Source organism: Clavibacter sp. VKM Ac-2872, from assembly GCF_015351105.1.
Taxonomy (GTDB): Bacteria; Actinomycetota; Actinomycetes; order Actinomycetales; family Microbacteriaceae; genus Clavibacter.
The window spans coordinates 281,217-338,065 of record NZ_JADKRR010000001.1 but is presented as its reverse complement, the minus strand read 5'-3'; the positions used below and the strand labels follow the sequence as shown (position 1 = coordinate 338,065).

The 56,849-nt window shown below is 71.2% G+C and carries 51 protein-coding genes and 1 pseudogene (2 of these 52 cut by a window edge); 28 read left to right on the top strand and 24 right to left on the bottom strand.

Annotated elements, in window-relative coordinates:
- Window positions 1-25, top strand: the end of a protein-coding gene (locus ITJ40_RS01595; RefSeq protein WP_194665395.1) for an NAD(P)/FAD-dependent oxidoreductase. It extends 1,409 nt beyond the left edge of the window; the window shows 25 of its 1,434 coding nt (coding positions 1,410-1,434); its start codon lies beyond the left edge, outside the window; it ends in the stop codon at window positions 23-25.
- A 16-nt stretch (window positions 26-41) separates the two neighbouring features.
- On the opposite strand, the gene ITJ40_RS01590 is transcribed toward ITJ40_RS01595, so the two are convergent.
- Window positions 42-740 carry a hypothetical protein gene (locus ITJ40_RS01590; RefSeq protein ID WP_194665393.1) on the bottom strand — a complete coding sequence of 233 codons (699 nt, stop codon included), beginning with the start codon at window positions 738-740 and terminating at the stop codon, window positions 42-44.
- 86 nt (window positions 741-826) lie between these two features.
- On the opposite strand from ITJ40_RS01590, the gene ITJ40_RS01585 reads away from it, so the two are divergent.
- Window positions 827-1,678 (top strand): alpha/beta fold hydrolase, encoded by an 852-nt coding sequence (locus ITJ40_RS01585; RefSeq protein WP_194665392.1) that lies wholly within the window; start codon window positions 827-829, stop codon window positions 1,676-1,678.
- A 96-nt stretch (window positions 1,679-1,774) separates the two neighbouring features.
- Here the strand turns inward: ITJ40_RS01585 and ITJ40_RS01580 are convergent, their stop codons facing one another.
- Window positions 1,775-3,364 carry an MFS transporter gene (locus ITJ40_RS01580; protein WP_194665390.1) on the bottom strand — a complete coding sequence of 530 codons (1,590 nt, stop codon included), beginning with the start codon at window positions 3,362-3,364 and terminating at the stop codon, window positions 1,775-1,777.
- A 442-nt stretch (window positions 3,365-3,806) separates the two neighbouring features.
- On the opposite strand from ITJ40_RS01580, the gene ITJ40_RS01575 reads away from it, so the two are divergent.
- The 3 genes from ITJ40_RS01575 to ITJ40_RS01565 all read left to right on the top strand — a co-directional run bounded on the left by ITJ40_RS01575 (window position 3,807) and on the right by ITJ40_RS01565 (window position 8,012).
- Entirely contained in the window at window positions 3,807-5,741 is a 1,935-nt protein-coding gene (locus ITJ40_RS01575; protein WP_194665389.1) for a rhamnogalacturonan lyase, read from the top strand.
- A gap of 88 nt (window positions 5,742-5,829) precedes the next feature.
- Complete coding sequence (locus ITJ40_RS01570; RefSeq protein WP_194665387.1) at window positions 5,830-7,287, top strand: sensor histidine kinase; 1,458 nt, start codon at window positions 5,830-5,832, stop codon at window positions 7,285-7,287.
- Entirely contained in the window at window positions 7,284-8,012 is a 729-nt protein-coding gene (locus ITJ40_RS01565) for a response regulator transcription factor (protein WP_194665386.1), read from the top strand. The genes ITJ40_RS01570 and ITJ40_RS01565 overlap by 4 nt, the downstream gene beginning before the upstream one ends.
- Window positions 8,013-8,039: 27 nt before the next feature.
- Here ITJ40_RS01565 and ITJ40_RS01560 read toward each other — a convergent pair whose 3' ends face one another.
- Window positions 8,040-9,461: an MFS transporter gene (locus ITJ40_RS01560; protein ID WP_194665385.1), complete on the bottom strand. Its 1,422-nt coding sequence runs from the start codon at window positions 9,459-9,461 to the stop codon at window positions 8,040-8,042.
- Window positions 9,462-9,619: 158 nt separating this feature from the next.
- Here ITJ40_RS01560 and ITJ40_RS16880 point away from each other — a divergent pair, with 158 nt between their 5' ends.
- The 3 genes from ITJ40_RS16880 to ITJ40_RS01545 all read left to right on the top strand — a co-directional run bounded on the left by ITJ40_RS16880 (window position 9,620) and on the right by ITJ40_RS01545 (window position 11,866).
- Window positions 9,620-10,399 (top strand): hypothetical protein, encoded by a 780-nt coding sequence (locus ITJ40_RS16880; RefSeq protein WP_228511717.1) that lies wholly within the window; start codon window positions 9,620-9,622, stop codon window positions 10,397-10,399.
- 319 nt (window positions 10,400-10,718) lie between these two features.
- A complete protein-coding gene (locus ITJ40_RS01550) occupies window positions 10,719-11,675 on the top strand; it encodes a hypothetical protein (protein WP_194665383.1) in 957 nt (318 codons plus the stop codon).
- Window positions 11,672-11,866 carry a hypothetical protein gene (locus ITJ40_RS01545; RefSeq protein WP_194665381.1) on the top strand — a complete coding sequence of 65 codons (195 nt, stop codon included), beginning with the start codon at window positions 11,672-11,674 and terminating at the stop codon, window positions 11,864-11,866. Before ITJ40_RS01550 ends, ITJ40_RS01545 begins: the two co-directional genes overlap by 4 nt.
- Before the next feature lie 181 nt (window positions 11,867-12,047).
- Here the strand turns inward: ITJ40_RS01545 and ITJ40_RS01540 are convergent, their stop codons facing one another.
- Complete coding sequence (locus ITJ40_RS01540; protein ID WP_194665379.1) at window positions 12,048-12,830, bottom strand: SDR family oxidoreductase; 783 nt, start codon at window positions 12,828-12,830, stop codon at window positions 12,048-12,050.
- 52 nt (window positions 12,831-12,882) lie between these two features.
- On the opposite strand from ITJ40_RS01540, the gene ITJ40_RS01535 reads away from it, so the two are divergent.
- Together ITJ40_RS01535 and ITJ40_RS01530 are read left to right on the top strand one after the other, a co-directional pair.
- Entirely contained in the window at window positions 12,883-13,677 is a 795-nt protein-coding gene (locus ITJ40_RS01535; protein ID WP_194665377.1) for an SDR family NAD(P)-dependent oxidoreductase, read from the top strand.
- Entirely contained in the window at window positions 13,674-14,564 is an 891-nt protein-coding gene (locus tag ITJ40_RS01530) for an SMP-30/gluconolactonase/LRE family protein (protein ID WP_194665375.1), read from the top strand. The genes ITJ40_RS01535 and ITJ40_RS01530 overlap by 4 nt, the downstream gene beginning before the upstream one ends.
- Here ITJ40_RS01530 and ITJ40_RS01525 read toward each other — a convergent pair.
- Window positions 14,555-14,977, bottom strand: coding sequence for a hypothetical protein (locus tag ITJ40_RS01525; RefSeq protein WP_194665373.1), 423 nt, complete (start codon window positions 14,975-14,977; stop codon window positions 14,555-14,557). The two genes, ITJ40_RS01530 and ITJ40_RS01525, sit on opposite strands and share 10 nt — an antisense overlap.
- A gap of 180 nt (window positions 14,978-15,157) precedes the next feature.
- On the opposite strand from ITJ40_RS01525, the gene ITJ40_RS01520 reads away from it, so the two are divergent.
- The 4 genes from ITJ40_RS01520 to ITJ40_RS01505 all read left to right on the top strand — a co-directional run bounded on the left by ITJ40_RS01520 (window position 15,158) and on the right by ITJ40_RS01505 (window position 18,161).
- On the top strand, window positions 15,158-16,039 hold the full coding sequence (locus tag ITJ40_RS01520; RefSeq protein WP_194665371.1) for an ATP-binding cassette domain-containing protein: 882 nt from the start codon (window positions 15,158-15,160) through the stop codon (window positions 16,037-16,039).
- Complete coding sequence (locus ITJ40_RS01515; protein ID WP_194665369.1) at window positions 16,036-17,169, top strand: ABC transporter permease; 1,134 nt, start codon at window positions 16,036-16,038, stop codon at window positions 17,167-17,169. The genes ITJ40_RS01520 and ITJ40_RS01515 overlap by 4 nt, the downstream gene beginning before the upstream one ends.
- Window positions 17,166-17,633: a hypothetical protein gene (locus ITJ40_RS01510; RefSeq protein WP_194665368.1), complete on the top strand. Its 468-nt coding sequence runs from the start codon at window positions 17,166-17,168 to the stop codon at window positions 17,631-17,633. The genes ITJ40_RS01515 and ITJ40_RS01510 overlap by 4 nt, the downstream gene beginning before the upstream one ends.
- A gap of 75 nt (window positions 17,634-17,708) precedes the next feature.
- Window positions 17,709-18,161 carry a DUF805 domain-containing protein gene (locus tag ITJ40_RS01505; protein WP_194665366.1) on the top strand — a complete coding sequence of 151 codons (453 nt, stop codon included), beginning with the start codon at window positions 17,709-17,711 and terminating at the stop codon, window positions 18,159-18,161.
- Between the two features lie 47 nt (window positions 18,162-18,208).
- On the opposite strand, the gene ITJ40_RS01500 is transcribed toward ITJ40_RS01505, so the two are convergent.
- The 3 genes from ITJ40_RS01500 to ITJ40_RS01490 all read right to left on the bottom strand — a co-directional run bounded on the left by ITJ40_RS01500 (window position 18,209) and on the right by ITJ40_RS01490 (window position 20,607).
- Entirely contained in the window at window positions 18,209-19,138 is a 930-nt protein-coding gene (locus ITJ40_RS01500) for an Asp23/Gls24 family envelope stress response protein (protein ID WP_194665363.1), read from the bottom strand.
- Between the two features lie 76 nt (window positions 19,139-19,214).
- Window positions 19,215-19,895, bottom strand: a complete 681-nt coding sequence (locus tag ITJ40_RS01495; RefSeq protein WP_370531962.1) for an aquaporin — start codon at window positions 19,893-19,895, stop codon at window positions 19,215-19,217.
- 265 nt (window positions 19,896-20,160) lie between these two features.
- Entirely contained in the window at window positions 20,161-20,607 is a 447-nt protein-coding gene (locus ITJ40_RS01490) for an Asp23/Gls24 family envelope stress response protein (protein WP_194665361.1), read from the bottom strand.
- A gap of 270 nt (window positions 20,608-20,877) precedes the next feature.
- Here ITJ40_RS01490 and ITJ40_RS01485 point away from each other — a divergent pair, with 270 nt between their 5' ends.
- The 3 genes from ITJ40_RS01485 to ITJ40_RS01475 all read left to right on the top strand — a co-directional run bounded on the left by ITJ40_RS01485 (window position 20,878) and on the right by ITJ40_RS01475 (window position 24,024).
- The gene (locus ITJ40_RS01485; RefSeq protein ID WP_194665359.1) at window positions 20,878-22,149 is read left to right on the top strand and encodes an NAD(P)/FAD-dependent oxidoreductase; all 1,272 of its coding nucleotides are present in this window, start codon (window positions 20,878-20,880) and stop codon (window positions 22,147-22,149) included.
- Between the two features lie 73 nt (window positions 22,150-22,222).
- Window positions 22,223-22,879 (top strand): NUDIX domain-containing protein, encoded by a 657-nt coding sequence (locus ITJ40_RS01480; protein ID WP_194665358.1) that lies wholly within the window; start codon window positions 22,223-22,225, stop codon window positions 22,877-22,879.
- A 44-nt stretch (window positions 22,880-22,923) separates the two neighbouring features.
- Complete coding sequence (locus ITJ40_RS01475) at window positions 22,924-24,024, top strand: low specificity L-threonine aldolase (RefSeq protein ID WP_194665356.1); 1,101 nt, start codon at window positions 22,924-22,926, stop codon at window positions 24,022-24,024.
- Window positions 24,025-24,703: 679 nt separating this feature from the next.
- On the opposite strand, the gene ITJ40_RS01470 is transcribed toward ITJ40_RS01475, so the two are convergent.
- The 4 genes from ITJ40_RS01470 to ITJ40_RS01455 form a co-directional block, all read right to left on the bottom strand.
- Window positions 24,704-25,840: a BsuBI/PstI family type II restriction endonuclease gene (locus ITJ40_RS01470; RefSeq protein WP_370531961.1), complete on the bottom strand. Its 1,137-nt coding sequence runs from the start codon at window positions 25,838-25,840 to the stop codon at window positions 24,704-24,706.
- Entirely contained in the window at window positions 25,837-27,300 is a 1,464-nt protein-coding gene (locus tag ITJ40_RS01465) for an Eco57I restriction-modification methylase domain-containing protein (RefSeq protein ID WP_194665353.1), read from the bottom strand. Before ITJ40_RS01465 ends, ITJ40_RS01470 begins: the two co-directional genes overlap by 4 nt.
- Before the next feature lie 352 nt (window positions 27,301-27,652).
- Window positions 27,653-28,618, bottom strand: a complete 966-nt coding sequence (locus ITJ40_RS01460) for a hypothetical protein (RefSeq protein ID WP_194665352.1) — start codon at window positions 28,616-28,618, stop codon at window positions 27,653-27,655.
- Complete coding sequence (locus ITJ40_RS01455; protein ID WP_194665350.1) at window positions 28,615-29,670, bottom strand: DUF262 domain-containing protein; 1,056 nt, start codon at window positions 29,668-29,670, stop codon at window positions 28,615-28,617. Before ITJ40_RS01455 ends, ITJ40_RS01460 begins: the two co-directional genes overlap by 4 nt.
- A gap of 563 nt (window positions 29,671-30,233) precedes the next feature.
- On the opposite strand from ITJ40_RS01455, the pseudogene ITJ40_RS01450 reads away from it, so the two are divergent.
- Window positions 30,234-30,482, top strand: a pseudogene (locus ITJ40_RS01450) (threonine aldolase); the annotation flags it as partial.
- Between the two features lie 1,668 nt (window positions 30,483-32,150).
- Here the strand turns inward: ITJ40_RS01450 and ITJ40_RS01445 are convergent.
- The 3 genes from ITJ40_RS01445 to phnF form a co-directional block, all read right to left on the bottom strand.
- Complete coding sequence (locus tag ITJ40_RS01445) at window positions 32,151-34,883, bottom strand: phosphoenolpyruvate carboxylase (protein ID WP_194665348.1); 2,733 nt, start codon at window positions 34,881-34,883, stop codon at window positions 32,151-32,153.
- 118 nt (window positions 34,884-35,001) lie between these two features.
- Window positions 35,002-36,294, bottom strand: a complete 1,293-nt coding sequence (locus tag ITJ40_RS01440) for an MFS transporter (protein ID WP_228511715.1) — start codon at window positions 36,292-36,294, stop codon at window positions 35,002-35,004.
- A 30-nt stretch (window positions 36,295-36,324) separates the two neighbouring features.
- Window positions 36,325-37,062, bottom strand: a complete 738-nt coding sequence (gene phnF, locus ITJ40_RS01435) for a phosphonate metabolism transcriptional regulator PhnF (protein WP_194665347.1) — start codon at window positions 37,060-37,062, stop codon at window positions 36,325-36,327.
- Window positions 37,063-37,267: 205 nt separating this feature from the next.
- Here phnF and phnG point away from each other — a divergent pair, with 205 nt between their 5' ends.
- Genes phnG through ITJ40_RS01385 form a run of 10 tightly spaced genes read left to right on the top strand, consistent with a single transcriptional unit; the run spans window position 37,268 to window position 45,123 of the window.
- Window positions 37,268-37,759, top strand: a complete 492-nt coding sequence (gene phnG / locus ITJ40_RS01430) for a phosphonate C-P lyase system protein PhnG (protein ID WP_194665345.1) — start codon at window positions 37,268-37,270, stop codon at window positions 37,757-37,759.
- Window positions 37,756-38,388 (top strand): phosphonate C-P lyase system protein PhnH, encoded by a 633-nt coding sequence (gene phnH / locus ITJ40_RS01425; protein WP_194665343.1) that lies wholly within the window; start codon window positions 37,756-37,758, stop codon window positions 38,386-38,388. Before phnG ends, phnH begins: the two co-directional genes overlap by 4 nt.
- Window position 38,389: 1 nt before the next feature.
- On the top strand, window positions 38,390-39,523 hold the full coding sequence (locus ITJ40_RS01420) for a carbon-phosphorus lyase complex subunit PhnI (protein ID WP_194665341.1): 1,134 nt from the start codon (window positions 38,390-38,392) through the stop codon (window positions 39,521-39,523).
- Window positions 39,520-40,401: an alpha-D-ribose 1-methylphosphonate 5-phosphate C-P-lyase PhnJ gene (locus ITJ40_RS01415; protein WP_194665340.1), complete on the top strand. Its 882-nt coding sequence runs from the start codon at window positions 39,520-39,522 to the stop codon at window positions 40,399-40,401. Before ITJ40_RS01420 ends, ITJ40_RS01415 begins: the two co-directional genes overlap by 4 nt.
- Window positions 40,398-41,177, top strand: coding sequence for a phosphonate C-P lyase system protein PhnK (phnK, locus tag ITJ40_RS01410; RefSeq protein ID WP_194665339.1), 780 nt, complete (start codon window positions 40,398-40,400; stop codon window positions 41,175-41,177). Before ITJ40_RS01415 ends, phnK begins: the two co-directional genes overlap by 4 nt.
- An 8-nt stretch (window positions 41,178-41,185) precedes the next feature.
- Complete coding sequence (gene phnL, locus ITJ40_RS01405) at window positions 41,186-41,920, top strand: phosphonate C-P lyase system protein PhnL (RefSeq protein ID WP_228511713.1); 735 nt, start codon at window positions 41,186-41,188, stop codon at window positions 41,918-41,920.
- Window positions 41,917-42,663 (top strand): DUF1045 domain-containing protein, encoded by a 747-nt coding sequence (locus tag ITJ40_RS01400; RefSeq protein WP_194665335.1) that lies wholly within the window; start codon window positions 41,917-41,919, stop codon window positions 42,661-42,663. The genes phnL and ITJ40_RS01400 overlap by 4 nt, the downstream gene beginning before the upstream one ends.
- Entirely contained in the window at window positions 42,660-43,841 is a 1,182-nt protein-coding gene (locus tag ITJ40_RS01395) for an alpha-D-ribose 1-methylphosphonate 5-triphosphate diphosphatase (protein WP_194665333.1), read from the top strand. The genes ITJ40_RS01400 and ITJ40_RS01395 overlap by 4 nt, the downstream gene beginning before the upstream one ends.
- Complete coding sequence (phnN, locus tag ITJ40_RS01390; protein ID WP_194665331.1) at window positions 43,838-44,509, top strand: phosphonate metabolism protein/1,5-bisphosphokinase (PRPP-forming) PhnN; 672 nt, start codon at window positions 43,838-43,840, stop codon at window positions 44,507-44,509. Before ITJ40_RS01395 ends, phnN begins: the two co-directional genes overlap by 4 nt.
- Window positions 44,506-45,123, top strand: coding sequence for a DapH/DapD/GlmU-related protein (locus ITJ40_RS01385; protein WP_194665330.1), 618 nt, complete (start codon window positions 44,506-44,508; stop codon window positions 45,121-45,123). Before phnN ends, ITJ40_RS01385 begins: the two co-directional genes overlap by 4 nt.
- A 15-nt stretch (window positions 45,124-45,138) precedes the next feature.
- Here ITJ40_RS01385 and ITJ40_RS01380 read toward each other — a convergent pair whose 3' ends face one another.
- From ITJ40_RS01380 to ITJ40_RS01340, 9 genes are all read right to left on the bottom strand, one after another.
- A complete protein-coding gene (locus ITJ40_RS01380; RefSeq protein ID WP_194665328.1) occupies window positions 45,139-46,035 on the bottom strand; it encodes an oxidoreductase in 897 nt (298 codons plus the stop codon).
- Window positions 46,032-47,780 (bottom strand): ABC transporter permease subunit, encoded by a 1,749-nt coding sequence (locus ITJ40_RS01375; protein ID WP_194665326.1) that lies wholly within the window; start codon window positions 47,778-47,780, stop codon window positions 46,032-46,034. Before ITJ40_RS01375 ends, ITJ40_RS01380 begins: the two co-directional genes overlap by 4 nt.
- Window positions 47,777-48,631, bottom strand: a complete 855-nt coding sequence (gene phnC / locus ITJ40_RS01370) for a phosphonate ABC transporter ATP-binding protein (protein ID WP_194665324.1) — start codon at window positions 48,629-48,631, stop codon at window positions 47,777-47,779. The genes ITJ40_RS01375 and phnC overlap by 4 nt, the downstream gene beginning before the upstream one ends.
- A gap of 21 nt (window positions 48,632-48,652) precedes the next feature.
- A complete protein-coding gene (locus tag ITJ40_RS01365) occupies window positions 48,653-49,624 on the bottom strand; it encodes a phosphate/phosphite/phosphonate ABC transporter substrate-binding protein (protein WP_194665322.1) in 972 nt (323 codons plus the stop codon).
- Between the two features lie 155 nt (window positions 49,625-49,779).
- A complete protein-coding gene (locus ITJ40_RS01360; protein WP_194665320.1) occupies window positions 49,780-50,586 on the bottom strand; it encodes an NAD(P)-dependent oxidoreductase in 807 nt (268 codons plus the stop codon).
- A gap of 140 nt (window positions 50,587-50,726) precedes the next feature.
- Window positions 50,727-50,951, bottom strand: coding sequence for a hypothetical protein (locus tag ITJ40_RS01355; RefSeq protein WP_194665318.1), 225 nt, complete (start codon window positions 50,949-50,951; stop codon window positions 50,727-50,729).
- A gap of 110 nt (window positions 50,952-51,061) precedes the next feature.
- Window positions 51,062-51,754: a hypothetical protein gene (locus ITJ40_RS01350; protein WP_194665316.1), complete on the bottom strand. Its 693-nt coding sequence runs from the start codon at window positions 51,752-51,754 to the stop codon at window positions 51,062-51,064.
- A gap of 60 nt (window positions 51,755-51,814) precedes the next feature.
- On the bottom strand, window positions 51,815-52,513 hold the full coding sequence (locus tag ITJ40_RS01345) for a hypothetical protein (protein WP_194665314.1): 699 nt from the start codon (window positions 52,511-52,513) through the stop codon (window positions 51,815-51,817).
- A gap of 9 nt (window positions 52,514-52,522) precedes the next feature.
- On the bottom strand, window positions 52,523-56,849 hold the 3' portion of the coding sequence (locus tag ITJ40_RS01340; RefSeq protein WP_194665312.1) for an RHS repeat-associated core domain-containing protein. The gene runs 2,402 nt beyond the window's last position; the window shows 4,327 of its 6,729 coding nt (coding positions 2,403-6,729); its start codon lies beyond the right edge, outside the window — the gene reads right to left on this strand; it ends in the stop codon at window positions 52,523-52,525.

Sequence of the window (56,849 nt, the reverse complement as noted above, 5' to 3'; positions counted from 1 at the left end):
GCTGCTGAAGTCGAACCCGGCCTGACGCGGGCCCTCCGCCGCTAGCCCGCCGTGACCCGCACGGATCCGCCCTCGAGCACGAACTCGAGCGCCGTGCCCTCGGGGAACTCGTCGCGGAGCTCGGCGGGCATGTCGCCCGTGACCGTGAGGACGCCGCGGGCCGGGAACGAGCCCGCCGCGCATCCGCCGATCGGGTTCGCGCCGCGGGCGAAGCGCGGGGCGACGACCGTGACGCACGCCTGGCCGTCGTCGGGGTTCTCCAGGCCGATGACCGTGAGGCCGTGGAACTCGCCGACGCCCGTGGCGACGTCCTGGTACCAGTCGTCCCAGCGGTCGGGGACGGGGCGGTCGGGGTCCAGCGCGACGGTCCCGACGTCGCGGCCGGTCATCGACGCGAGGCCGGAGGTGAGCGCGACGGTCGCGCCGACCGCGACGAGGACGGATGCCGCCCAGAGGATCGCGGTGCGGCGGCGCCGCGAGGACGCCGAGCGGGTGGCGGCGTCCTCGTCCAGGTCCTCCACGGCGGCATCGCGCTCGTCGGGGGACGGCTCCGCGGGGGCGGCCGGGGGCGCAGCGACGGGCGCGCCCGCCGACTCCGAGGCCGCCGACCCGGCGGCCGCCCCGCCCTGCCGAGCCTCGAGCTGCCGCAGGCGGTCGAGCCCGGCGTCGCCCAGGTCGGGACGCGGTCCGTAGGCGCGACGGCGCAGCTCCCGGAGCTCGCTGCGCTGCGCCTCGTCCATGCGCCGATCCTGTCACCGTGCGGCGCGCGCGTCCCGGCTCGCGGCCGACCCTGTCCGCGGGGCGACCACGCGCCTACGCTCGCCCCATGCTCATCGAGACCGACCTGCGGCTCCCCGACGGCCGCACGCTGCACTGCTACGACACGGGCTCGGCAGACGCGGCCGGCCTCGTGGTCGTCTACCACCACGGCACCCCGAACGTCGGGCCCCCGCCCGCGCCGCTCGTCGAGTCGCCCGACGGCCGCGGGATCCGGTGGGTGTCGTACGACCGGCCGGGGTACGGCGGATCCACCCGGCACCCGGGCCGGGCCGTCGCCGACACGGCAGCCGACGACGCGGCCCTCGCCGACGCCCTCGGGATCGACCGCTTCGCGGTGCTCGGGCACTCGAGCGGCGCGGTGCTCGCGCTGGCCGCGGCGGCCGCGCTCCCGGGGCGCGTGCTCGGCGCGCTGTGCGGGGCGGCCCTCGCGCCCGTCGAGGCGGACGGCCTCGACTGGTTCGCCGGCATGCACGCGGGCGGCGAGCGCGAGCTGCGGGCGGCGCTCACCGGCGCGGAGGCGCTCGAGACGGAGCTGGCCGCGTCCGAGTTCGACCCGGCGATGTTCACGGACGGCGACCTGCGCGCGCTCGAGACCGACTGGGCCTGGCTGGACGAGGTCGCCGGGCGAGGGCTCGAGGCGGGGATCGGCGGCATGGTCGACGACGACCTGGCGCTCGTCGCCGACTGGGGCGTCGACCTCGCGGACGTCCGGGCGCCGGTGATCCTGCTGCACGGCGAGGCCGACCGGATCGCGCCGGTCGCCCACGCCCGCTGGCTCGCCGACCGCGTGCCGGGCGCCGAGCTCGTGATCCGCCCGGGCGACGGCCACATCTCCGTGCTGCGGGGCGCCGAGGACGCGCTCGGGCGGCTGCGGCACCGGATCCTCGCGGCCGGCTAGGAAGAGGCACGGCGCAGGGAGGGGCACGACCCCGCAGACGGCTCTCGCCGACCCGGACGGATCCGGATCGGCGAGAGGGAGGTGGAGCGGCGCGGGTCAGTGCCCGCGCGACACCCGCCGCGGCAGGGCGAACACGAGCGCGAAGGCGACGACCGCGAAGATCGCGCTGACGCCCATGGCCGACGCGGACGCGTCGGTGAACGCCTGGGGGACCATCTGCGGGCCGCGGATCCCGGCGCCCGCGACGCCCGCGAAGAGCACGCTGCCGATCACCGCGATGCCGACGGCCGAGCCGACGCGCTGCACGGTCCCGATGACGCCGGACGCCGCACCCGCCTCGGCGGGGTCGACCGTCGCGACGATGAACTGCGCGTTCGGCGCGATGAAGAGGCCGTTGCCGATGCCGGCGAGCAGCAGCGGGACGAGGAGCATCCAGCTGGTGAGGTCCGCGGCCGCCGTGTTCAGGAGCACGAGCCAGAGCCAGATGAGGCCGACGCTCACGAGCGCCGTGCCGATCACGAGCACGGTGCGGCCGAGGCGGTTCGTCAGGCGGTTGCTCTGCGAGGAGCCGACGATGCTGCCGATGGCGAACGGGATCGAGACGAGGCCCGACTCGAGCGCCGAGTTGCCGAGGCCCGACTGCCACAGGATCGAGATGGTGAAGAAGATGCTCGTGAAGGCCGCGAAGTAGACCATCGCGAGGATCACGCCGCCCGTGAAGGCCGCGTGCGAGAACAGGTGCGGCGGCACGAGGACGCCCTTGGAGCGCTTCGTCTGCATGACCTCCCACGCGCCGAAGATCGCGAGGAGCACGACGCCGCCGGCGAGGGAGAGGTAGGTCCAGAGCGGCCAGCCCTGGTCCTGGCCGTCGATGAGCGGCACGAGCAGGGCCACGAGGCCGGCGCTCACGAGCAGGATGCCGACGAGGTCGACGCCCGAGGCGGCGGGGGCCGCGGGCTTCGCCGGGGCGCCTGCGCGTGCCTGGCCGGACTGCGCGCGCACGTCGCCCGCGACCTCCTCGGCCACGCGGCGGCTCGGGAGCAGGAAGATCGCGGCGATGACGGTCGCGAGGCCGACGGGCAGGTTCACGAAGAAGACCAGGCGCCAGCCCGACTCCTCCCCCGCCGCCTGGATGATGAGGCCTCCCACGATCGGGCCGAGCGCGGACGAGACGCCGATGACGGCGCCCATGATGGCGAACGCCTTGCCGCGCGCCTGCGGCGGGAACAGCAGCTGGATGAAGGCGGTCACCGCGGGCACGAACAGGCCGCCGGCGAGCCCCTGCACCACGCGCGCGATCACGAGCTGAAGGTCGTCCTGCGCCACGCCGCACGCGAGGCTGGCGAGCGTGAAGAGCGCGATGCCCGTCACGAACACCCACTTGTGCCCGTAGCGGTCGCCGAGCCGGCCCGCGGGGATCAGCGCGAGGCCGAACGCGAGCGCGTAGCCGGAGATGATCCAGCTCAGCGTCGACTCGGAGGCGTCGAGGCTCGTGCGGATGGTCGGCAGCGCCACGTTCACGATCGTGGTGTCGAGCAGCGCGATGAACATGCCGGCGAGCAGCACGATGAGCGCCTGCCAGGCGCGGCGCGAGACGACGGGGGCCGAGGGCCGTCCGGAATCAGGCGCGCCGGACGCGCCGGTGACCCCTGCCGCCGGGCGGGCGGATGCGGTGGTGTCGGACATGGGGTCCTTTCGTGCCGGCGCGGGCGTCGGCGGTGGTGCGAGCGGATCCGGCCAGCGCGCACGGCAGCGGGTGACGCGGGCGCGGGACGGGAGGTCGGGCGCCGCGCGGGCGGGCAGACGGCGCACGGAGGAGGATCCGCGACGGTGCGGGAGAGACGGCCGGGCGGATGCGCCCGTCCCCCCAGTGTCGCACCGGTTGACCTATGCGGCCTATCACGATGTCCGGTGAATCGCGCTCCCCGGGCGCTGTGGCGCTGGCGCCCCCGTTCGGCGCTGGGGACGGGAGCGGCGCGGGCGGGCCTCCGCCGCCTACCGTGACCGACGGTCCCGGCGGTCCGCGTCGCGTCCGACCCGCGCATCCCATCCGCCCGCGATCCCGCCCGGAGGCTCCGTGTCCGTCCCCTGCCGCCCTGCCCGCGCCCGTCACCGGCTCCTCCGCGGGATGGCCGCCGCCCTCGTCGCCGGCGCCGTCGTCGTCGGCCAGCTGCCGGGATCCCCCGCGGCGGCTCGCGCGGCGTCCACCCCCGCCGCGCCCACCACCGCGGCCCGCCAGATGGAGCGCCTCGACCGGGCGCCCGAGGCCGCGCTGGTCCCCGACGGCGTCCACCTCTCGTGGCGGATGCTCGGCACCGACCCCGACGCCATCGCCTTCGTCGTCGACCGGGACGGCACGAGGATCACGCCATCGCCGCTCACCGACGCGACCGACATGACCGACCCGGACGGCACCGCGGATGCGCACTACGTGGTCTCGAGCGTGCTCGACGGCGTCGAGGCGCCCGTCACGGCGTCGTTCGGCGTGCGGACGGCCCCGTACACGTCCGTGCCGCTCGACCGCCCGGCCGACGGCACCACCCCCGACGGCGCGACGTACTCCTACAGCGCGAACGACACGAGCGTCGGCGACGCGGACGGCGACGGGCGGTACGAGCTCTTCGTGAAATGGGATCCGAGCGACTCGAAGGACAACAGCCAGGACGGCTACACGGGCGACGTGCTGCTCGACGCGTACCGGCTCGACGGCACGCGGCTCTGGCGCATCGACCTCGGCCCGAACATCCGGGCGGGGGCGCACTACACGCAGTTCCAGGTCTACGACTACGACGGGGACGGCCGCGCCGAGGTCGCCATGAAGACCGCGGACGGGACGGTCGACGGCCAGGGCCGCGTGCTCGGCGACGCCACGGCCGACCACCGGAACGCGGCCGGTCGCGTGCTCTCGGGCCCCGAGTCGCTCACCGTGTTCGACGGCCTGACCGGCGGCGTCATCGACAGCGTCCCCTACGACCCGCCGCGCGGCTCCGTCGCCTCGTGGGGCGACACCTACGGCAACCGGGTCGACCGCTTCCTCGCCTCCACCGCGTACCTCGACGGCGAGCATCCGAGCCTCATCGTGAGCCGCGGCTACTACGCGCGCACGGCCATCGCCGCGTACGACCTGCGCGGCGGGCACCTCGTCGAGCGGTGGATCCTCGACAGCGCCACGCACGGCCACGCGGCCGCCGCCGGCGAGGGCGACCACGCGATGGAGATCGCCGACGTGGACGGCGACGGGCGCGACGAGATCGTCTTCGGGTCCATGACGGTCGACGACGACGGCACGCTCCTCTACTCCACGGGGCTCGGCCACGGCGACGCCCTGCACGTGGCCGACCTCGTGCCGGACAACCCCGGCTACGAGGTGTTCGCGGTGCACGAGATCATGTCGCGCTCCGGCAACCGGGCCGCGACCATGCGCGACGCCCGCACGGGTCGCATCCTCTGGAGCATCCCCGGCGACCACGACACGGGACGCGGCTCCGCGGCCGACGTCGATCCCCGCCACCCGGGCGCCGAGGCGTGGGCGTCCGGCCTCGGGCCCGACGGCAAGGACCACGCGCAGCTCCGCTCGGCGGACGGCCGGCTCATCGCGAACCGCATGCCCGGCACGGTGTTCACGGCATGGTGGGACGGGGATCCGCTCCGCGAGATCGTGGACGACGACTACGACCCGTCCCTCGGCGCGGGCACGCCCGTGATCGGCAAGTGGGACTGGACCACCGCCACCCAGCGGACGCTCCTCCGGGCCGACGGCGCCCTCACCGACAACGGCACCAAGGGCGACCCGATGCTCCAGGCCGACCTCATGGGCGACTGGCGCGAGGAGCTGGTGTGGCGCAGCGCCGACTCGAGCGAGCTGCGCATCTACTCCACCACCGACCAGTCCGACATGCGGCTGCGCACGCTCATGCAGGACCCGATGTACCGCCTCGCCGTCGCGTGGCAGAACACGGGGTACGACCAGCCGCCGGAGGCCAGCTACTTCATCGGCGCCGGGATGGGCACGCCGCCTGTGCCGCGTATCCGGCTCGCGGGGCCGGACCCGGCTGCCGGCTGAGACGGGCGGCCCGGGCGCCGGCGGGCGATGGCGTCGTTCCGTCATCCGGCGGATGCGGCGCGCGGGGCCGCGTCGATACCGTGGTCGGATGAGCGCCGCATCCGCCCCCGACAGCGTCGACCGGTTCTGGGTGCGGCCCCGGCCCGACCGCGCGGGGCTGCGGTTCGACCTCCTTCTGGCGCTCGTGATGCTGGCGCTCACCACCGGGAGCTGCGTCATCTACTACGCGATCGGCATGTACCCGTCCCGGCCGCCGATGTGGGTCATCGCCGCGTGGATCCTGCTCATGAGCGGCCCGCTCGCCCTCCGCCGCCTGCAGCCGGAGGCTGTGACGCTGGTGATCGGCGCGACCTTCATCGTGGGCGCGTACCAGTTCGTGCCCGAGGTGCTCTTCTCCAACATCGCCATGTTCATCGCGATGTACTCGCTCGGTGCCTGGGGGCGGAACCGCCTCCGGGCGAACGTCGTGCGCGGCATCATCGTCGTCGGCATGTTCGCGTGGCTATTCAGCGCGCTGCTGCAGACCTCCGGGTTCTTCTCGCTGTCCGGCTCGACCTTCGAGTCCGCGCCGGACGACGCGTGGGTCCCGGCGCCGGTCGCCGCAGGGCTCGTCACCATCGTCACGAACCTCCTCTACTTCGGCGGCGCCTGGTACTTCGGCGACCGCGCGTGGGCGTCGGCGCGCGACCGCTGCGCACTCGAGACGCGCACGGCCGAGCTGGCGACGGAGCGCGAGCGCGTGGCGGAGCAGGCGGTGACGATCGAGCGGGTGCGCATCGCGCGGGAGCTGCACGACGTCGTCGCGCACCACGTGTCGGTGATGGGCGTGCACGCGGGCGCCGCCCGCCGGGTCCTCGGGCGCGACGCCGAGAAGGCGGCGACCTCGCTCGGCATCGTGGAGGACAACGCGCGCAGCGCCATCGAGGAGCTGCACCGGATGCTCGTGGCGCTCCGGCAGGAGGAGGACGGCACGGGATCCGGCGACGACGCCCAGGGCGATCCGACCCGCACCGCCTCCACCCGCGGCGTCGACCAGCTGCCCGAGCTCGTCGCCGAGGCGTGCGGCGCCGGGCTCCAGGTCGCGTACGAGGTCATCGGCACGCCCCGCCCGCTCACGCCCACGGTCGACCTCATCGTCTACCGCGTCGCGCAGGAGTCGCTCACGAACGTGCGGAAGCACGCGGGGACGGGCGCGCGCGTCGACCTGCGCCTGCGCTACCTGGCGGACCGGGTCGAGGTGGAGGTGAGCGACGGCGGGCCCGCGGGCGCGGCGGCGTCGGCAGCCGCGGGCCCCGTGCGGAACGGGCCGGGCGGCCTCGGTCAGCGCGGCATGCGGGAGCGCGTGGCGGCGGTGGGCGGATCCATCGAGATCGGCCCCAAGGCCCGCGGCGGCTACCTCGTGCGCGCGTCGCTCCCCACCGGTCCGACGCCCGTCGTGCCGCCCGTGCCGATGCCCGTCCCCCTCTCCGCCTCCGTCCCGGAGCCCGCCGCAGCGTCCGCCGCGGAGGCCGCCCCCGCATCCGTCCCCGAGGAGACCCGCGCGTGAGCACCGATCCGACCGACGCCACCACGGCCGCACCCCCCGCCGTCCGCGTCCTGCTCGTCGACGACCAGGCGCTCGTGCGCGCCGGCTTCCGCGTGATCCTCGAGAGCGAGGACGGCATCGAGGTGGTCGGCGAGGCCGCCGACGGCGAGGAGGGCGTGCGCCTGGCCGCCGCGCTCGCGCCCGACGTGATCTGCATGGACGTGCAGATGCCGCGCGTCGACGGGCTCGAGGCCACGCGGCGCATCGTCGCCGACCCGGCGATCCGCGCGGGCGTCCTCATGCTCACCACGTTCGACCGCGAGGACTACCTCTTCACCGCGCTCGACGCGGGCGCGAGCGGCTTCGTGCTGAAGAGCGCGTCGCCGGAGTCGCTCGTGGAGGCCGTGCACGTGATCGCACGCGGCGACGCGCTGCTCTCGCCCGACGTCACGCGCCGGGTCATCGAGCGCTTCGGCCGGGGATCCGGCGATTCCGCCTCCCCCGCGCCGACCCCCGCGATCCCGACCGACCCGCGCGTGCGGACGCTCACCGACCGCGAGCTCGAGGTGCTGCGCCTCCTCGCCGAGGGGCTCGCCAACGCGGAGATCGCCGAGCGCCTCTACCTCGGCGAGGCCACCGTGAAGACGCACGTCTCGCGCCTGCTGCTGAAGCTCGGCGTGCGCGACCGGGTGCAGGCCGTGGTGTTCGCGTACGAGCGCGGGATCGTGGTGCCGGGCGCGAGCTGATCCGCGACCGGTACCACGCAGCCCGGGTCAGCGGGCCGCGACGTCCCCGCGCTCCTCGCGACGACGCCGCAGCGCCGACTCGTCCTTGCCGACGACGGCGAGCAGCACGATCGCGAGCGCGACGCACACGAGGATCAGCACGAAGGTCACGTCCCAGCCGAACGCGTGCACCGAGGCGCCGATGCCCGTGGAGGCGAGCGTCGCGCCGAGCACGTAGCCGAACAGGCCCGTGAAGCCGGCCGCGGTGCCCGCGACCTTCCGGGGGCTGAGGTCGAGCGCCTGGAGGCCGATGAGCATGACCGGGCCGTAGATCAGGCCGCCGATGAGCACGAGCGCCGCGAGCGACACCCAGAGCGGGCCGTCGGCGGGCGACAGCCAGTAGATCGCGACGGCCACGCCGACGGCCGCCATGAACAGGATCCCCGTCGGCGAGCGCCGCCCGCGGAACACCTTGTCGCTGATGTACCCGCAGAGGAGCGTGCCCGGGATGCCGGCGAGCTCGAACAGCGAGAACCCGGCGATGCCCTCGCCGAGGCTCGCGCCGCGGACGTCGGCGAGGTAGATGGGCGCCCACACGAGCACGCCGTAGCGGAGCGTGTAGACGAAGACGTTGGCGAGCGCGAGGTTCACCATGGTGCGGTTGCCGATGACGTACCGGCGGATGGTCGACCAGGTCGACGCGCCCTCGTCGGCCGCGTCGGTCTCGACGGGAGCCGGGTCATGGCGGTGCTCCTCGATGGGCGGGAGGCCCTCCGACTCGGGGGTGTCGCGGAGGAGCGCGAAGGCGATCAGCGCGATCACGATGCAGACGATCGCCGGGAACCAGAACGCGCTCTGCCAGGTGCCGAAGGTGGCGATGGCGAGGCCCGCGAGGCCACCCGCGCCGGCGCCGCCGACGTTGTGGGCGACGTTCCAGATGGCCGTCTTGCCGCCGCGCTCCGAGGTCGAGAACCAGTGCACGAGGGTGCGGCCGGACGGCGGCCAGCCCATCCCCTGGAAGAAGCCGTTCACGATCATCACGACGGCGAACAGCGCCACGGATGCGCCGACGGCCGGCACGAACGCCACCACCAGGTTCGCGAACGCCGACAGCAGCAGGCCGATGGGCAGGAACCAGCGCGCGCTGCTGCGATCGCTGACGATCGCGCTCAGGAACTTGCTGAAGCCGTAGGCGAGCAGCACGCCGTTGGTGAGGATCCCGAGGCCGAGGGCGCTGAAGCCGTTCTCGTCGCGGAGGATCGTGGCCACCAGCGGCACGTTGTTGCGGATGAGGTAGTAGGCCGCGTACCCGATGAAGATGCCCATGAACACCTGGAGGCGGAGGCGCGGGTAGCGGCGGGCGACGGTGGCGTCGTCGAGACGCGGGGCGGGCGGCGGTGCCGCCATGAAGGTGAGGAGCCCGCGTCGGACGGCGGATCCGTCGGATCGCGTGCGCTGGTCGGTGGTCATGCTGCTGCCTCCTGGTCGTCGCATCGTTGCGACGGAAGACCACTCAACGCCTTGGCGAGACGATCGTCTAGGTGAGCGGGTCGGATCCGATCGCCCCCTCCCGACGAGGCGTGGGGATCGAGGCGGCCGCTCGACCTCGGTGTCTGCGATGCTCCCCTGTGGGCGACGCAGAACCCGACGCCCTCCCCGCATCCGTCCCCGAGCCGCGCGTCTCCGACGCCCCCGACGCGCATTCCGACGCGGCGCGGCTGCTCGCCCTGTGGCGGGAGCGGTGGCCTGAGCCCTACCCGCGATACAGCGGCTGGTACCTGCCCGGCATGCGGTTCCACACGCTGCCCTGGGGGAAGCAGGACGCCCGGCACGCACGCGATCGGCGTGCAGCGCGTCGGCGATACGCGAGCGTCGTCACCACCCTCGAACGACTGACCGGTGTCCGCGGCACCCTGGTCGTGGAGCTGTGGCGCGGGGGCGTCGGGGAGTCGGACACCGTGCTGCCGAGCCTCGTCCCGTGGGCGGTGTTCACGGAGCCGAGCGCGTCGACGGCGGAGGACGTCGAGGACTGGACGCAAGAGTTCCGCATCCGGGTGGGTCGCCCTTCGCTGGGGGACCTCTGCGACCTGGGGCACCGCGAGGAGGGCCGCTACCTCCTCGTCGCCGAGGACATGACGTGGACCGTGTACTGCTACGACGGCGGGATCGACGTGTCGATGCTCGACCCGGCCGTCGAGAGCGCGCTCGTGGACGCCCATGAGCGGTGGCTCCCGCCGGATTCCTGGGTCGTGGAGCACGCATGGATGCGCACGGCGACGCGTGGGGACCTCCGCCGGAAGGCCCTGGTGGCGCGGCGGAACGACATCCGGAACGCGCGGTGGCACAGGAAGCACGACGCGGACGGGTCGCTCGGGCGGGGCTTCCCCGAGGACGAGGACGAGGACTGACCGCGGCGAGCCCCTGGCGTCAGAACCCGCCGCGCTGCGACATCGAGGACAGCACCGCATGCGGATGGTCGTCCCGTTGCGGTGCGACTCCGCGAGGTCTCGCTCCCGCTCGGAACAGCGCGCGGCGTTGAGGCCAGCGGCCCCGACCCCATCGTTGAGGCAGCCGAGGCTAGACGCACGCTTTCCGCTCTCATCAGCGCCACGCAGATCCGTGAGGCCCATCCGCCCTCTCTTCTTCCATCCGCGAGGTGCGCCGCACCGCGGACCATGGAGGGTCGATAGCACACCAATGGGGTCGCGCGGGACATCCCGAGGTCGCATGGACACCGTCGCCCCGTGGCCCTTTACTGTGCTGTACCGGGAACACAGTGGTTCACGGGAACATGGGGGGAAACATGATCCAGCGAACAGCTTCATCCATGGCCGTCCAGCACTCTTCACCACAGCGTTGGTAGGTTTCGGCGCCACGCCCGCCAACGCCATTTCGGAGGAAGATAGGCTCTTCGACTCAGCCCAGCGCGCTGCGGGATTCGACCCCGTCGATACGCAGTCGCTTGACCTGGGCGTCTCTGTCGACGTGGATGAGGATGCTGCGGTGGCCGGCTTCGGGGACTTCGAGGTCGGGCTCGCTCCCTCAGCAGACGTCTTCTCCACGACCGTCCTGCCCGCCGGGGTGCGGGTGATGAGTCGCATGGATCGCGGGGCGATGAGTACTGACTTCCGGGTCGACCTCCCTGCTGGGGCGACGCTCGTGCCTCAAGATGGTGGATATATCGTGGCGATCGACGCGGGCGGCACACGGATCGCACTCGCGGAGATCGACGAACCTTGGGCCGTCGACGCGAATGGGGAAAAGGTGCGTACGAGCTACAGCCTTGACGGCGATGTCTTGACGCAGACCATCCATGGAAGCGAGATCGCGTACCCGGTCGTCGCCGATCCCACGATCACCGTCGGCTTGGCGGGTGCCTCGGACGGCCCCGGAGCGTATTGGAACATGACCGGCATTCAGGTGAAGATCATCTCCGCGGTCAGTCTGTCGACACTCGGTACAGCCCTCGCTGGCGGATGTGTGGGCGCAGGCAAGATCCCTAGCGTCGGCTACATCATCCAGGGGCTTTGTGGCTATGTCGGCGTGCCCACCGTGCAGAACATCTGGGGTGGCGTCACCTCGATATTCCGAAACGCGAGCGTGCAGAACACGGGGTGCTATCAGCTCAAGATCGTGCCCATCGGCAAGGGCATCCACAAGGTAGACAAGAAGAACTGCGCATGAGGGCACTCAGGAACTACGGCTGGCTGGTCCCCACCCTGGTGGCAATCGGCGTCGCTGCAGTCACCGATATCAACCCGTGGGCCCTCGGTGCGATCGCAGCGGCAGTGATCTTCATCGGATATGCCGTCGCCTGGTTCATCCGTAGCCAGTCCGGATCACCGCGGGACGGCAGCCCGGCGCATCACCGCTGACGAGAGGCCCGCACCGGCTAGGCTCCGCTTACCATTCCATCCCGGGGGATGCCGCCATCCCCCGGGATGTCCACGTCGGGCCCGCACGGACCGGTGAGGTTCACTTCCGAAAGCACGAGATTCGTCGCATGTCGAAGTGACGCCGCGACACCGGGCGCGCGCTGTACCCGCAGGCCGCGGGTCAGAACCCGCCGCGCTGCGACATCGGAGAGAGCACGAGCTCGTCGATCCGCACGTGCGGCGGCGACGCGAGCACGAACATCGCGGCGCGGGCCACGTCGTCGGGCGTGAGCATCGCGGCGCGCTCGGCGGCGTCGGGGACGGTCGGCCGGAGGGCGAGGAAGTCGCTGTCGATGGTGCCCGGGCACAGGTGCGTGGCGCGGATCCCGGCGCCCGCCTCCTGCGCGTTGAGGTCGCGCACGAGCGTCGACAGCGCTGTCTTCGAGGCGCTGTAGGCGACGCCCGCGCCCGGCGAGTGGGTCCACGCGGCGTACGAGGAGACGAGCACGACCGTGCCGCCGGACGCCCGCAGCAGCGGGAGGGCGGCGGCCACCTGGTGCGCCGGGCCGGTGAGGTTGGTCGCGAGGATGCGGTCGAAGTCGGCGACGTCCTGGTCGGCCCAGGAGCGGCGCGGGGCGTTGAGGCCGGCCGCGACCACGACGCCGTCGAGCCGGTCGAGGCCCGCGACCACGGCGGCGAGCGCGGCGTCGTCGGTCACGTCGAGCGGGGCGACGACCGCGGTGGATCCGAGGTCGTCCACCAGCGCGCGCGTCTCCTCGAGCGGCTCCCGGCGACGGCCCGAGAGCACGATGCGCCAGCCGTCGCGGGCCGCGGCGACGGCGGTCGCGCGGCCGACGCCGGATCCCGCGCCGCTGATCCACAGCGTCCGCGGGCTCGCCGATCCCTCCCCAGGCGCGTCGTGGTCGTGGTCGTCGTGCTGGTCGTGCGTCCGTGCTCCGGACATGGCGGTCTCCCCTACGTTGAGGGAAACGCTATTAGGACTGTGGGGAACACGCATGCTCATCGACCTCCACGACAGGGTCGTCGTCGTCTCCGGTGCCGCGCAGGGCATCGGCCGCGCCATCGCCGAGCGCTTCCTGGCCGAGGGGTGCCGGGTCTTCGGGCTCGACCTCCGCTTCCGCGACGCGCTGCCGGACGGGATCACCGCGATCGTCGCCGACGTCACCGACCAGGCGTCCGTGCAGGCCGCCGTCGCGCAGGTGCTCGAGGAGGCCGGGCGCGTCGACGTCCTCGTGAACAACGCCGGGATCAACGTCGAGGGGTCGGTCGAGACGCTCGAGCCCGCGCGCTTCCAGGCCGCGTTCGACGTGAACGTCGGCGGCGTGTTCCTGCTCTCGCAGGCCGTCATCCCGGCCATGAAGGCGGCGGGAGGCGGGCGCATCATCAACGCGGCGTCGTTCGCGGCCGTCATCCCGAGCGTCGGCGCGGCCGCGTACGGGGCCTCGAAGGCCGCGGTCGTGCAGTTCACGCGCGTGCTCGCGAGCGAGCTCGGGCCGTGGGGCATCACCGTCAACGCGTACGCGCCCGGCATGATCCCGACGGCCATGAACGGCTTCGCCGAGATGCCGGAGCCCGCGCAGGACCGCCTGCTCGACACCCTCAGCATCCGCCGGTGGGAGCGACCCGACGACGTGGCCGACCTCCTCGTGTTCCTCGCGAGCGACCGCGCCGGCTACATCACGGGCACGCTCGTCGACGTCAGCGGCGGCAAGCTCGCGACGCAGATGCCGCAGCGCGCGTACGAGGGCGCGGGCGCCCCGGAGCGCGGGCCGCGGGACGGCGCGCGATGAGCGTCGCCGTCTGGGATGCCGTGCCGCTCGACACCGTCCGCGCGGAGCACGCCGAGGCGCCGCTGTGGGACACCGCGCGCGGCACGCTCCTCTGGGCCGACCAGTACGTGGGCATCGTGCGCGAGGCCACGTTCGATCCGGTCACGCTCGCGGTCGGGCCGGTCCACGAGACGCAGGTCGGCGGGCCGGTGGGCGCGGTCGTCCGACACGCGGACGGCGGCCACGTGCTCGCCGCGCGCGACGGCTTCGTCCGCCTCACGGCCGAGGGCGAGCTGATCCCGATGGCCGACGTGCTGCCGGCCGACGGCATCCGGCGCCGCATGAACGACGGCGAGGTGGATCCGCGCGGCCGGCTCTGGGCGGGATCGATGGCCTTCGACAAGACGCCCGGCGCCGGCGCCCTCTACCTCCTCGACCGCGGCCGCGCGACGACCGTGCTCGAGGGCGTCACCATCTCCAACGGCACCGCGTTCTCGGCCGACGGCGCCGAGATGCTCTACATCGACACGACCACGCAGCAGGTGCGGCGCTTCCGCGTCACCGACGAGGGCGGGCTGGCGGATCCGCGGGTGGTGGTCGAGATCGCCCCCGCAGACGGCCACCCGGACGGCATGTGCGTCGACGACGAGGGCTTCCTCTGGGTCGCGCTCTGGGGCGGCAGCGAGGTGCGGCGCTACTCCCCGAGCGGCGAGCACGTGGGATCCGTGCGGGTGGATGCGCCCCAGGTGTCGAGCTGCGCGTTCGTCGGCCCGGATCGCGACGTGCTCGTGATCACGACCTCGCAGGAGGGCTACACGCCCGAGGACTCGGCCAGGCACCCGCGCGCGGGGATGCTGTTCGCGGTGCGGCCGGGGGTCGCGGGCCCGGCGGCGAGCGCCTATGCGTAGACGGTGACCGCGGCGGAGTCCACGAAGCCGGATCCGCGCCCGGCGCGGCGCGCGGCGCCCCCGGCGAGCGCGGCCGATGCGACGCCCACGACCGCTCCGACGATCGCCGCGGTCGCGACGGCGCCCACGGACGAGTGCGCGAGCACCAGGCCCGCGACGAAGGCGACGACCTGCACGAGCCAGAGCGCGTGGATCCACCACCGCCAGGCCCCGCGACGCGTGGCCTGGCGCTCGAGCCCGCGGCGCGCCTGGATGAGCGCGGCCACCCGCACGAGGAGCGACAGCGTCAGCAACGCGAGCCCGCTCAGGGCGAGCGGCGCGGTGCCGATGTCGGTGAGGATCAGCGCGAACAGCACGAACCCCGCGGCACCGGCCCCGTCGGCGACGGCCTGGACGAGGGTGGCGATGCGCATGCTCCGACCCTAGGAGCGGCGATCCCGCCGGACCACCCGCGGTGACGCCCCAGATGCGGGCGGTCGCGCCCCCGCGCATCCCGTCCCCCTCGGGGTTCCCCCTCATGGCGGACTCCCCCGCGCACCCCCGCACCTAGCGTGAGCAGCACGGATCACCCACGCCCACCGAGGAGGCCATTCGTGCTCGAAGTCCAGAACGTCACGCGATCGTTCGGGGACCGCCGCGTCCTCGACGACGTGTCCTTCGCCGTGCGGCCGGGGAGGCTGACCGGCTTCGTCGGCGGCAACGGCGCCGGCAAGACCACCACCATGCGGATCATGCTCGGCGTGCTCACCGCCGACTCCGGCACCGTCTCGCTGAACGGCAGCGACCTCGGCACCTCGAGCCGCCGCACCTTCGGCTACATGCCCGAGGAGCGTGGCCTCTACCCGAAGATGAAGCTGCAGGAGCAGATCGTCTACCTCGGCCGCCTGCACGGCATGAGCGCCGCCGACGCGACCGCGAGCACCGAGCGCCTGCTCGAGCGGCTCAGCCTCGGCGAGCGCCGCAACGATCCCATCGAGTCGCTGTCGCTCGGCAACCAGCAGCGGGCGCAGATCGCCGCGAGCCTCGTGCACGACCCCGAGGTGCTCGTGCTCGACGAGCCGTTCTCCGGCCTCGACCCGATCGCCGTCGAGACCGTGCTCGGCGTCCTCACCGAGCGGGCCGCGCAGGGCGTGCCCGTGCTCTTCTCCTCGCACCAGCTCGACATCGTCGAGCGTCTCTGCGACGACGTCGTCGTCATCGCCGAGGGCCGGATCCGCGCGTCGGGCGACCGCGAGGAGCTGCGCGACCAGCACAGCCGCCCCCTCACGGAGCTGCAGATCGCGGGCGACGGCGGCTGGGTGCGCGACGTGCCCGGCGTCGAGGTCGTCGAGTTCGACGGCGGCTACGTGCTCTTCGAGGCCGACGAGGAGGCGCGCCAGCGCGTGCTCGCCGAGGCCGTCTCCCGCGGATCCGTCACGGGCTTCACCCGTCGCCGCCCCACCCTCAGCGAGATCTTCCAGGAGGTCGTCCAGTGAGCACCACCACCGCCACCCGACGGGGCACCGCCCCGACGTTCGCCCAGTCCACGATGCTCGTGACGGGCCGCGAGGTGCGCATGCGCCTGCGCAGCAAGTCGTTCCTCATCAGCACCGGGATCCTGCTCGTCGGGATCCTCGCCTCCATCATCGTGAGCGGCTTCCTCACCGCGAACGGCGGTCCCGGCGGCAGCGGAGAGACGACGCGCGTGGCCGTCGTCGGTTCCGCCCAGCAGGCCGTGTCCGGCGCCCCGTCGCTCGAGGGCGTGCCCGCCGACAGCGTCGAGGACGCGCGGGCGATGGTGCGCGACGGCGACGTGGAGGCCGCGGTCGTCCCCGACACGCAGGCCGACGCCGACGGCGCCGTGCTGGTGATCGGCGACACCTCCGCCCCCGACGGCGTCGTGAGCGCGCTCACCGACACCCCGCGCGTCGAGCTCCTCGACGAGCCGACCACGAACCCCGCCATCGCCTACCTCGTGGCGATCGCGTTCGGCGTCGTGTTCTTCATCTCGGCGCTGACCTTCGGGCAGATCATCGCCCAGAGCGTCGTCGAGGAGAAGCAGACCCGCGTGGTCGAGCTGCTCATGTCGACCATCCCCGTGCGGGCGCTGCTCGCGGGCAAGGTGCTCGGCAACAGCATCCTCGCGTTCACGCAGATCGCCCTCATCGCCCTGATGTCGGGCGTCGGCCTCCTCGTGACCGAGCAGACCGCGCTGCTCGCGGTCGTGGGCCCCGCGGTGATCTGGTTCGTCGTGTTCTTCCTGTTCGGGTTCGTGCTGCTCGCGTCGCTCTTCGCGGCCGCGGCCTCGCTCGTCTCCCGCCAGGAGGACGTGGGCGCCGTCACGGCCCCGGTCACGTACCTCGTGATGATCCCGTACTTCGCGGTCATCTTCTTCAACGACAACCCCGTGGTGATGACGGTCATGTCGTACGTCCCGTTCTCGGCCCCGGTCGGGATGCCGATGCGGCTGTTCCTCGGCGAGGCCCAGTGGTGGGAGCCGCTCGTCTCGCTCGCCGTGCTCATCGCGACGACCGCCGTGGTGGTGGCCCTCGGATCCCGGATCTACAGCAACTCGCTGCTCCGCACCGGATCCCGCGTGAAGCTGCGAGAGGCGCTGAAGGGATGATCGACGCGCTGCAGGACTTCACGGACGGCCTGCCGGAGCTGCTCCGGTGGTTCGGGGTCATGGTCACCGCGATGATCCCGTTCCTCGAGGTCGAGTTCGCGGCCGTGGTGGGCGTGATCAGCGGCCAGCACGTCGCGGTCGCGGTGCTCGCAGCCGTCGTGGGCAACGTCGCGATCGTCGCGCTGATCGTGCTGGTCGCCTCGCGGACCCGCGACCGGCTCACGCGCGACAGCGCGAAGGAGGAGACGCCCCGGCGCGCGAAGATCCGCCGCACGTTCGACCGCTACGGCGTGCCGGGCGTCAGCCTCCTCGGCCCGCTCCTGGTGCCGACGCACTTCACGTCGGCCGCGATGGTCTCCTTCGGCGCCCGCCCGCGCGCGGTGCTGATCTGGGAGACGATCGCGATCGCCGTCTGGGGCGTCGCCTTCGGGGCGCTCGCGGTGCTGGGGCTCATGGCGGTGTGATCCGACCCCGCCCCTCGCCCGCCCGGCCGCATCCGCTCCCCCGAGGATGCGGCCGGGCCCGCGTACGGTCCACGCATGACCGACGCGACGCCGCCCGGAGCCCGCACATCCCTCGAGCTGCCGCTGTACGGCGCGTCCTGGCAGGAGGCGATGCGGAGGTTCTTCCTCAAGTACGCGACCTTCCGCGGGCGCGCCAGCCGGAGCGAGTTCTGGTGGTGGATCCTCACGAGCGTCGTCGGCACGTCCGCCCTCCAGACCCTGAGCAGCCTGAACGCCGACCGCCGCGAACCGCTCGGGGGCCTCGGGCTCCTCGACGAGCTGACCATCACGGACCCGTGGAGCGCCGTCCTCGCGGTGCTCCAGCTGGCGGTCTTCATCCCGTCGTTCGCGGTCTCGTGGCGGCGGCTGCACGATGTCGACCGCAGCGGCACGTGGACGTTCATCAACTTCATCCCGTTCCTCGGGCAGATCGTCTACGTGATCATGACCGCGGGGCGGTCGCGGCCGGGCGGCGCGCGCTTCGACTGACGCCGCGGATCCGCGCGGTCCGAGCACGCCCCCGGACCGACCGCGCGCTAGGCGTGGCTGTCGTCAGCGGCGGTATCGCGAGTCGTCGCCGTGCCGTCGACCTCGACGCGGTCACCCTGCACCTCGACCGTCGCGGGGCCGTCGACCTCGACGCGCGTGGCGCCATCGCCGTCCCCCTCCACGATCACGGTGACCTCGGGCGCGGATCCGGCCTGCTCCGCGTAGGTGTCGAAGTCGGCGTCGGCGGCGTGGCGCTCCTGGGCCGCCTCCTGCGTCTCCTCGACGTCCGCCTTCGCGGAGTCGGCGAGCACGGCGCCCGCGGCCTTCGCGCGGTCGGCCACCTCGGAGCCGATCTCCTTCGCGGCGTCGGCGGCGCGCGATCCGGCGTCCTGGGCCCGGGAGGCGGCGTCGGCGGAGGCGTCCTGGATCCGGTCGCCGGCATCGCGGGCGCGGTCGGCGGCCACGGATCCGGCGGCCTTCGCCTTCTCGAGCCCCTCGGATCCGGCCGCCTTGGCCTTGTCCAGCGCGTCGGAACCGGCGTCCTTCGCCCTCTCCAGCGCGGCTCCCGCGGGCGACTGCTCGTCGTCGAACGGGCCGTGCACGTCGGTCACGCGGATGTTGACCCGCACGTCGCCGGAGGCGATCTGCCGGGCGGCGCGCGCCACCTGCTCGCGCGTCTCGTCGACGACGTCCTGCACGGGCGTCGGGTACTCGACCACGAGGTCGATGTCGATCACCGTCCCGCCGACCTCCTCGGAGACCGTGACGCCGGGGCCGGTGCTCGTGCCGCGGATCGCCCGCGACGCCGCGTCGAGCGCCCGCGCGGCCGTGCCGCCGAGGTGGTGCACGCCCGTGACGCCCGCGGCGGTCTCGGCCGCGGCGACGCCGATGCGCTGCGCGGCCGTCTCCCCCTCCGGGTGCGCGGCGTCGATGCCGGTCAGGTCGATGGGACGGATGGCGGGTGCGGCGTCGTTCACGGCGGTGCTCCTTCGGTGGTGCGGATGCGGATCGGTGGGGTGCGCGGGGTGCGCGCGGCGGGAGCGCGCGAGCGGATCAGGCCGGGACGTCGGCGGCGCGGGTCAGCGCGCGGTGCGCGAGCCCGGCGATCGCGGCGCCCAGCAGGGGCGCGACGATGAACGCCCACACCTGGCCGAGCGCGACGGGCCCGCCGTAGATCGCGGCCGCGATGGAGCGGGCCGGGTTCACGGACGTGTTGCTGACCGGGATGCTGATGAGGTGGATCAGGGTGAGCGTCAGCCCGATGACGATGGGCGCGACGGCCGCGTACGCCTTCTGGCCGGTGACGGCGAGGATCACGGTCACGAAGACGGCGGTGAGGATCACCTCGACGAGCAGCACCGCGCCGAGGCCGAAGCCGCCGGGCGATGCGTCGCCGAAGCCGTTCGACGCGAAGCCCGCGTCCTGCTTCGACGCGAGGTAGCCGGCGGGGCCGTCCGACGCGATGAGCGCGAGGGCGCTGGACGCGAGGATCCCGCCGACGAGCTGGGCGACGACGTAGCCGGGCACCTCGCGCCAGCCGATGCGGCCCGCGAACGCGAGGCCGACGCTGACGGCGGGGTTGAAGTGGCCGCCGGAGATGCCGCCGACCGCGGCGACGCCCGCCATGACCGTGAGGCCGAACGCGAGCGCGACGCCGAGGAACCCGACGCCCGTGGCGTTGCCGTCGTCCGGGAACGCGGACGCGTAGAGCGCGGTGCCGACGCCGCCGAACACGAGGAGGAACGTGCCGAACGCCTCGGCGCCCCAGCGTGCGGCGACGGACGGGCGGTCCCCGGCGGATGCCGCCTTCTGCCCGCGGCCCTGGGCCGGGGTGTCGCGGGGGGGCCTTCGCGGTGGTGGTCGACGTGCTCATCGGTTCGTGTCCTCAGTGGTGCGGATGCGGGTCGTGCGGATGCGGGTGGGTCGGGTCGCGCGGGACGGATGCCCCGCGCACGGCGACGGGACCGGGTCGTGCCCGGTCCCGTCCGCGCGGGCGCTGCTACTGGACGCGGCTCTTCTGGTCGTCGTCGTCCTTGTCGTCCGACGGGATGTGCACGTCGGAGACCGTGACGTTGACCTCGGTCACGTCCATGCCGACGACCTGCGAGATCGCGTCGGTGACGGACTCGCGGATCCGGTCGGCGAGGTCCTGCAGCGCGACGGGGTACTCGGCGACGACGACGATGTCCGCGGCGACCTGCTTCTCGCCGACCTCGACGGAGATGCCCTGGCCGCGGTCCTGCTGGCCGATGACGTTGCGGATCGCGCCGACGGCACGCGCGGCGCCGTTGCCGAGGTCGTGGACGCCGGGGACCTGGCGGGCCGCGATGCCGGCGACCTTCTCGATCACGCCGTCGGCGATCGTGTTCTTGCCGGAGGCGGAGTCGGCGGGCGTGTGCTTCGCGGCGGCGCGGCTGGAGGCGGTGGCGGGGGTGACGTCGGTCATGTGGTGCTCCTGGTGCTCGGTGGCGCGGTCCCGGATGCGGGTCGCGGTGCCGGCTCGATGACCGGCACGTCAAGGAGACGGGCAGGGCCCCCGGCCCGTCCCGGACGTCCAGCGTTCCCTCAGGCGCGAGGCACCGCCGTTCGCTGCGCGGCCACCTGGCGGCATCCGGCGTGCGCTTTCCGGCCAGGACCGGGAGGCGCGGCGGGATGCGTGGCGGACCGGTCCTCGGCCGCCGGCCCCGATGTCGCCGGGCAGGCCTAGGTTGAGCCCATGACCGATGCCTCCGGCACGACCCCGCACCACGACGTCCTCGTCATCGGCGGGGGGAACGCCGGGCTCTCGGTCGCGGGACGGCTCCGGCGGTACGGCGTCGACGACGTGGCGGTCATCGAGCCGCGCGACACGCACTACTACCAGCCGATGTTCTCGCACGTGGCGGGCGGCACCGCGCGGGCGTCGCGGGCCACCCGGCCGCAGGGCTCCGTCACGCCGAAGGGCGTCACGTGGATCCAGGACCGCGTCGCCGGCATCGACCCGGCGGCGAAGACGGTCGCGCTCGAGTCGGGCCGCCGCGTCTCCTACGGCCAGCTCATCGTGTGCCCCGGCATCCAGAAGGACTGGGATCGCGTCCCCGGCCTCGCGGAGGCGATGGCGTCGCCCGTCGGCATCTCCAACTACGAGCACCGCTACGCCGCGAAGGCCTCGCGCGTGCTGCGCGACGTGCGCTCCGGCACGGTCGTCTTCACGCAGCCCGGCGGCCCGGGGACCTGCTCGGGCGCGTCGCAGAAGCCCATGTACCTCGCGTGCGACCACTGGCGCGCGATCGGCGTGCTCGACGACATCCGCGTGGTGCTCGTGGTGCCCACGCCGACCCTGTTCGGCATGCCGCTCATCGACGCGGAGCTCGAGCGCAAGGTCCGCGAGTACGGCATCGAGGTGCGGTACGGGCGCGAGCTCGTGGGCGTGGATCCGGTCGCCCGCACCGTGGAGATCGCCGGCGACGCCCGTGCCCGCGCGCTCCTCGGGCCGGACCACGCCGCTCGCGCCGACGACGACGGCGTCGCCGAGCGCGAGACCATCGCCTACGACGTGCTGCACGCGGTGCCGCCGCAGTCCGCGCCCGACTGGCTCGCGGGCACCGGCCTCGCGGCGCCCGGCGACGCGGGCGGCTTCGTCGAGGTGGATCCGCTCACCCTCCGCCACCCGCGCTTCCCCGACGTGTGGGCGCTCGGCGACGCGGCGGCCACCACCAACTCGAAGTCCGGCGGCGCGCTCCGCCAGCAGACCACCACGGTCGCGAAGAACCTCGTCGCCGCTCTCCAGGGCAAGCCGCTGCCGCAGGTCTACAACGGGTACTCGGTGTGTCCCTTCGTGGTCTCGCGCTCGACCGTGGTGTTCGCGGAGTTCGACGACCGGTACCGTCCGAAGCCCACCATCCCGGGCTGGACGGGCCTCGCGAAGGAGCGCCGCATCACGTTCCTCGCCGACCGGTACGTGCTCCCCTGGGTCTACTGGAACCTGATCCTGCAGGGCCGCGCCTGATCACCGCCGTCCGCCGCGCGGATCCGCCCTCGGACGGACGCGCGGCCGGCGGGCGCCCCGCGAGGATGGCCCCATGACGCGCCCCGGTGAGACCGTGCCCGACTCGAGGGGCCGCACCGGCCTCCACCTCCGCGGGACGGACCTCGACCGCAACCCCGACGTCGTCGTGAAGCGCGTCGAGGTCACCTCCGACGGCTGGCACGTGCTCCGCCGCACCACGCTCGACCTGCGGCTGCGCGACGGATCCTGGCAGGAGCAGCAGCGCGAGACCTACGACCGCGGAGACGGCGCGACCGTGCTCCTCTACGCCGCGGACACGCACCGGATCCTGCTCACCCGCCAGTTCCGCTTCCCCGCCTACGTCAACGGCCACCCCGACGGCATGCTCGTCGAGGCGGCGGCCGGCCTCCTCGACGCGGACTCCCCGGAGGATGCGATCCGCCGCGAGGCCCGCGAGGAGCTCGGCGTGGAGGTCGTCGCGCTCACGCACCTGTTCGACCTCTTCATGAGCCCCGGATCCGTGACCGAGCGCGTACACCACTACCTCGCGTCGTACACGCCGGCCGATGTCGAGGGCGCGGGCGGCGGCGTCGCCGAGGAGGGCGAGGACATCGAGCGCATCGAGGTGTCGCTCGACGAAGCCCTCGCGATGGTCGCCGACGGCCGCATCGCGGACGGCAAGACGGTGATCCTGCTCCAGCACGTGGCGCTGCACGGGTTCCCGGCGTAGGGGCACGGGCACGGGCGCGACGGCCGGTAGGCGAGGATGGGACCGTGACCGACGCCGACGCCGCATCCCCCGCCTCCCCCCTCCGCCTCCACGACACCGCCGCTCGCGGGTTCGCCTCCGACAACTACTCCGGGATCCACCCCGAGGTGCTCGAGGCGATCGCGGCCGCGAACGGCGGGCACCAGGTCGCGTACGGCGGAGATGCCTACACGGCACGGCTCCAGGAGGTCGTGGGCGAGCACTTCGGCCGCGGCGCCGAGGCGTACCCCGTGTTCAACGGCACGGGCGCGAACGTCACCGGGCTCCTCTCGATGCTGCCGCGCTGGGGCGCGGTGATCTGCGCGACCACCGCGCACATCAACACGGACGAGGGGGGCGCCCCCGAGCGCGTCGGCGGCATCAAGCTGCTCCAGGTGCCGACCGACGACGGCAAGCTCACGCCCGAGCTCATCGACCGCGAGGCGTGGGGCTGGGGCGACGAGCACCGCGCGCAGCCGCTCGCCGTGAGCATCACGCAGACCACGGAGCTCGGCACCGTCTACACGCCGGCCGAAGTGCGGGCGATCGCCGACCACGCGCACGCGCGCGGCATGCGCCTGCACATGGACGGCGCCCGCCTCTCGAACGCGGCGGCCACGCTGGACGCGCCGTTCCGCGCCTTCACGTCGGACGCGGGCGTCGACGTCGTGAGCTTCGGCGGCACCAAGAACGGCCTGCTCTACGGCGAGGCGATCGTCGTCCTCGACCCCGAGGCCTCCGAGGGGCTGACCTACCTCCGCAAGCTCAACATGCAGCTCGCCTCGAAGATGCGGTTCGTAAGCGCGCAGCTGCTCGCGCTCCTCGGATCCGAGGTCGACGGCGTGCCGCTCTACCTCCGCTCCGCGCGCCACGCGAACGGCATGGCCGCGCGCCTCCGGGCCGCGCTCGACGGCGTGGAGGGCGTCGAGTTCACGCAGGAGACCCAGGCCAACGGCCTGTTCGCGATCCTCCCCGAGGGCGTCGCGGACCGCCTCCGCAGCGAGTTCCGCTTCTACGACTGGGACCCGGCCCGCCGCGAGGTGCGCTGGATGTGCTCCTTCGACACCACCGAGGACGACATCGACCGGTTCGCGGCGGCGATCCGCCGGGAGGTCGGGGCGGGGTAGTCAACCCCGTACCCGACGAGTCAGTTCCTCGCTCGAGGTCGTGCCCGGTGGTTACGCGACGGGTTGTGCGGCTTCGCGGCCGAGTGTGCGTTGGTCCTGCAAACCTCACCGGGCGGGGAACCGCACGAGGGACAGGCATGCGACAGGTCCTCCACATCCAAGAGATCGCGCTCCATGTGTAGAAGGCGTCGGTCGTGACCGCGGAGGCGTCCAGGATCGCTTGCTCGACCAGCGCGCGGTTGCGTTTGAGGAACTTGTAGAACGCTCTCGGGTCGGTCCGGGCCGTCATCGCTTCCGGGAGCCGTAACAACAAGTGGCGTTGGAGGACGGGAAACGGTCGGGCCCCCGATATCTCCGTTCAGCAACGCGATTCCCTTTGCACGGGCCCGAGCGATGTGCAGCATCTCGACGGAGGGCAGCTCTAGATGTGTCGAAGCGGCGGCAAGGACGGTTTTCTGCAAACCGGTGGTTACACGGTCTGCGACAGCCTGCTGGAAATTGAATCCGTTGCCGAAATAGATGCGCATGTTCTCCGGATCCATGCGCATGCTCTGACCGATGTAAGCCCACTTCTCGTCTTGGCAGTCGGTGCGGAACACGTATCAGACGGTGTCGGCCGCCACTCGAGCCCTCATGTGCGTCCCCCTGTTGTCGACGACGATGGCTGCCCAGTCTGGTCCTAGACCGGCGGGCGGGAGATCAGGGTGAGGGCCGCCAGGTGCGCCGGGGTAGGCGGTTGTTCAATGGTGCGCCACACCAGTTCGCTACCAGGGTCATCGAGGAACCAGGCGTAGGTGTCGTTAGCAAGGTCCTTGAGCCGACGACGAGCGGCTGGGTGGTGCCGAGACTCGAACGCGGTGAGGAAATGGCACTGGTTTGGTGGGATGCCTTGCTGATCAGCCCAATCGAGGAGCAGCTGCTTTCGGGGCTCGTCGATGGGCCCATCTGTCGCGACCGCCTCGATGACCCAGAACTGAAGCGGTTCGGCCTCCGTGTCAACGAGGAGCGCGTCAGGTAGAAGCTTTCCGGGGTCGATGTCGATGCCGATGGTTTGGAGCGAGCGCCTGTCGGCGAGGTAGATCTTGTCACCGGGCTCGGAAATGGTGAGAACGAGGGGTGCGCGGAGCTTGTTCCTCGCCCATTGCTCCACGACACCCTTGAGGATCTCGGAGGCGAGGCCTGGTTCGAGCTGACGGGTGTCGCCAGTAGGCAGGTTGACGTAGACGGCGTCGATGGTGCTCGAGCGGCGCCGAGCTCCCATTGCCCGGAGACGCCCCGTGGCGCTGAGGTGCGTGGCGACCCAGTAATCAATCTGCGTCTCGAGCGCCTCGCCTTCGAGGTCCGGGTCGAAGAGATCCGCGAAGGCGCTCTCCAACGCCCACCTCGGGAGAGAACTGGATGTGGGAAGGCCACCGCGGGTGAGGACAGCACCGTTCTCACGCCACTTGGGAAGAGTTTCGTCGCGCAGCGTCTCACGGGTGTTGTCCGCGTAACGCGGGTTCCCGTCGACGCCCCAGGTCGAGAACAACGTTTCGACACGCTTCTTTCCACCCAGCGCGGCCTCATACCAGGCATCCCGTTGCTCGTCCGAGCCGTGTTCGAGGGCCGCGTCGTTCAGCCACATCACCATCGAAGGTCGCATCCACCGTTGGGTGTCGGCATCAGGGTCGTGGACGGCGCCGAGATAGATCATCGCGGCGACGGCGGCGGCCGCGAGTGGGCTGCTGAAGACGGTGTCGAATCCTTCTCGAGGGAAGATACGTTGCAAGCGGTCAGCGCACAGCTCGACCGGTACGACGGGCAGAAACGGGCTCACGAAACTCCAGCCGGCCGGTAGGCCTTTGCGATTGCCTGATCTAAGGCATCCCCGTCGAGTGCGTCCCATGAGATGAGGGTGTCGGCGGCGGGTAGGGGCAGAGAACCCAACTCGTAGGAGCTGACGGCCACAGAACCGGAGATGCAGCGCATTAGCCGGTCGAAGGTTGGACTATTGAGCACACGCGTAAGCGTCGACTGCGACAGCAGCGGGTCACTCCTGGATGGGCGGAGCACATTTACGTGGTTCTCGACGACGATTGCGCCGCCGAGCTCATCCAGCTTCGCCTGAGTCAGCTCCGCGACCAGCAGACGACGGGGCTGCTCCGGCGCGGTCGTGCGCTGCACCAACACCGCCGGTGTAGTGAGAGTGTTCACACGCCGATCGTTGTCATCGCGCATGTCGAGGAAGCGCAGCGAGTCACGCGAGCCGTCGCGGTGCACACGACCACCGTCCATGTCTGCCGCCCACAGGACGAAGACACGCCCGGAGGCCTTACGCGCATGAAGCTCCGTCCGCCGCCGGTTCCATACAAGAGGCCCCGTCGACGCGTGCCATCCTGCTGCTTTCAACGTCAGCGGCAGCGAGCTAGCAGCGGCCGCCAGGGCGGCGTCGGACGCTTCGCGCGGAAGCAGCCACGGACTTGACGAGCGCGGTGATGGCACCGACGCCACTGATGACACCTTCCCGCCCGTGATCCGCTCAATCGTGACCCTCCGTGAGTTCGCGGTCGAGAACACCGCGAGACAAGTCTCCTGCAGCACGCCGCCGAACACGCCGGTGCGTTCTTGAACGAACGCGACCCGGCGAAGCGGAGTCCGGTGACTGATCTGGTCACGCAGCCGATGAAAGTAGAGCCCCGATGTGAAACTCGTGGGCACAAGGGCCGCGACCACGCCCTTCGGAGCGACGTTCCGCGATGCAGCAGCGAGGAAGAGGGAGTACAAGTTCGCGTGACCATAGAGACTGTCCGCGAACAGGGCGCGTTGCTCGGTCGACAGACGCTGGCGGCCGTATGGCGGATTCATGATCCATGCAGTCGCTGAAGAGAGCTTCGGATCCAGACCGTCCCCGACGTGTGCCAGCGCTGGCAGGGGTCGACGTCGCGCTGGTGCAACGCGGGCGAGCGTCGGCAGCATCTCCGCGGCTAGCACCACACTCGCGATGTATGCCGCCCACGGATCCGTGTCAATACCCTCCACCACCTGCGGAAGGGACGCCAGCACGAGCGTCGGGTCTGCATTCGCCGTCGCCTTCAGGTGCTCTCGGAGGACCGGCACGAGCAACGCGCCAGCACCGCAGGCGGGATCCCTGATGAGCCCAGGAAGCGGGCGCGGATCGATTCCGAAGCCCAGGGCTTTGCGAGCCATCAGCCACAGCTGCGCGGCAAGGCCCTCCGGCGTGTAGTGGCGGCCGTGGATACTGCGCTCTCGTGCATCCAGCGACTCGACGTAGGTCACCCCAAGCGCATACGCGTCCTGACTTTCAGACAGATTCTCATCTGGAGGCAGCTGCCCGGGAGCGACAGTATCGAGCGCTGCGTCGAGTTCGGACCACTCCGCGCCCAGGCCGGCTCTGTCCACGCGTCCTCGCCACCACGGCCGGAGACTGGCCAGGACCGCTTCGGTTCGCGAAGCAGCCACTGTGAGCTCAGGCTGAGGCAGCGCGGTATCAGTGGCCCAACTCATGGCCGAAGACTACCGGTCGGCGACGCTCCGGTTGCAGCCGAATCGCGCAAGTAGGGTCAATCGCACATCCGACTGAGCTGCAAGCGAGCGAGTCAGATCACCGACTCTCCAGGTCAGACCACTATCAGATTAATCGCGCATTAGGCATATCAGCGGCGTCAAAGCCGCTCGGTAAAATAACTTCCACCGGCAAAAGAACAACTGGCGCCTTCGCTTTTCTCAAGGCAACCTTGACGGCCGCAGCTTTCGTGTCAATCAAATACTGAAGAACCGTCGCATACGGAGAAAGATCAAGAGGATGTGAGCCACGGGCCTCGCGACCACGTTTCAACAGAGGGGCGAGAGCTGATATTTGGACTTTGCATGAGCCCAAAAGCGTGTGCAGCGTTTGGGCAAGTCGCCTCATATCTTCCGGAAGCTCCTGTTCGCTGAACTCGCGACTGAGTACCTTTATGATCTCCGAAAGTTCTATGGTGAGAGGATCCTCCCGCGCCAAAAACCGATTTCCAGTCTCCGTCAGTTTAACCGCCTCGACAATCGACACCTCGGCCGCCTCAAGCGTCGCTCGGACTTGCGCGGCCACTCGCTGCGTGCCCCAACTGACAGTATTACTTTTGTAGGTCAAATCATGGGTCGCGATAGACCACGCGTGTTGGAGGTAAGTCTTTATTTGCACTTCAAACTGTACCGCATTTATCGGCGCGGTCTCCATGCCGGGTGCGACTCGTATGCGACAGTACAATCGCGTATGATCAAAAGGGAAGCTAAAAGCATCAGACAGGGCTTCTTTATCGGTCAGCGGCTTCCTACTAACTTTTTCAAAGAGTCCCTCCACTTTTTTCTCAGCACCCGCTAAGTCGGCCATGGTCGGAACAACTATTGTACACGCGAAAAAGTCGGGAAGGTCAAGAGGATCAAACTTACCTGTTTCAACCTTAAGTGCAAAACTTTCTAACAGCTTTATGCGTCCCTCGTAATGCCAAGTTGCGGGTATAACGGCCTCGATTATGGTTTTAGCCCTGGCTTCGACTAACTGCTGTAGCTCGAGCTGATCGTCAAAGCTTTTACGCAAGGACTGAACGATCTTCATGCACTAAATTTCGGATTTAGGAACTCGGACAGAGCAGCGAGACGAGCAACGCGCTGCTTATAATCTGTGGTGGCGCCGCGGGCGGCACTTGCATATCTTTGGAAGACTGTAAGTTCATCCGCTAGCTCGGTGACAGGCTCCTCCGCCCGATCAACGCTGGTCATGAACTCCGCATATGCGCTTGCAAGTAAGTCCGGCTCGGGACGTAGCTGCGTAAGAACGAGCCAAGACCACAACGTATAAAGACTCGCAAACGAACTTGCATGAGTAGATACTGTTTCGGCTACCTCATCAAGCCTCCCAATGTATTCCGCCAGTTCATTAAAGTTGACACTGAACTCGTCGGCGGAAAATCCAGCGGGGGCATTGTCTTGATCGTCGTAATCGGCGTAGAAATTATTGATGACGTCTTGATCAAATCCGATAGTATCCCTGGTAATTAGTACAATCATCAGTTCCGAGATAAATTGCACGTCCTGCATGCGGCGCGAGCGTCCCGTGGTAGAGACCTTTAGGCGACGCCAGACTGGGCGCTCAGCCTCTGACTCCGCAAAGGACACGAACCAGCCGCTATAGCGCGAGTGGCGGATTTCTTGCGGTAGCAGTTTTCGGGAGTTCTGGTTTAGGCGACCAAAAACCTCATTCACGACCGCCGGCTCGATCGAGTCAAGCATTTCCACAGTAAATTCGTAGTCCCAAAATGTGCGGCGCAAATCGGCCTCACCCTCTAAATCACGCCACTTCTTGTTGGCAAGTCGCGTATCCCCGATTGTATCCTTGATTGGTAGGGCATTCGCCACAAACATGAGAACGGTTTCCAACCGCTGCTTGCCGTCAATCACGTGATATGTTGCATTACCATTATCGTCGATATCCTTATGCAAAAATATTGCAGGACTTGGATAATTATTGAAGATGGTATCGAGAAAATATTGCCTGTCTGACCGAGTCCAGACGCTCTTGCGTTGGTATGAAGGATCCAAATCAAGTCGACCTTGACCGTTGATATCAAGAAACCACGTAAGGTCCTGAGTTGTAAGTCGTCGTTTCATTGATGTTCCTTATCGGTGCAGTTGTCCATGGCGAGACGGAGGGTCGATGGGGGCTATAGCGAGCAGCGCTACGAAGCATGCTTCGTTGGAGATCATGACGGCCGAGGCCGTCGCTGAGAAGTTGGACCGTGAGTGCCTCAAGGCAAGTTCCCCTCTCATGGCCCGCGCGACAGCGTTGCTGCTCTGCGCTGCCATCGTTTTACGGGTACTCCGCACAAGGATCATCTTGGCGATCAGTCGCGAGGTGGCCACTGACGGCGTCGGCATTGTTACCGAACTAGGGATCACGTTACTGCCTAGAGTCTCGGAAATTTGTGTCTCATCGAGGAAATCGTCGACGAGATCGCCGCCGCTCCTCCGAGCGGGACTTGGCGCGGTCGCCCTCTATCCGATTTGGTGACTGCCAAGGAAGCTCGCGATCGCAGTAGACACGCGGGCATATGCCCGCGCCGACGAAGATCCATCTCGTCTCGTCGGGTGGAACCGAGTGGAGCTCTAACGCCATGAGTAGGCACGGCAGCCGTCGAGAACGAAGCGATGTAGAGGCTGTAACACGATCTCAGCGGATGGCCGCGCGACTCCGGGCTGCGGTCGAAGGCGTCGACGGCGTCGAGTTCACGCAGGAGACCCAGGCCAACGGCCTGTTCGCGATCCTCCCCGAGGGCGTCGCGGACCGCCTCCGCAGCGAGTTCCGCTTCTACGACTGGGACCCGGCCCGCCGCGAGGTGCGCTGGATGTGCTCCTTCGACACCACCGAGGACGACATCGACCGGTTCGCGGCGGCCATCCGCCGGGAGGTGGGGGCGGGGTAGCTCCCCGCGGCATCTTCGCGGACGGAGCACGTCGCTCATGCGGCGTCCTCCTATGCCTGTCGTCGGCAAGCAGCAGAGCGTCTCAGGCGCAATGCCCTGGCCCCTCACGAGAACGGGGGGCACGGTCGTCGAGCGGGTTGGATCGGCAGCTCCTCACGGGTGCTGGCCTCGCCGATCCTCGACGGCACGCCGTGGTCGTCGACCTCAGAGAGGTCTCGCTGGATCATCAGGTCCCGGCGGAGCCGTGCAGAGGGACCGCCCCGGCAGGGATCCCTCCCCGGACAACCACGACCCCGGGCCTCAGGCGGAGGGTCAAGCGTCTCGAGTAGGTATTCCGGTACCTGGTGCGGTGAGGGTGCCTCACCTGAAGCGTGACGCGTGGTTGGACGGATCCGTTGAGCCTGGGTCTCGACCGATAGACAGGACGGTGCCGCATGGCGGGACGCCGTGACGCGCTCCGCGGCACAGCCAATCAAATTTTGGAGGGTCGCCGAGCACGACTCTCCTCTAGAGCGGGAGCACACGAGCCTCGCGTCCACCCCGAATCCTCGTCCGACCTGTGCACTTCTTTCCTCCGCTCTCATGCTTGCGCGTACCGTCCGGCTACAGCGAGCCAGCCGGCCCGCTCACATAAGGAGGAACCATGAAGGCTTCATCCAAAACGACGCTTATGAGCGCTTGTGCGGCCGTTACAGTGCTGCTGCTCGCAGTCAGCGGAGCTCAGAGCGCGCAGGCAGCCGACCCCATCAGCGAGCAAAAGTCAGGGGTTGTGGTAGGAATCATCGGCTCATCGTGTATTCCGATGACGGGCATCTGCTATCCAGGGGGGACCCTGAGCGTGAGCGTGTCCGGCGACAAGAAGTACATCAAGTACCAGAGCGCAGATGTAACGGACCTGATCGGCACAGGAGGGTCCGGTGGGTACTACTGCAATTGGCACATCGACTTCTCAGACCACGACGCGAACGGCCGGGACACTTACCACACGCAGAGCGTGAACCATCCGGGCTGCACGGGAGCTCGGCTCGAGCGCCACTCGTTTAGACCACGCAGCGCGAGCCCCAACGCCGTACAGACCTGCTCAGAGCTATGGAGCGAGGGTGCGCAAGTTGGGAAGGTGTGCATCAACCTCGGGTAAGACTATCGGCATGAGCTTACGGTTTATGGTCTCCTACCTCGCGACAGTCCTCGTGACCGGCTCGATCGTGAGTCAAGTCCTCGCGTGGCTGAGCTGGTTCAGTCCATTCGTCCTTTTCATATTCGCCTCCGTTGTTGGGCTCACCGTCGCGCACGTCTTCGTAGTACGTCCGCAGCGGAGAACCCGGGCAGACAACTAGCCCCGATCGAGTGGCACCACATCACGCGGGAGTCGTGATATTAATCATGACTCCCGCGCTGTTACCGGAGCCCGCTCAGCCCGTGATCGCGGCCGCTGCCTCGGCTCTCTGAACGTCCGAAAGTCGCCGGTAGAGCGTCGCACTCGACGCACCCATGTCGCGGGCGACCTTGGCGGCCGACTCGCGGGCATCGATCAGTCGGGCCGCGTTCTTGACCTGGCTGTCGGTGAAGGCTTGACGCCCGCTCTCGTCGTAGTCATATTCGCTGTCGTTCTCGAGCGCCCCTGTCGGACACAGCTGCCCTGGGATGACGCCCCGACTCGCGTGCAGATCACCCCGTGTTCTGCAGCCCCGCCGCGATGCCGTTGACCGTGAGCAGGAGGAGCCGGTGGTCCGGATCCGTCGGGTCGGCCTGGCCGGGAGCGCCCTGGTCCGGCGCGTCGGCGGACGAGGTGCGCAGCGCGCGCAGGGCCCGCAGCTGGAGCAAGGACAGCGCGTCGACGTACGGGCTGCGGAGGCGGACCGCGCGGCGCAGCACGGGCCGGCCCTCGAGGATCTCGCCGCGGCCGGTCGCCTTCCGCACCCACTCGCGCGTGAGCTCCATCTCCTCGGTGACGAGCGCGGCGAGATCCGGGCGGTCGCCGAGGGCGAGGTAGCGCTCCGCGAGGCGGCCGTCGGTCTTGGCGAGCGACATCTCGACGTTGTCGATCATCGAGGTGAACAGCGGCCACTCGTCGTAGGCCTTGCGGAGCACCGCCTCGTCGCCGACGGCGGCGAGCGCGGATCCGAGGCCGAACCAGCCCGTGAGGTTGATGCGCGCCTGCGTCCACGCGAACACCCACGGGATCGCCCGCAGGTCCTCCAGCGACTCGACCGAGAGGCCGCGGCGGGCGGGCCGGGAGCCGAGCGCCAGCAGCCCGATCTCCTCCATCGGCGTGACCTGCGCGAACCACGGCGCGAAACCGGGCGCCTTCACGAGCTCGAAGAAGCGGGCGCGCGAGGCCTCGTCCATCGTGCGGACCATGTCGGCGGATCCTCGCGCGGCCTGCGCGTTGCGCTCCTCGTTCGAGGGCGCGGACGCCAGCAGGGTCGCGGCGGCCATCTGCTCGATGTGCCGGGCGGCGATGCGCTTGTCGCCGTAGTGGGCGAAGATCACCTCGCCCTGCTCGGTGAGCTTGAAGCGGCCGTCGACGGATCCCGGCGGCTGGGCCCGCACCGCGCGGTCGGCCGGTCCGCCGCCCCGGCCCAGGGCACCGCCGCGGCCGTGGAAGAGCGTGAGCTCGATGTCGTTCTCGCGCGCCCACGCGGCGATGCGCGCCTGCGCGTCGAACAGGGCGAACGTCGCGGACACGGGCCCGACGTCCTTCGAGGAGTCGGAGTAGCCGAGCATGACCTCGAGCTTCCGGCCGGTCTGCGCGAGGCGCGCCGCCACCTGGGGCAGCCGGATCATCCCGTCGAGGATCTCCGTGCTCGCGTTCAGATCCGCGAACGTCTCGAACAGCGGGATCACGTCGAGCACGGGCGCCTCCTCCGCGGAGCCGAGCGCGAGCGCGGCCAGCTCGTGCACCGTGCGGATGTCGTCGGCCGACTGCGTGAACGAGACGATGAAGCGCGAGAACGGCGCGACGCCGTGCCGCTCCTGCAGACGCGCGAGCGTGCGGAACACGTCGAGCACCTCCACCGTCATGGGCGCGAGCTCGGGGGCCTGGTCGCCGGACGCGTCGGCCGCGGCGACGGCGAGCACCTCGCGGAGCGCCTCGCGGTGCACCTGCGAGTGCTGGCGCACCTCCATCTCGGCGAGGTGGAAGCCGAAGGTCTCGGCCTGCCAGACGAGGCCCTGCAGCTCGCCGCCCGCGATGCGGTGGGCACCGGCGCTCCGGAGCGAGGACTGCAGCACGCGCAGGTCGGCGAGCAGCTCGGCGGCCGACGCGTAGGCGATGGGGTCGTCGTGGCGCTCGCGCGTGGCCGCGAGGCGGCCGGCGATGACGAGGAGCACGCGGCGGTGCAGCTCGGCGGGCGCGCGCGTGCCGATGCGGGCGGTGAGGTGCGGCGCGAGCGCGTCCTGCGCGGCGGCCAGCTCCCGCAGCTCCTTGCTCGGCGGGGTGTCGGCGTCGCCGAGCGTGAGCGAGCGGCCGACGCGGAGGGCGACGCGCTCGAGCCCCAGCAGGATGTGCTCGCTGGCGATGCCCGCGGCCTCCTCGGTGACCGCCGCGGTGACGTACGGGTTGCCGTCGCGATCCGCGGCGATCCAGTTGCCGAGCCGGAAGAACGCGGGCGCCACGGCGTCGTGCACGCCCGCGTCCTCGCCGAGCAGCCAGTCGTCGAGCAGGCGGTAGACGCGCGGCACGACCTCGAACAGCGTCTGGTCGAAGACGCCCATGGCCGTGCGCACCTCGTCGAGCGGGGTGGGCCGGGTGGTGCGCAGCGGCGACGTGCGCCACAGGCCGTCGATCTCCTCGAGCAGCCGACGGTCGACGTCCTGGCCCGTGAGCGTGCCCGCCATGGCGCCGTCGCGCTCGGTGAGCAGGTCGCCGATGCGGCGGATCCCCGTGGCCACCGCCCGGCGCCGAGCCTCGGTGGGGTGCGCCGTGAGCACCGGGTGGAAGCGCATCTCGCCGAGGCGGCGCATGGCCTCCTCGCGGCCGAGCTCCTCGGTGAGCTTCCCGACCGCGTCCGGGATGGAGTCGGGCACGAAGCCCGACGCGGCCTCGCGCTCGCGCAGGACGCGCACGCGGTGGTGCTCCTCGGCGAGGTTCGCGAGGTGGAAGTAGCAGGTGAACGCGCGGGCGACCTGCTCGGCGCGCTCGGGCGTGAACGTGGCGACGAGCCGCTCGGCGTCGTCGATCGAAGCGTCGCGCGCGCTCTCGTACGCGTCGATGACGAGCTCGCGGAGCCGCTCGACGTCGTCCAGCAGGTCCTGGCCGCCGGACTCGCGGAGCACCTGCCCGAGGAGGCCGCCGAGGTGGCTGACGTCGGAGCGGAGCGCCGGCTCGACGGCGTCGCGCGTGCCGTCGCGGGTGGAGTCGTGCTCGAGGGGAAGCGGCTTCTTCGGGGGAGTCGTCACGGAGTCGAGGATACGGACCGCGCGCGGCGGATCTTGCGCATGACGTCCGAGGACGGACGCCGCGGCCGCGGATCCGGCTGGGGAGGGGCGGCCGGACGACGGATCGGGCAGCGGCGGATCAGGCGACGACGACCGCGGCCGCCCGCTCCTCCCGCGGCATGCGCAGCAGCGCGTACGCGGACGCCGCGAGCAGCAGGACCGCGCCCGTCGCGAAGGCGACGGGGAACGACACCGCGTCCGCGAGGTACCCGGCGACGAGCGGGCCGACGATGGCGCCGAGGTCCGAGACCATCGAGAACACGGCGACGGGTCGGCCGCTCCGGCCGGCCGCGGCGTCGCCCACCGCGGCACCGGGCGCCGTCCCCATGAACGACGCGGCCGCGCCGAACAGGCACAGCAGGATCGTGAGCACGATCACGTTCGGCGCGAACGGGATCGCGACCATCAGCACGCCCGCGACGGCGAACGAGCCGACGATCGCGGGCCGGCGCCCGACCGTGTCGACGAAGCGCGCGGCGGGCGCGAGCGCGAGCGCCTGCACGACGGCGGCGCACGCGAACGCGATGCCGGTGGAGGCGGCGGGCGCGCGGATCACCTCGACGACGAGCAGGGGGATCAGCGAGCTGCGGACGCCCATCGACGCCCACCCGTTGCCGAGGTTCGCGAGCAGCGCGGCGCGGTAGCGGGTGTCGCGGAGCACCTCCGCGAAGGGGCGCGGCGGCTCCACCGGCCCGGACGCCTCCGCGGCACCCGCGCCGGTGCGCTTCGACAGCAGCAGGAGCCCGATGACGCTCGCCACCGCGAGCGTGGCCGCGTAGAAGAAGAAGGGAGCGGTCAGCGAGACGGTCGCGAGCACGGCGCCGAGCGCGGGCCCGGCCATGCCGCCGATGAGGAAGCCGCCCTGGTAGAAGCCGATCGCGCGGGCGCGGCGCGTGGGATCCGTCGAGCCGAGCAGGAGCGTCATCGCGGCCACAGAGAACATCGCCGACCCGATGCCGCCTGCGCCGCGGAGGAGCAGGAGGTGGACGTAGTCCGGCGCGAGGCCCGCGAACCCGGAGGAGAGCGCCACGATGGCGAGGCCGACGGCGAGCACCGTGCGCTCGCCCGTCGCGTCCATGATCCGCGCGACGAACGGGCTCATCACGAGCCGCATCAGCGCGAAGGCCGAGATGACCGCGCCGATCTCGAAGCTGCCGACGCCGAAGCCGCGCGCGTAGACGGGCAGCACGGGCACGACCACGCCGAAGCCGACCATCACGAAGAAGGCGATGATCCCGAGGACGAGCACGTCGCGCGGGAGCTTCGCGCGCGGGGCGCGGACGGGACCGCGGGCTCTGCCGCGGGCCCCGGGCATGCCGCCGTCGCCGGGCTCGGGGGTGCTCGCGGATCCGCCACGACGGAAACCGCGCATGTGTCGAGGATACGCGGTGGGGATGCGCCCCTAGGCCCGGCCGTGCTCCACGTCGAGCTCCACGCGGTCGGCCGCGAAGCGCGTCACGTTGAGGAGGAGCGGCGTGCCGTCGGGCAGCGTGTTGAGGGCGCGGACCACGAGCACGACCGCGCCCGACGGCAGCTCCAGCTCCACGGACTCGGCGGCCGTCGCGAGGCGCCCGGTGACGGTGGTGGCGGCGCGCAGGTAGTCGTCGACCCCGACCGCGCGGAGGGCCGTCGTCATCGACCCGTCGGGTCCGTAGCGCTCCACGATGCCCGGGACGAGCTCCTCCACCAGCCACGACGTGCCGCGCACGACGGGCCGGCCGTCGACGAGCCGCAGCGTCTCGAGGCGGAGGGCCGGGCGGCCGGCGAGGGCGAGGCGCTCGGCGACGTCGGCGGGCGGATCCTCGATCGCCCACTCGAGCAGCTCGCCCGTGGACGCGGAGCCGCGGCCCGCGAGGCTGTCGGTGAGGCGCGTGCGCAGGCCGATGCGGTGGACGATCACGTCGTGCCGGATCACGAACGTGCCGCTCCCCCGGCGGGAGACCACGAGCCCGTCGGCCGCGAGCGCGGCGACCGCCTGGCGCACCGTGTGGCGGTGGACCTCGAAGCGCTCGGCGAGCTCGCTCTCCGACGGCAGCTTCGCGCCGGCCTGCACCGTCCCCTGGAGGATCTCGGCGCGCAGCTCCTCCGCGATGAGCCGCCAGGCGGAGTACCCGCTCGTGGATCTGCTCTGCGTCGCCATGTCCCGTCGACCCTACCGGGCGGCCATGGCGGCGGATCCGGTCGACGGCGCGGATCCGGCGCCCGCGGACGCCCGCCCCTCCGCCGCGTTCCCCACCTGTTCACCTGCTCGCGACCGACTCGACGCGCGCGGGCGGGGTCCCGCGCCGCGTCGGCCGCTAGGTTCGACTTATCTAGATCAGCAGACAACTCGGAAGGGCGCGGCGATGACGACGACCACGACCAGCACGACAGGACGGGAGGACGTCGCCGCCCGCCAGCGCTGGATGCGCGTCCTCGCCGCCGCCGACGTCGGCGCGCTCGACGCCGCGTGGACGGCGTGGGAGCCCAAGCCCGACGTGCAGCACATCCGGGGGCCGGAGGCGGGGCTCGTCATGGTCCGCGGCCGCGTCGACGCCGGCGGCGCCCGCTTCAACCTCGGCGAGGCCACCGTGACGCGCGCCACCCTGCGGCTGCACGGACCCGCCATGGCGGCCGACGCGCTCGGCAGCTCCTACGTCCTCGGATCCGACCTCGAGCACGCCCGCCTCGCGGCCCTGTTCGACGGGATGCTCCTCGACGCCGGCCTGCGCGACCGCGTGCTCGCCGAGGTCGTCGCGCCGCTCGAGCGGGAGCGCGCCGAGGCCGACGCGCGACGCGCCGCCGAGGCCCGCAGCACGCTCGTGGACTTCTTCACGGTCGCCCGGGAGCACGCGTGAGCGCCGAGACGGGTCGCGCGCCCGGGATCCCCGCCCCCGGATTCCCCGACCCGACCCGCGGCGCGCAGGCCGCCTTCCGCGCCCTCCTCGACGCGCTCGCGCACCCGACGCGCGTGCACCCGATCGCCGGCCCGACCGAGGCGCCCGCCGGTCTCGGCGCGGGTCTCGGCGCCGTCGCGCTCACCGTCCTCGACGAGGAGTCCGCGCTGTGGCTCGATCCCCGCCGCGCGGCCGACGCCGAGGTCGTCTCGTGGCTGACGTTCCACACGGGCGTCCGGATCGTCGCCGACGCCGCCGACGCGGTCTTCGTCCTCGCCGACCCGGCGTCGCTCCCCCCGCTCGCGGAGCTCGCCGCCGGCACGGACGAGGAGCCGCACCGCTCCGCGACCGTCCTGGTCGACGTGCGCGACGCGTCCGGCTCCCTGCGCGTCCGCGCCGAGGGCCCGGGCATCGACGGCCACGCGATCGCGGACGCCCCCTGGGCCGACGACGCGTTCCTCGACGCCTGGCGGGCGAACGGCCGGCGCTTCCCGCGCGGCGTCGACCTGCTCCTCGTCGACGCGGGATCCGTCGCCGGCCTCCCCCGCACCACCCGCCTCCGGGCGGTCGACCCCCGATCGGAGGCCTGACATGTACGTCGCCGTCAAGGGCGGGGAGAAGGCGATCGCCGCCGCCCACGCCCTGCTCGCCGCCGAGGGCCGGGGCGCCCCCGGATCCGCGCCGATCGAGGCCGGGCAGATCGCCGGCCAGCTCGGCGTCCTCGTGTCCCGCGTGATGACGGAGGGGTCGCTGCACGACCCCGAGCTCGCCGCGCGCGCCCTCATCCAGGCGCAGGGCGACGTGCTGGAGGCCGTGACGCTGCTCCGCTCGTACCGCACGACGCTGCCGCGCTTCGGGTACACGCTGCCCGTCGACACCGCGGGCCTCCCGCCGCAGCGCCGCGTCTCGGCGACGTTCAAGGACCTGCCCGGCGGCCAGCAGCTCGGCGCGACCTTCGACTACACGCACCGCCTCTTCACCGACGCCGAGCCGGCCCCGGTGACGTCGCGCGCGGCCGAGGCGGGCGCCACCATGCCGCGCGTGGCCGACCTCCTCGGGGCGAGCGCGCTCATCGAGCCCGACTCCCACCCCGGCCAGGACGACGAGGAGCCCGCGGACATCACGCGCGAGCCCACGGTCCACCCGATGACGCGCGCCGAGCGGCTGCAGGCCCTGGCCCGCGGCGACGAGGGGTTCCTCCTCGGCCTCGGCTACTCCACGCAGCGCGGCTTCGGCACCACGCACCCGTTCGCGGGCGAGATCCGCGTGGGCGAGGTGGAGGTGGAGCTGGACGCCCCGGAGCTCGGCTTCGCGGTGCCGCTCGGGCGGATCGAGGTCACCGAGTGCCAGATGGTCAACCAGTTCACGGGCAGCGCCGACCGGCCGGCCCAGTTCACGCGCGGCTACGGCCTCGCCTTCGGTCGCAGCGAGCGCAAGGCGATGTCGATGGCGCTCGTCGACCGGGCGCTCCGGTCCGAGGAGCTCGGCGAGCGCGTGACCGCCCCCGCGCAGGACGAGGAATTCGTGATCAGCCACTGCGACAACGTGCAGGCGACCGGGTTCGTCGAGCACCTCAAGCTCCCGCACTACGTGGACTTCCAGGCCGAGCTCGCGCTCGTCCGGCGGCTGGCCCGCGAGTGGGCCGAGCGGAACGCCGGAGCCGACGTCGCCGTCCCGGCCCGAGCGGACGTCGCCGTCCCGGCCGGAGCGGGGGCCCGCGCATGAGCTCCTCCCTCATCGGCTACAACCTCGGCTACCTCGACGAGCAGACCAAGCGCATGATCCGCCGCGCGCTCCTCAAGGCCGTCGCCATCCCCGGGTTCCAGGTGCCGTTCGCGAGCCGCGAGCTCCCCATGCCGCGCGGCTGGGGCACGGGCGGCGTGCAGGTCACGGCCGCGATCGTGGGCGAGGAGGACGTGCTCAAGGTCATCGACCAGGGCGCGGACGACACGACGAACGCCGTCTCCATCCGAGCGTTCTTCGCCTCCGTCGCCGGGGTCGCCACGACCACGCGCACCGACGAGGCCACCGTGATCCAGACCCGGCACCGCATCCCGGAGACGCCGCTCGCCGGCGGCCAGGTCATCGTCTACCAGGTGCCCGTGCCGGAGCCGCTGCGCTTCCTCGAGCCGCGCGAGACGGAGACCCGGCGCCTGCACGCGCTCGAGGAGTACGGGCTGATGTACGTGAAGCTCTACGAGGACATCGCGCGCTACGGCCACGTCGCCAAGACGTACGACTACCCCGTGATGGTCGACGGCCGCTACCTCATGGCGCCGTCGCCGATCCCGAGCTTCGACAACCCGAAGATGCACATGAGCCCGGCTCTGCAGCTGTTCGGCGCCGGGCGCGAGAAGCGGATCTACGCGGTGCCGCCGTTCACGCGCGTCGAGAGCCTCGGGTTCGAGGACCACCCGTTCGAGCCGCAGGCGTTCGCGGACCCGTGCGCGATCTGCGGGTCCACGGGCGTGTACCTCGACGAGGTCATCACCGACGACCGCGGCGCGTCGATGTTCGTCTGCTCCGACACCGACCACTGCGAGCGCACGGCCGCCCACGCCGCCGAGGCCGCCCGCGCCCACGACGAGGAGGCGCTCGCGTGAGCGACGACCGACCGCTGCTCGAGGTCCGCGGGGCCGCCCACCGCTACGGCGACCGCTACGGCTGCCGCGACGTCGACCTCGACCTGCACCCGGGCGAGGTGCTCGCGGTGGTGGGCGAGTCGGGATCCGGGAAGTCGACCCTGCTCGGCACCCTGTCCCAGCGGCTCGCGCTCAGCGAGGGCAGCATCCGCTACCGGCTGGCCGACGGCGAGACCGTGGAGCTGGCGGACCTGTCCGAGAGCGCGGTGCGGAAGCTCTGGCGGAGCGAGTGGGGCTTCGTGCACCAGGATCCGGCCGACGGCCTGCGCATGCACGTGAGCGCGGGCGGCAACGTCGGCGAACCGCTCATGGCGAACGGCTGGCGGGACTACGGGCGGATCCGCGCGACGGCGGCCGAGTGGCTGCGGCACGTGGAGATCCCCGTCGACCGCATCGACGACCACCCGACGACGTTCTCCGGCGGCATGCGGCAGCGGCTGCAGATCGCCCGGAACCTCGTCGTCTCGCCGCGGCTCGTCTTCATGGACGAGCCCACGAGCGGCCTCGACGTGTCCGTGCAGGCGCGCCTGCTCGACCTCATCCGCGGCCTCGTGGCGGAGCTCGGCCTCGCGGTCGTCATCGTCACCCACGACCTCGCCGTGGCCCGCCTCATCTCGCACCGCACGCTCGTGATGAAGGACGGCCGCGTCATCGAGTCCGGCCTCACCGACCGGGTGCTCGACGACCCGCAGGCCGCGTACACCCAGCTGCTCGTCTCCTCGATCCTGCAAGGATGATCCGCTCCATGAACGGACACGCGCCCGCGCCCGCCCCGATGCTCACCGTCGACGGCGTCGGCAAGACCTTCACCATGCACCTGCAGGGCGGCCAGCGGCTCGCCGTGCTCGACGGCCTCTCGTTCGCGGTCGGCCGCGGCGAGGCCGTCGTCCTCGGCGGCGCCTCCGGGGCCGGGAAGTCCACGGTCCTCAAGCTCGTCTACGGCAACTACCTCGCCGACCGCGGCCGCATCGTGGTGCACGCGCCGGGCGGCGACGTCGACATGGCCACGGCCCCGCCGCGCGCGGTGCTCGCCGCCCGCCGCGACGCCGTCGGATACGTGAGCCAGTTCCTCCGCTGCGTCCCCCGCGTCGGCACGCTCGACGTGGTGGCCGAGCCGCTCGTGGCACGGGGCGTCGACGCGGAGGAGGCCCGCGATCGCGCCGCGCGCATGCTCACGCGGCTCTCCATCCCGGAGCGGCTGTGGCCCCTGCCGCCCGCCACGTTCTCGGGCGGCGAGCAGCAGCGCGTGAACGTCGCGCGCGGGTTCCTGCCGGAGCTCCCGCTGCTGCTGCTCGACGAGCCGACCGCCTCCCTCGACGCGCGCAACCGCGACGTGGTGGTCGAGCTGATCGCCGAGAAGCGCGAGGCCGGCGTGGGCATGCTCGGGATCTTCCACGACGCGGAGGTGCGGGCGGCAGTCGCCGACCGGATCGTGGACGTGGAGGCCTTCGTGCCCGCGCTCGCGGCGGCCGGGCGATGACCCGCCACGCGATCTACGCGCTCCCCGGGATCGGCAGCGGCGACGCGACCGGCATCCTCCTGCGGGAGCGCGCGGAGGCGTGGCTCGGCCGGTCCGTCGTCGGCGGATCCCCGGCCCCCGCCCCCGCCGCGCCCGCCGGCTGGACCCGGGCCGAGGTCGAGGCGATCACGGTCGACGCGCGCCGCTACGGGTTCCACGGGACCCTCAAGGCGCCCTTCCGCCTCGCCGACGGCCGCGACGTCGCCGAGCTCGACGCCGCGGTCGCGGACCTCGCGGGTGCCCGCGACCCCGTGGTCCTGCCCGGCCTCCGGGTCGCGTCGCTCGGCGGCTTCCTCGCGCTCGTGCCGACCGGGCCGGTCCCGGCGCTGGACGCGCTCGCCGCGGACGTCGTCCAGGGCCTCGACGCGTTCCGCGCTCCCCCGACCGACGCGGAGACGGCCCGACGGGATCCGGCCGCGCTCAGCCCGCGGCAGCGCGAGCTCCTCGCGACGTGGGGCTACCCGTACGTGCTCGACCGGTTCCGGTTCCACCTGACCCTCACCGACCGGATCCCGACCGCCGACCTCCCCCGGGTCGAGGCCGCCCTCACCGCCTGGTTCGCCGACGGCACGCACCGGCCGGTCGCCGTCGACGCCCTCGCCCGCGTGGTCGAGGACGCCCCGGGCGCCCCCTTCCGCCTGCACTCCGTCCACCCGCTCCACCCCCGCGCCACCCCGGCGCCCGACCACGAAGGACCCCGATGAGCCGCGAGACCGTCCTGCGCAACGCCCGCATCGTCCTCGACGACGAGGTGCTGCACGGATCCGTCCTGATCCGCGACGGCCTCGTCGCCGACATCTCCCCCGGCACCGCGGGCGAGGTCGGCGGCACCGGCGAGGACCTCGACGGCGACCTGCTGATCCCGGGCCTCGTCGAGCTGCACACCGACCACCTCGAGTCGCACGCGCAGCCCCGCCCGGGCACGCGCTGGGATCCGATCCCCGCCGTCCTCGCGCACGACGCCCAGCTGAGCGGCGCCGGCGTCACCACGGTCTTCGACGCGATCCGCATCGGCACCCTCGAGGGCCGCGACGACGCGACCACGCTGTCCCTCTCGCTCGCGGAGGCCATCGAGCACGCCGGGGCGGAGGGGCTGCTGCGCGCCGAGCACCTCATCCACCTGCGCTGCGAGGTCGCGGCGCCGGACACGGCAGCCGAGTTCCGCGAGTTCGACCACATCGCGTCCGTCCGCCTGGCCTCGCTCATGGACCACACGCCCGGGCAGCGCCAGTACGCGGACGTGGAGGCGTTCTCGCGCTACATGGTGGGCCGCGGACGCGTGTCGGCGGCCGGGATCGGCGCCCTGATGGAGGAGCTGCAGGCCGTCGCCGCGGAGCACTCGACGCCCAACCGCCTCGCCATCGCCGCGCTCGCCACCGCGCGCGGGGTGACGCTCGCGGCCCACGACGACGCCACCGTCGCGCACGTGGAGGAGTCCGCGGCGCTCGGGGTGCGCATCTCCGAGTTCCCGACGACCGAGGTCGCCGCCCGGGCCGCACGGGAGCACGGGCAGCTGATCGTCATGGGCGCGCCGAACATCGTCCGCGGCGGCAGCCAGTCGGGCAACGTCGCGGCCGCGGAGCTGCTCGCGCTCGGGCTGCTCGACGTGCTCTCCTCCGACTACGTGCCCGCGAGCCCGCTGCAGGCCGTCGTGCAGCTCGACGCCGACGGGATCCTGCCCCTCGCGCGCGGCGTGCGCCTCGTCAGCGGCGACCCGGCGCGGGCCGTCGGCCTCGACGACCGCGGCGCGATCCGCGTGGGCGCGCGCGCCGACCTCGTGCGCCTGCACCGCCACGTCGTGCCCGCGAGCGAGCGGCACCCCGGCGGCCGGACGGTGCCCGTCGTCCGGAGCGTGTTCCTCCGGGGAGCGCGGGTGTCGTGAGCGACGCCGTCTCCGCGGGCGCCGCTCCCGCTCCCGCCGCTCCGGCTCCCGTCCCCCTCGGCCCCGGCCCGTTCGTCGCGGTCGTCGGCGCGAGCGGCGTCGGCAAGGACGCGCTGCTCGGCGCCGCCCGCGCCCGCAGCGGGCCGAACGCGCACTTCCCCCGCCGCGCCATCACGCGTCCGCCCGGGCCCGGCGAGGACTTCGACGCGGTCGGCGAGGAGGAGTTCGCCGCAGCGGCCGCGCGCGGCGAGTACGCGGTGACCTGGCGCGCGCACGGCCTCTCCTACGGGATCCCCGCCACGGCCGACGACGCCGTCCGCGCGGGCGCCGCCGTGGTGGCGAACGTCTCCCGCAGCATGCTCGACGTACTCCAGGCGCGCTACGCCCGCCTGGTCGTGGTGCGGATCACGGTGGCGGACGACGTGCGCGCCGCGCGCCTCCGGGAGCGCGGCCGCGAGCCCGCCGACGACATCGCCCGGCGGCTCGCCCGCGCGGATCCGGCGCCCGACCGGGTCGCCGACCACGAGGTGCGGAACCACGGCACGGTCGACGAGGGCGGCGAGGCCCTGCTCGACGCCATCCGGGCGGCGCACGCATCCGCGTCGGCCGCCTCACCTCACCCCCACCCCCACGACCCCGCGCCCCGCGGACGGACGGAGACCCCATGACCGCGAAGCTCACCGAGGAGCCCCTGATCGCCCCCGACGTCGTCGTGTCCGGCGGCGAGCTCGGCCGCTGGACCCAGATCGGCGCCGCCACGCGCCTGCTCGACACCGTGATCGGCGACTACAGCTACTGCGACCGCCTGTGCGACTTCGCGCACGTCGACGTGGGCCGCTTCTCCAACATCGCGAGCGCGGTGCGGATCGGCGCCACCGATCACCCGCTCGACCGGGCGACCCTGCACCACTTCATGTACCGCAGCACCATGTACTGGGACGACGTCGCGGACGACGCGGAGTTCTTCGAGCACCGCCGCTCCCGCCGCACCTCCATCGGGCACGACACCTGGATCGGGCACGGCGCCATGATCAAGCCGGGCGTGCGCGTCGGGGACGGCGCGGTCGTCGCGTCCGGCGCCGTCGTCACGCGCGACGTGCCGGACTACGCCATCGTCGCGGGCGTGCCCGCCACCGTGATCCGCGTCCGCCAGCCGCCCGAGATCGCCGCGCGCCTGCAGCGGCTCGCGTGGTGGGACTGGGACCACGCGACCCTCCGCGCGCGCCTGGACGACTTCCGGGCGCTGCCGACGGAGGCGTTCCTGGAGCGGTACGAGGGCTGATCGGAGGCGGCGGGCTCAGCCGGGCCCGTCGCTCGCGGCCGCCAGCAGCGGCACGAGGACGGCGCCGATCGGCGTGGGCAGGCCGTGCGCCCGGCCGCGGCGCAGGATCACGCCGTTGCGCGCCTCCCACTCGAGCGGTCGGCCCGCCTCCCGGTCGGCGAGGATCGAGGTGCCCTGGTCGGCGGGGGCCGCGGCGAAGTCGTCCACGATCCGGTCGGCCACGTCGTCGTCGAGGACGGCGCCCTCCGCGCGCGCCACCGCCAGGCACTCGCGCGCGTAGGCCCGGGCGAGCCCCGCCACGTCGTCCCGACGGAACACGCCCGCGCGCCGGCCGGTGGCGGCCATGATCCCCGCCACCGCGTTCTGCACGAGCTTCCGCCAGGCGACCGTGGTGAAGTCGGCCGCCAGCTCGACCCGGCACCGGCCGCCGGCGAGCGCGTCGACGGCGACACGGGAGGCCGGCACGTCCGGCAGCGTGAGGCGCGGGGTCCCGCGGAGCAGCACGGATCCGTCGGGCAGCGCCTCCGCGGGGAACCACACCACCGCGGGCACGACGGGGCAGCCCGGCACGTGCGGCGCGACGTCCTCGACCTGCTCGACCCCGTTCTGCAGCACGACGACCACCGTGCCCGCGTGGCACAGGGCCCGGAGCCACGGCGCCGCCGCCTCGATCTGCGTGGCCTTCACCGCGAGGAGCACGAGGTCGACGGGCGCGGTGACGCCGGCCGGATCCGTGCGCACGGGTCCCGGGACCACGATCGTCGTCCCGTCCCCCGTGCGCAGCTCGAGCCGCGCGCGCGGGGTGCGACCGCAGAGGAGCAGCGGCACGCCCGCCTCGTGCAGCGCCGCGGCGACGGACGTGCCGATCGCGCCCGGGCCGACGACGGCGACGGCCGGCCGGTCCGCCGTCACCGGTAGACGCGCCGCAGCCAGGCGGCGAGCCCCTCCACGGCCAGCACGCTCACGAACACCATCGCGACGAGCGTCGTGACCTGCCCGTGCAGGGTCAGCACCGACGACGCGTTCGTCAGGTGGAACCCGATCCCGCTGCCGCCGACGATCCCGAGGATCGTGGCCGCCCGGATGTTCGTGTCCACGAGGTAGAGCGAGTTCCCGACGAGCGACGGCAGGCCCTGCGGCCACGTCGCCGCGAGGAAGCGCTGCCCGCGCGTCGCGCCGACGGCGGTGAGCGCGCGCTCGGGGCCCGCGCCCACCTCCTCGAAGGAGTCCGCGATGAGCTTGCCGAGGAGCCCGACCCCGCCGAACGCGAGCGCGACCACGCCCGCCTGGTTGCCGAGGCCCGTGATCATGATGAGGAGGATCGCGAGCACCAGCTCGGGCACCCCGCGGAAGAGGACGAGCACGACGCGCGAGGCGTTCCGCACGGCGGGGGTCGGCGCGACGTTGCGGGCGGCCAGGGATCCGACGACCAGCGCGAGCACGACCGACAGCAGCGCCGCGGCGAACGCCACCTGGATCGTCACCAGCAGCGCCTCGGCGAACTCGCCGAACGTGTGCGACCCGGTGCTCGGCGGCCAGAAGCTCTGGAAGGTCGGCCCGACGTACTCCCACGTGATCTGGCTGAGGTCGATGTCCGCCATGAGGTAGCCGCCCACGACGACGATCACCGCGAGCGCCGACCACGCGACGGTCCGCACCCGGTCGGGCGTCCACGGGCGCCGCTGCATCGACTCGACGGTGACCGCGCGCGCCGGCGCGGCTATCCCCGATCCCGCGGCGTCGGCGCGGTCCCGCGTGAGGCGCCGCACGATCCGGTCGCCCAGGCCGCGCCCGGCCGGCCGCACCCCGAGCGCGCTGCGGCGGATGGACGACGACACGACCTCCAGCAGCACGCACAGCGCGAAGATGACGATCGCGATGCCGATCCCGCGGCCGTAGCCCTCCGGGAACTGCCCGAACGCGACCTTCATCGCGTAGCCGAGCCCGCCCACGCCGGCGTAGCCGAGGATCGCGGAGCCACGGAGGTTGATGTCGAAGCGGTGCAGCACCGTGGCGATCCACGACGGCAGCACCTGCGGGAAGACGCCCGCCCAGAACTCCTGCGCGCGCGTGCCGCCCGTGGTGCGGATCGCGCGCTGCGGCCCCTCGTCGACCTGCTCGATGGCGTCGGCGAAGAGCTTCGAGATCATGCCGATCGAGTGGATCCCGATGGCGAGGATGCCGGGCAGCGGGCTCCCCAGCGCGAACGCCAGCGCGAACGCGAGGGCGAGCACCACGTCGGGCACCGCGCGCGTCACCACCCCGATCGTGCGGCCGACGGCGCGCAGCCACGGCGCGGGCGTGGTGTTCCTGGCCGACGCGTAGGCGACCGGGACCGAGACGAGCGCGGCGGCGAGCGTGCCGAGCACGACGATCCCGAGCGTCAGCCCGACGAGGTACGCGAGGTCGGCGGGAGCCGGGAAGCTGATCGGGTCCATGCGCGAGAACACCTTCGCGGCGTTCCCGACGCTCCGGAGGACGTTCGACCAGGTGAAGTCGAGCGTCGTCAGCGCGTGGATCGCGAAGACGACCATCGCGAGGACCACGACCAGCGCGAGCGCCTTCTGCGGGTCGGGCCGCCGGCGCGGGGCGCGCCCCTCGACGTCCGGGAGGACGCCGGCCGGGGCCGGGCCCGGGCGCTCGGCGACCGCGGTCACCGGGTGCCGTCCGCGCGCACGTCCGCGTGCTCGTCGAACGGCAGCACGTCGCCGAGCTCGGTCGCGATGGCGGCGAGCGCGGAGGTCGTGGACGCCACGCGCCCGTAGATCTCCATCACCTGCGCCTTGCCGATGCCGCGCGTCGGGGTGTCGAGCACGACCTCGCCGTGCCGGAGCCCGACGATGCGGTCGCCCCAGCCGAGCGCGAGGTCCACCTGGTGCAGGCTGCAGACCACGGTGAGGCCGTCGTCGGCGGCGATCTCGCGGATGAGGCGCATCACCTGCTCGCTGGACTCGGGGTCGAGGCTCGCGACGGGCTCGTCGGCGAGCAGGATCTCGGGCCGCTGCATGAGCGCGCGCGCGATGGCGACGCGCTGCTGCTGGCCGCCGGACAGCCGGTCGGCCCGCTCGTAGGCCTTCTCGAGCAGCCCGACGCGGTCGAGGTGGCCGAGCGCCTCGGTGCGCGCGGCGCGGGGGTACGTCCAGATGCCGAGGCGCGGCCCGCGGAGGCGGCCGAGCGCGCCGGTGAGCACGTTCTCGAGCACGGTCAGCGAGGGCACGAGCTCGAACTGCTGGAAGATCATCGCGACCCGGCCGCGCAGGGCGCGGAGGTCCTGCTGGCCGAGGGATGCGACGTCCTGGTCGAAGACGCGGACGCTGCCCGAGGTCGGCAGCTCGAGGCCGTCCAGGTGCCGGAGGAGGGTCGACTTGCCCGACCCGGACAGGCCGAGGAGCACGACGACCTCCCCGCGCTCGACGGTCAGGTCGACGTCGCGGAGCGCCCGCGTGCTGCCGAAGTCCTTGGTGACCCCGGAGACGGAGACGAGCGGGGAGGTCGTCGTGCCGGTCATGGTCGGATCAGTCCGTCCGCGTCACTTCGCGCACTTGGCGGCGGCGATGGAGTCGCAGAGGTCCGCGATGCCCTTGTAGTAGGTCGTGTCCTCCGGCTGGGCGCCGAAGTAGCCCTTCGTGAAGCCGTCGGTCAGCGGGACGCCGGAGGCCGTGATCGCGTCGAGCGACGCGCCCTGGAGCGTCGTGGTGAGCTTCGCCTTGACGTCCGCCGGCAGCGCCGAGGAGATGGAGAGCGGCCCGCCGGGCACGTACTCCTTGCCGAGGACGGTGAGCTTGCCGGCCGCCGCCTCGGGCTCGACGATCGAGTCCTCGGCGAATCCGACGTCGCACTGGCCGGACGCGACCGCCTGCGCCGACTTGTCGTGCGCGCCCGCGAAGTAGGGCGTGAAGTCCGCGAACTGCGGGTTGCCGTTGGCGTCGGACCCCGTGCTCGTGACGTCGAGGCCGGCCTTCTGCAGCTGGTAGAGGCCGAAGAGGAAGCCCGAGGTGGAGTTCGGGTCGACGAAGCAGACCGTCTTGCCCTTGGCACCCGCGAGGTCGGTGATCGAGGAGCCCTTCGGCACGATCGCCTCGGAGTAGTAGCCGGGGTCCGTGACGTCCTTCGAGGTGAGCATCGCGGCGACGGGCTCGATCTCGGCGCCCTTGTTCGAGGCCATGACGTACTGCAGGGCGCCCGAGCTCATCAGGTCGATCTTGCCGGCGACGGCCGCCGCGATGAGCGCGGTGTAGTCGGCCGTGGGGTAGTACTCGACCTTGAGGCCGGTCTCCTTGGCGATGTAGTCCTCGAGCGGCTTGTTGTTCGAGTCGGAGCCGGCCTGGTCGGGCGTCGCGCCGAAGACGAGGGTGCCCTCGGACTTGGCCCAGGTGCCGGAGGTGTCGGAGGATGCGGCCGACGCGTCGGAGCCGCCGGCCGAGCAGCCGGTGAGCGCGAGGGCGGCGACGAGCGCGGAGGCCGCGAGGGCTCCGATGCGGGTGCGGGGGGACAGGGACATGGACGTGCCTCTCGAGTCGGGACCCGCGGGCGGAGATGGGGGACGCCACGGGTCGGAGCCGACTCTAGGAACACGCGAGCGAAGCGGCGTGCCGCCCAGATGGCGCATCCGTGAACGTGTCCGGAAGAGCAGACATCTCGTTCGGGAGCGCGCCGTCAGCCCATGTCGGAGCCCAGCTCCACCTCCGTGAAGATCGACCCGATGCGCACGCCCGCGGGCGGCGACGTGTCCGCGCCGAGCTCCGGGAAGCGGTGCGCGAAGACCTCGGCGTCGTCCTCCGGGTGGTAGCCGATCGCCTCCCCCGCCGCGAGCGACACCCAGCGGCGGGTGTTCCGGGAGACGCCCCAGACGATCCGGTGACCGGGCTCGTCCCACCGCAGCACGGCCTCCACGAGGCGCACCGCGTCGGCCGCGGAGAACCAGGTGGAGATGCTGCGGGCGGCGGACGGCTCGGGCTCGGCGGTCATGATCCGCACGCTCACCACGACGTGCCCGTGCCGGTCGGCGTACAGGCTGCCGAGGCCCTCGAGCAGCACCTTGCTGAGGCCGTAGAAGGTGTCGGGGCGGGGCGCGGGCACGTCGTCGCGCGCCGCCTCGGTCGCGAGCAGGAAGCCGACGGCGTGGATGGAGCTGGCCGCGAGGATCCGCGGCACCCCCGCCCGCACGACCGCCTCGTGCACGGCGTGCGCGCCGTCGTTGTTCACGGCCTGGATCGCCTCCCACGGCCGCTCGGCCGCGTGCGCCGCGAGGTGCACCACGAGGTCGGATCCGCGGAACGCCGCCGTGCACGCGTCGACGTCGGTCGTGTCGACGATGGCCGAGGTCTCCCCCGGCTCGAGCGGCGTCGGCGGCGCGACCACGTCGAGCAGCCGCAGCTCGTGCCCGGCGGCGAGGAGCAGGGGGCGGATGCTCGTGGCGATGCGCCCGGATCCTCCCGTGATCGTGATCGTGATCGTGGCCATGCGGACTCCCTCGTCGTCGTCGCGCCGACCTGCGTCGGCAGCCCTCCCATCCTGGCGCGGGGTAGGCCCGGCGAGGAGGGGCGGCCTCGCTTCTCGCCGCCGGCCACCATCTCCGTGATGAAGGACCGCTGGAGGAAGAGCTACGCCACGAGCACCTGCACCACGGCGATGAGCGAGGCCGCCGCCCCGAGGTCACTGCCCTGCTGCGTCAGCGGCGGCGAGGTCGAGGCACGCGAGCACGGCTGGCAGGAGGCGACCCGCGCGGCCGGGGTGCCCCGCTCGCCCGCGAGCCGTCCACGCGCGAGGGCGGCTACCGCATCGCGCTCCGGCTCTTCGACGGATCCGAACTTCCCATGGCGCACCACGCGTCATCGTCAACGCCGACGCTCGTGGACGGCCGGTCATGCGCATGCGCGGCGCCGGCCGAGGAGGCAGCTGCACCCTCGCCCATTGCGACGCCCGCGCCCGCCCCCGCCTAGCGCTCGTCGCTGTCGGTGTCGGCGATGCCGTCGGCTCGGAGTCGGGCGATCGCTGCGAGTTGGGCGTCGAAGTACTTCGACTTGGGGTAGGCGCAGAGCAGGGCGTCTTCGTAGCCGCGCTCCATGAGTCTCGCGATGGCGATGTCGAAGGTGGTCTGCTTGCCACGGAGCCAGGAGATGTCGCGGCCGATGACGTCCTCGAGTCGGACGATGGCGTGGAGCTCGGGGTTGAGGATCATCCTCGATGCTCGGTAGCCGCGGACTTCGAAGTCGCCGCGGGCTCGTGAGATGTCGATGGAGTAGTGCGGGCTGGTGCGGTCGTGTTCCAGCACAGCGGCTCGATGGATGTGGCTGAGTTCGCCGCCGATCGACAGCGATGGTCCGAGGATGGTGGAGCCGCAATCGCCGGTGAAGGTGACCCGGTCGTAGGTGCATCCGGTGAAGAACATCGAGGAGTCGTCCTTGCGGAGTCCGCGCACCGCGACGTCGGTGATGATGCTCGCCTTCGCAGGGCTCCATTCCAGTTTGACGTCCGTGAAGGTCAGCCGTTCCAGTCTCGGGCGGAGGGCGAGGTCGGCGGATCGTCGTGTGCGGCATTGCCGGAACGTGGTCCGCGCCCACTCCCGGTCGCTGATCACAGTGCCGGGTTCGAGCCAGATGTCCTGGATGACCGTCCGTGGAGAGGGCATGACTCGCAGTCATCTAACGAAGACGTACCGCAAGAGCGGGCGCGTCCCAGCGGTCGGCACTCATGCGCGGGTGGTGGGTGCGACCGTGTCGGCTATGCCCTCCGCGCGAAGACGAGCGATCGCCGCCAGCTGCGCATTAAAGAACTTCGATTTCCTGTAGGCGCACAGTAGCGCATCCTCGTAGCCACGCTTCTTCATGTCCGAGATGGTGATGTCGAAAGTAGTTTGCAGGCCTTGTAGCCAACTCAGATCCCGCCCAATGGCATCCTCAAGGCGGACAATGGCATGCAGCTCTGGATTGAGAATCATCCGAGATGCTCGGTAGCCGCGGAACCAGAATGCTCCGCTCGCACGGGAGATGTCGATAGAATAAGCCGAGCTGGCGCGATCATGTGCGAGAACCGCCTGCCGGTAGACCTCATTCAAATCACCACCAATCAACAGCGACGGGTCGAACACGGTCGAACCGCAGTCCCCGGTGAAGACCACCCGATCATACGTGCAACCCGTGAAGAACTTGGAAGAGTCGTCTTTTCGGATTCCATGCACCGTCACGTCGCTGATGACGCTGGCATTCGCAGGGCTCCACTCAAGCTTGACGTCAGTGAGCTCTAGGTGCTCGAGCTTTGGGCGGAGAGCAAGATCCGCCGAATTTCGCGCTCGACATTGCCGGAATGTCGTTCGTGTCCACTCCCGGTCGCGGATGACCGTACCAGGTTCCAGAGTGACGTTCTTTATGACAGATCGAGGGGTGCCCATGCTTCGATCCTACCCACCAAAGAGTTGCGTCAGGTACTGTGCGAACTGATGCATGGAGTACGTCGCGATTCGGCTCTCATCCACCTCAGGCCGAGCCAAGTGCCGTGCGAGAGTACTTGGGGTATCCGTCGTCATCTCGTACCCCAGCCCGTCAGGCTTGCCGACGAAGTCCACAGGTGAGTTCCCGCCAACGTGCTCGAAATGCGTATTCACATCGTCATCTCTTTGCACTATCCGTTCTAGCGCTTTGCCGATGTTGGGCCTTGCCAGGAATGGCCGCGTCGCCTCCGCCGCCTGCTCATCGGGGGAGATGAGATCACGAAGTGCGTCGGTGTCGTTGCTGAGCCGGTCAGCCTCCCGAGTCACAACGCGTTGCAGGATCTGCGATAGCGTCTCGCAGCCGACGGAGGTGAAGACCTGCCCCGGCTCGCAGCCCCCATTGTCTGCCGCGCTGGTACTCCCACTCGTTGCTGGTGCCTGGGACTGTGCCTGACTGGCGTTCTGGACGACGGTGGTGTTCTGTCGCGCGACGGGAAGGACCGCCGTGGTGAGGCTGGGAATCGTGGCCGCGGGAGAGCAGGACGTGAGCCCGCTGCTCCCGATCCCCGCGCAGCTCCCGTATACAGCTGCCCCTACGGGGACGACGCCGGTGCGCACCCAGGCAGGGGTACCCATCTCGAGATTCGCTTCGAAGGCGTTGAGCTGCGCCACAGTCTGATTGAGTGCATCCAGCGACTTCTCGAACTGCGACATGGACGCATCGAAACTGGCAAATATCGCCGTCAACCCCGACAGATCGATGTTGATGTTGATGGGGCCGATCTTGGGGATGTTGAGCGGGCCGATCTTGGGGATGCTGAGCGGGCCGATTCGCGGAAAGCTGCCTGAGTGAACAGCTGAATTCGATGCCGATCGCCAGGAGTCCATATAAGAGTTCGGAACGTTCCCGTGCGTACCCACCGCATGCCCTTGCCCACTATCCGACTGCGCGCCGTAGAGGCACTCTTCTGTCGTGGCGCAACGAAGACCCACGCCCAGCAGAAGCCCGCCCACGGCGACACCAAGCACACCGCCGACCACCGTACCGAGGCCCGGTTCGCCGAAAGATCCTATCTCCGCGCCTTCGACTGCTCCCGCGCAGACGATCGCGACAGGGCCGACGCAGCTTCCCTTGGGGTCCGCATTCGTCGTCGGGTTTCCCGAGCCATAGCTGTAACGCGACTGCTGGTTCAACGGCAGCGCACCGCGGTCGCGGGACAGGAATGAGCCCGATACAGCGTCGTACCACCGGGATCCCATATGCGTCAGCCCGTCGGAGGTGACTTGGGACTGGAATCCGAGGGTACTGGCCATGCTGCCGCCACTCGCGATGCGGGCACCGAAGGGGTCGTAGTCGGTGCTCCCGGTCAGGGACGCTCCAGCGAGCTCCGCGGTCAGGTCCCCGTGGGCGTTCTGAACCACCTGGGCGCCGTCAACCCGAGTGAGCGTTCCGTCCGCCGAGCGCTGCAACTTGGTCGAGCCGGTTGTGGCGGGCTCCGAGTTCAGTCCGGCGTACGTGAGACCTTGATCACCGCTCTTCGTCAGGCGACCCACGGCATCGTAGGAATAGGAGTTCACGCCGTCACCGCTCAGCTGACCGAAGGGGTCGTAGCTGTAGGTTGTCGTCGCAGGGCCGTCACTCACCGAAGCCAGGGATCCGGCGGTGGAGTAGTTGTATGTGCGGCTGCCCGCCGTGAGGAGCTCGCCCTGCTGGTTGTAGGTTCGCTTCTCTGCGCCGACCTGTGTCGCCCGATTCGCTCCATCCCACGTGATCTGCTCCTGTGTCTTCCCGGGAGCGGTCCACGAGCTCAGCTGCTCGTCGGCGTTGTAGGTGTACCCGGTCGTTCCGCTTCCGGCTGCGGTGCTGGGGCTGATCACGGTGGAGGTGAGATTGCCATTCGCGTCCCACGTATTGACCTGCCCGTACAAGTTCGCTCCGGATGCGTCTTTGACGGTGTCCGCCAGGACATCACCGACCGCATCGTGGCTGATGGTGCGTTGCGTGGAGCCGCCCGAGGTGATCGTGCGCACACGGCCGGCATCGTCGTAGACGTAGCTCAGCTTCTCGCTGACTCCGTCCGTTGCCAGGGCCTTCAGCCGCCCGGCCGGGGTGTAGGTGCTGGTGGATCTTCCGGCGGCATCAGTGCGCGAGGTCTCCTTGCCATCAGCGTCGTATTCGAAGGTCGCGTTGCCGTCTGGGCCGTTCGCTGACGTGATGGCGTCGGAGTCGTCGTAGGTGAGGGTCTCGAGTCCGCCGCTGGTGCTGAACGTGATCATCCGGTTCGCGGCGTCGTATCCGAAGGTTCGGGTCGCTGTCGACCCGGCCGCGGTGGCCGTCTGTCCGGTGACGTTTCCGGCCGTGTCGAACGTGTTCGTCACCTTCGAGCCGTCAGGTGCGGTGGCGCTCGTCCGGTGCCCGACCGCGTCATAGGAGTAGGTGCGGGTTCGAAGGGCTGCGTCTTGCTGGCTAGCCGTTGCAGGCGCTGTCAGCGTCGCGAGATCGCCAGCCGGCGTGTACGTCGCCGTCGTGCTCGCGCCAGTCGGATCCGTGTAGCCGGTCTGCCTCCCTGTCAGGTCGTATGTCGCGGTGGCTGCTGCTTGGCCAGGGGCGGTGATGCTCGTGACATGGCCAGCGGCGTCGACTCCCAGGGCAGTGACATTGCCACGGGGGTCGGTTGCAGATGTCTGGTTGCCCGCTGCGTCGTATCGCAACGCCTCCGAGCGCACGACCTTGCCGTCGGCTCCTGACACGGACGATGCGGTGGCTCTTCCACGTGGGTCGTAGCTCACGGTCTGGGTCGTGCCGACGCCATCGGTGGTGGTCGTCCTATCACCCAACAGGTCGTAGCCGTAACGCGTCGTCACCTTGTCCGGGTCTGAGACGGATACCAGTTGACCGAACGCGTCGTTGAGCTCGGTAGTGGTGCCACCGCCCGGGGTCGTGGTCGTGCGACCGTAGCCGGAGTCGATGTAGTCGAAGCTCGTGGTGCGATCGTCCGTCCCGAATGGAACCCGTAGGTGCAGGGTGCTGCTGGTCAAGCGGCGCAACCCGTCATAGGTGGCGGTGGTGTTCGCGCCCGAAGGGGTCGTGCTGCTGGTGACGTTGCCGGCCGCATCGTAGGAGCTGGTGGATACGCGGCTCGCGCCGCCAGCGCTCGACGCTGGCGAGGTCGTGCGCACCCGGTTCCCCGTCGAGTCGTAATCGAAATTCGTCGTCGCTCCGTTGGCATCGGTCACGGAGAGGACGTCACCAGCGGCATCGTATGTCGCGTTCGTGGTGGCCGATTTGCCGCCCTTCGAGTGCGACGGATCGGCTTCGGTCACGATGTTGCCGTTCTTGTCGAACGTCACCGTCGTGACCGCGCCCGTCGCGTCTCGGATGGTGTTCTGCCGCCCGAATTCGTCATAACCGAGAGTCGTCACCGCGGTCCCGGCAGAAGTCGGGGGTGCGGTCCGTGTGGTCGGCAGGTCGTCGGCGGCGTACCCGAACTTGGTCGTGTGCGCCGGGTCGCCCGCCGCAGAGCCGTCGGGGTCGGTGACGCTCATGAGGCGTCCTGCAGGGTCGTGCTGGTACCACGTCGTGGTCGCGTCCTTGCTCGACGCGCTGGTCCGTATCGTGTCGCTGGCCATGGCGCCGGCGGGATCGTACGTGAGCTGCTCAGTGCGGAGTGCCGTCCCGTCCGCGGCGAGATCACTCGCGCTCAGCTGGACCCCGAGTGCGTCGTAGGTGTACCTCGTATCCCGCGTGACCGCGTCGGCTCCGCGTGGTTGAGAGGTGTCCTTGATCTCCGTCGGCTCTTGGAACTGGTCGTAGGTGACCGTCACCACGTGCTTGGCATCGTTCGTGGACGCCTGCGTGATCTGGCCGTAGGCGTCATATGCGTACGCGGCGACGGAGAGATCCTCACGAGTGCCGTCACCGGCAGGAACGCCCTTCGCAGTGATCGTGGCGACTAGGGCGTCCGTACGGTACGTGTAGACGTAGGTCTGGCCACTCGCGTCGGTGCGGGTCGCCAGTTGACCGGAGGGCGCATACGTGTCGGTCTCGAGGGTGCGGGAACTCGTTCCACCGCTGGTGGGCGTCCGGTAATCCACCGAGCTGGTGAGCCGATTGCCTGCTTCGTCGTACGTGTACCGGGTGGTGCTCCCGCGAGCGTCGGTGTCGGTGCTGAGGTTGCCTGAGGCGTCATAGGTGAACGCATGGACCTTGTCGCCGCTGGGTTCGGCTTCTGTGAGCTGACGACCGAATGTGTCGTACGTGTAACTGTGGGTCAGGGCGTCCTTCGATGCTGCGGAA

Bases quoted from the DNA above. Each gene is read 5' to 3' on its own strand.
- ITJ40_RS01560 (WP_194665385.1), bottom strand. From the start codon at position 9,461: ATGACCACCGACCAGCGCACGCGATCCGACGGATCCGCCGTCCGACGC.
- phnC (WP_194665324.1), bottom strand. From the start codon at position 48,631: ATGACCGGCACGACGACCTCCCCGCTCGTCTCCGTCTCCGGGGTCACC.
- ITJ40_RS01415 (WP_194665340.1), top strand. From the start codon at position 39,520: ATGAGCTCCTCCCTCATCGGCTACAACCTCGGCTACCTCGACGAGCAG.
- ITJ40_RS01395 (WP_194665333.1), top strand. From the start codon at position 42,660: ATGAGCCGCGAGACCGTCCTGCGCAACGCCCGCATCGTCCTCGACGAC.
- ITJ40_RS01580 (WP_194665390.1), bottom strand. From the start codon at position 3,364: ATGTCCGACACCACCGCATCCGCCCGCCCGGCGGCAGGGGTCACCGGC.
- ITJ40_RS01535 (WP_194665377.1), top strand. From the start codon at position 12,883: ATGCTCATCGACCTCCACGACAGGGTCGTCGTCGTCTCCGGTGCCGCG.
- ITJ40_RS01530 (WP_194665375.1), top strand. From the start codon at position 13,674: ATGAGCGTCGCCGTCTGGGATGCCGTGCCGCTCGACACCGTCCGCGCG.
- phnG (WP_194665345.1), top strand. From the start codon at position 37,268: ATGACGACGACCACGACCAGCACGACAGGACGGGAGGACGTCGCCGCC.
- ITJ40_RS01345 (WP_194665314.1), bottom strand. From the start codon at position 52,513: ATGGGCACCCCTCGATCTGTCATAAAGAACGTCACTCTGGAACCTGGT.
- phnF (WP_194665347.1), bottom strand. From the start codon at position 37,062: ATGGCGACGCAGAGCAGATCCACGAGCGGGTACTCCGCCTGGCGGCTC.
- ITJ40_RS01575 (WP_194665389.1), top strand. From the start codon at position 3,807: ATGGCCGCCGCCCTCGTCGCCGGCGCCGTCGTCGTCGGCCAGCTGCCG.
- ITJ40_RS01525 (WP_194665373.1), bottom strand. From the start codon at position 14,977: ATGCGCATCGCCACCCTCGTCCAGGCCGTCGCCGACGGGGCCGGTGCC.
- ITJ40_RS01360 (WP_194665320.1), bottom strand. From the start codon at position 50,586: ATGGCCACGATCACGATCACGATCACGGGAGGATCCGGGCGCATCGCC.
- ITJ40_RS01490 (WP_194665361.1), bottom strand. From the start codon at position 20,607: ATGACCGACGTCACCCCCGCCACCGCCTCCAGCCGCGCCGCCGCGAAG.
- ITJ40_RS01365 (WP_194665322.1), bottom strand. From the start codon at position 49,624: ATGTCCCTGTCCCCCCGCACCCGCATCGGAGCCCTCGCGGCCTCCGCG.
- ITJ40_RS01540 (WP_194665379.1), bottom strand. From the start codon at position 12,830: ATGTCCGGAGCACGGACGCACGACCAGCACGACGACCACGACCACGAC.
- ITJ40_RS01545 (WP_194665381.1), top strand. From the start codon at position 11,672: ATGAGGGCACTCAGGAACTACGGCTGGCTGGTCCCCACCCTGGTGGCA.
- ITJ40_RS01385 (WP_194665330.1), top strand. From the start codon at position 44,506: ATGACCGCGAAGCTCACCGAGGAGCCCCTGATCGCCCCCGACGTCGTC.
- ITJ40_RS01350 (WP_194665316.1), bottom strand. From the start codon at position 51,754: ATGCCCTCTCCACGGACGGTCATCCAGGACATCTGGCTCGAACCCGGC.
- phnL (WP_228511713.1), top strand. From the start codon at position 41,186: ATGAACGGACACGCGCCCGCGCCCGCCCCGATGCTCACCGTCGACGGC.
- ITJ40_RS01420 (WP_194665341.1), top strand. From the start codon at position 38,390: ATGTACGTCGCCGTCAAGGGCGGGGAGAAGGCGATCGCCGCCGCCCAC.
- ITJ40_RS01455 (WP_194665350.1), bottom strand. From the start codon at position 29,670: ATGAAACGACGACTTACAACTCAGGACCTTACGTGGTTTCTTGATATC.
- ITJ40_RS01400 (WP_194665335.1), top strand. From the start codon at position 41,917: ATGACCCGCCACGCGATCTACGCGCTCCCCGGGATCGGCAGCGGCGAC.
- ITJ40_RS01550 (WP_194665383.1), top strand. From the start codon at position 10,719: ATGGACACCGTCGCCCCGTGGCCCTTTACTGTGCTGTACCGGGAACAC.
- ITJ40_RS01585 (WP_194665392.1), top strand. From the start codon at position 827: ATGCTCATCGAGACCGACCTGCGGCTCCCCGACGGCCGCACGCTGCAC.
- ITJ40_RS01570 (WP_194665387.1), top strand. From the start codon at position 5,830: ATGAGCGCCGCATCCGCCCCCGACAGCGTCGACCGGTTCTGGGTGCGG.
- ITJ40_RS01510 (WP_194665368.1), top strand. From the start codon at position 17,166: ATGATCGACGCGCTGCAGGACTTCACGGACGGCCTGCCGGAGCTGCTC.
- ITJ40_RS01590 (WP_194665393.1), bottom strand. From the start codon at position 740: ATGGACGAGGCGCAGCGCAGCGAGCTCCGGGAGCTGCGCCGTCGCGCC.
- ITJ40_RS01480 (WP_194665358.1), top strand. From the start codon at position 22,223: ATGACGCGCCCCGGTGAGACCGTGCCCGACTCGAGGGGCCGCACCGGC.
- ITJ40_RS01485 (WP_194665359.1), top strand. From the start codon at position 20,878: ATGACCGATGCCTCCGGCACGACCCCGCACCACGACGTCCTCGTCATC.
- ITJ40_RS01505 (WP_194665366.1), top strand. From the start codon at position 17,709: ATGACCGACGCGACGCCGCCCGGAGCCCGCACATCCCTCGAGCTGCCG.
- ITJ40_RS01460 (WP_194665352.1), bottom strand. From the start codon at position 28,618: ATGAAGATCGTTCAGTCCTTGCGTAAAAGCTTTGACGATCAGCTCGAG.
- ITJ40_RS01440 (WP_228511715.1), bottom strand. From the start codon at position 36,294: ATGCGCGGTTTCCGTCGTGGCGGATCCGCGAGCACCCCCGAGCCCGGC.